Origin of the sequence: Bradyrhizobium sp. in8p8, from assembly GCF_000426845.1 — a bacterium.
In the GTDB taxonomy this organism is placed as follows: Bacteria; Pseudomonadota; Alphaproteobacteria; order Rhizobiales; family Xanthobacteraceae; genus Bradyrhizobium; species Bradyrhizobium japonicum_C.
On record NZ_AUGD01000032.1, the window covers coordinates 1 to 45,742 of the forward strand.

40 protein-coding genes, 1 pseudogene and 1 other annotated feature are annotated in these 45,742 nt (G+C 63.1%); of the genes and pseudogenes, 20 read left to right on the plus strand and 21 right to left on the minus strand.

Annotated features, from left to right (window positions below; all coding sequences use genetic code 11):
• The 4 genes from K408_RS0135550 to rfaD all read right to left on the minus strand — a co-directional run.
• Positions 1–1,348, minus strand: a 1,348-nt coding sequence (locus tag K408_RS0135550) for an SDR family NAD(P)-dependent oxidoreductase (protein ID WP_028146142.1), incomplete at its 3' end; no start/stop codon positions are given.
• 84 nt (positions 1,349–1,432) lie between these two features.
• Positions 1,433–2,719 (minus strand): O-antigen ligase family protein, encoded by a 1,287-nt coding sequence (locus K408_RS0135555; RefSeq protein ID WP_024343337.1) that lies wholly within the window; start codon positions 2,717–2,719, stop codon positions 1,433–1,435.
• Positions 2,716–4,200 carry a D-glycero-beta-D-manno-heptose-7-phosphate kinase gene (gene rfaE1, locus K408_RS0135560; RefSeq protein ID WP_024343336.1) on the minus strand — a complete coding sequence of 495 codons (1,485 nt, stop codon included), beginning with the start codon at positions 4,198–4,200 and terminating at the stop codon, positions 2,716–2,718. The genes K408_RS0135555 and rfaE1 overlap by 4 nt, the downstream gene beginning before the upstream one ends.
• A gap of 13 nt (positions 4,201–4,213) precedes the next feature.
• A complete protein-coding gene (gene rfaD / locus K408_RS0135565; protein WP_024343335.1) occupies positions 4,214–5,194 on the minus strand; it encodes an ADP-glyceromanno-heptose 6-epimerase in 981 nt (326 codons plus the stop codon).
• 157 nt (positions 5,195–5,351) lie between these two features.
• On the opposite strand from rfaD, the gene waaF reads away from it, so the two are divergent.
• Positions 5,352–6,422 (plus strand): lipopolysaccharide heptosyltransferase II, encoded by a 1,071-nt coding sequence (waaF, locus tag K408_RS0135570; RefSeq protein WP_024343334.1) that lies wholly within the window; start codon positions 5,352–5,354, stop codon positions 6,420–6,422.
• Positions 6,423–6,545: 123 nt separating this feature from the next.
• Here waaF and K408_RS39770 read toward each other — a convergent pair whose 3' ends face one another.
• Positions 6,546–7,637, minus strand: a complete 1,092-nt coding sequence (locus K408_RS39770; RefSeq protein ID WP_024343333.1) for a glycosyltransferase family 4 protein — start codon at positions 7,635–7,637, stop codon at positions 6,546–6,548.
• 126 nt (positions 7,638–7,763) lie between these two features.
• On the opposite strand from K408_RS39770, the gene galE reads away from it, so the two are divergent.
• From galE to K408_RS0135590, 3 genes are all read left to right on the plus strand, one after another.
• Complete coding sequence (gene galE / locus K408_RS0135580; protein WP_024343332.1) at positions 7,764–8,777, plus strand: UDP-glucose 4-epimerase GalE; 1,014 nt, start codon at positions 7,764–7,766, stop codon at positions 8,775–8,777.
• A gap of 118 nt (positions 8,778–8,895) precedes the next feature.
• On the plus strand, positions 8,896–10,698 hold the full coding sequence (locus K408_RS0135585) for an ABC transporter ATP-binding protein (protein ID WP_024343331.1): 1,803 nt from the start codon (positions 8,896–8,898) through the stop codon (positions 10,696–10,698).
• Between the two features lie 38 nt (positions 10,699–10,736).
• Positions 10,737–11,438: a fumarylacetoacetate hydrolase family protein gene (locus K408_RS0135590; protein ID WP_024343330.1), complete on the plus strand. Its 702-nt coding sequence runs from the start codon at positions 10,737–10,739 to the stop codon at positions 11,436–11,438.
• A gap of 53 nt (positions 11,439–11,491) precedes the next feature.
• Here the strand turns inward: K408_RS0135590 and K408_RS0135595 are convergent, their stop codons facing one another.
• From K408_RS0135595 to K408_RS0135650, 12 genes are all read right to left on the minus strand, one after another.
• Positions 11,492–12,421 carry an aspartyl/asparaginyl beta-hydroxylase domain-containing protein gene (locus K408_RS0135595; RefSeq protein WP_024343329.1) on the minus strand — a complete coding sequence of 310 codons (930 nt, stop codon included), beginning with the start codon at positions 12,419–12,421 and terminating at the stop codon, positions 11,492–11,494.
• Positions 12,422–12,561: 140 nt separating this feature from the next.
• Positions 12,562–12,717, minus strand: a complete 156-nt coding sequence (locus K408_RS43040; protein WP_162832013.1) for a hypothetical protein — start codon at positions 12,715–12,717, stop codon at positions 12,562–12,564.
• A gap of 138 nt (positions 12,718–12,855) precedes the next feature.
• Entirely contained in the window at positions 12,856–14,316 is a 1,461-nt protein-coding gene (locus K408_RS0135605) for a flavin-containing monooxygenase (RefSeq protein WP_024343328.1), read from the minus strand.
• Between the two features lie 160 nt (positions 14,317–14,476).
• A complete protein-coding gene (ahcY, locus tag K408_RS0135610) occupies positions 14,477–15,898 on the minus strand; it encodes an adenosylhomocysteinase (protein ID WP_024343327.1) in 1,422 nt (473 codons plus the stop codon).
• 122 nt (positions 15,899–16,020) lie between these two features.
• The gene (metK, locus tag K408_RS0135615; RefSeq protein WP_024343326.1) at positions 16,021–17,217 is read right to left on the minus strand and encodes a methionine adenosyltransferase; all 1,197 of its coding nucleotides are present in this window, start codon (positions 17,215–17,217) and stop codon (positions 16,021–16,023) included.
• A 60-nt stretch (positions 17,218–17,277) separates the two neighbouring features.
• Entirely contained in the window at positions 17,278–18,633 is a 1,356-nt protein-coding gene (locus K408_RS0135620) for a hypothetical protein (protein WP_024343325.1), read from the minus strand.
• 472 nt (positions 18,634–19,105) lie between these two features.
• Entirely contained in the window at positions 19,106–20,224 is a 1,119-nt protein-coding gene (locus K408_RS0135625) for a cobalamin-independent methionine synthase II family protein (RefSeq protein WP_024343324.1), read from the minus strand.
• A gap of 20 nt (positions 20,225–20,244) precedes the next feature.
• Positions 20,245–20,961 (minus strand): ABC transporter ATP-binding protein, encoded by a 717-nt coding sequence (locus tag K408_RS0135630; RefSeq protein WP_024343323.1) that lies wholly within the window; start codon positions 20,959–20,961, stop codon positions 20,245–20,247.
• Positions 20,954–21,709 (minus strand): ABC transporter ATP-binding protein, encoded by a 756-nt coding sequence (locus K408_RS0135635; protein WP_024343322.1) that lies wholly within the window; start codon positions 21,707–21,709, stop codon positions 20,954–20,956. Before K408_RS0135635 ends, K408_RS0135630 begins: the two co-directional genes overlap by 8 nt.
• Positions 21,706–22,734 carry a branched-chain amino acid ABC transporter permease gene (locus K408_RS0135640; protein ID WP_024343321.1) on the minus strand — a complete coding sequence of 343 codons (1,029 nt, stop codon included), beginning with the start codon at positions 22,732–22,734 and terminating at the stop codon, positions 21,706–21,708. The genes K408_RS0135635 and K408_RS0135640 overlap by 4 nt, the downstream gene beginning before the upstream one ends.
• Positions 22,735–22,742: 8 nt before the next feature.
• A complete protein-coding gene (locus K408_RS0135645) occupies positions 22,743–23,612 on the minus strand; it encodes a branched-chain amino acid ABC transporter permease (RefSeq protein WP_024343320.1) in 870 nt (289 codons plus the stop codon).
• Between the two features lie 134 nt (positions 23,613–23,746).
• Positions 23,747–24,949, minus strand: a complete 1,203-nt coding sequence (locus K408_RS0135650; protein ID WP_024343319.1) for an ABC transporter substrate-binding protein — start codon at positions 24,947–24,949, stop codon at positions 23,747–23,749.
• 517 nt (positions 24,950–25,466) lie between these two features.
• Between K408_RS0135650 and K408_RS0135655 the strand changes: the two genes are divergently transcribed.
• A complete protein-coding gene (locus K408_RS0135655) occupies positions 25,467–25,751 on the plus strand; it encodes a hypothetical protein (protein ID WP_024343318.1) in 285 nt (94 codons plus the stop codon).
• 97 nt (positions 25,752–25,848) lie between these two features.
• Here the strand turns inward: K408_RS0135655 and purU are convergent, their stop codons facing one another.
• On the minus strand, positions 25,849–26,712 hold the full coding sequence (gene purU, locus K408_RS0135660) for a formyltetrahydrofolate deformylase (RefSeq protein WP_024343317.1): 864 nt from the start codon (positions 26,710–26,712) through the stop codon (positions 25,849–25,851).
• 136 nt (positions 26,713–26,848) lie between these two features.
• On the opposite strand from purU, the gene K408_RS0135665 reads away from it, so the two are divergent.
• A complete protein-coding gene (locus K408_RS0135665) occupies positions 26,849–27,688 on the plus strand; it encodes a uroporphyrinogen-III synthase (protein WP_024343316.1) in 840 nt (279 codons plus the stop codon).
• Between the two features lie 122 nt (positions 27,689–27,810).
• Positions 27,811–29,070 (plus strand): MFS transporter, encoded by a 1,260-nt coding sequence (locus K408_RS0135670; protein ID WP_024343315.1) that lies wholly within the window; start codon positions 27,811–27,813, stop codon positions 29,068–29,070.
• Here the strand turns inward: K408_RS0135670 and K408_RS0135675 are convergent.
• On the minus strand, positions 29,067–29,741 hold the full coding sequence (locus K408_RS0135675; protein WP_024343314.1) for a Crp/Fnr family transcriptional regulator: 675 nt from the start codon (positions 29,739–29,741) through the stop codon (positions 29,067–29,069). The genes K408_RS0135670 and K408_RS0135675 overlap by 4 nt on opposite strands.
• Positions 29,742–30,075: 334 nt before the next feature.
• Between K408_RS0135675 and K408_RS0135680 the strand changes: the two genes are divergently transcribed.
• The 6 genes from K408_RS0135680 (at position 30,076) to K408_RS0135705 (ending at position 37,207) form a co-directional block, all read left to right on the plus strand.
• A complete protein-coding gene (locus K408_RS0135680; protein WP_024343313.1) occupies positions 30,076–30,897 on the plus strand; it encodes an ABC transporter ATP-binding protein in 822 nt (273 codons plus the stop codon).
• Positions 30,894–32,825, plus strand: coding sequence for a long-chain fatty acid--CoA ligase (locus K408_RS0135685; protein ID WP_024343312.1), 1,932 nt, complete (start codon positions 30,894–30,896; stop codon positions 32,823–32,825). The genes K408_RS0135680 and K408_RS0135685 overlap by 4 nt, the downstream gene beginning before the upstream one ends.
• A 118-nt stretch (positions 32,826–32,943) precedes the next feature.
• Complete coding sequence (locus tag K408_RS0135690; protein ID WP_024343311.1) at positions 32,944–33,837, plus strand: branched-chain amino acid ABC transporter permease; 894 nt, start codon at positions 32,944–32,946, stop codon at positions 33,835–33,837.
• Positions 33,838–33,840: 3 nt separating this feature from the next.
• Positions 33,841–34,914 carry a branched-chain amino acid ABC transporter permease gene (locus K408_RS0135695; RefSeq protein ID WP_024343310.1) on the plus strand — a complete coding sequence of 358 codons (1,074 nt, stop codon included), beginning with the start codon at positions 33,841–33,843 and terminating at the stop codon, positions 34,912–34,914.
• Between the two features lie 44 nt (positions 34,915–34,958).
• A complete protein-coding gene (locus K408_RS0135700) occupies positions 34,959–36,242 on the plus strand; it encodes an ABC transporter substrate-binding protein (protein WP_024343309.1) in 1,284 nt (427 codons plus the stop codon).
• Between the two features lie 125 nt (positions 36,243–36,367).
• Positions 36,368–37,207, plus strand: a complete 840-nt coding sequence (locus K408_RS0135705) for an ABC transporter ATP-binding protein (RefSeq protein WP_024343308.1) — start codon at positions 36,368–36,370, stop codon at positions 37,205–37,207.
• A 61-nt stretch (positions 37,208–37,268) separates the two neighbouring features.
• Here K408_RS0135705 and K408_RS0135710 read toward each other — a convergent pair whose 3' ends face one another.
• On the minus strand, positions 37,269–38,423 hold the full coding sequence (locus K408_RS0135710; protein ID WP_024343307.1) for an AGE family epimerase/isomerase: 1,155 nt from the start codon (positions 38,421–38,423) through the stop codon (positions 37,269–37,271).
• Between the two features lie 86 nt (positions 38,424–38,509).
• On the opposite strand from K408_RS0135710, the gene K408_RS0135715 reads away from it, so the two are divergent.
• The 4 genes and pseudogenes from K408_RS0135715 to K408_RS39780 all read left to right on the plus strand — a co-directional run.
• Entirely contained in the window at positions 38,510–39,733 is a 1,224-nt protein-coding gene (locus K408_RS0135715; RefSeq protein WP_024343306.1) for a phenylacetate--CoA ligase family protein, read from the plus strand.
• A 269-nt stretch (positions 39,734–40,002) separates the two neighbouring features.
• Positions 40,003–40,317 carry a hypothetical protein gene (locus tag K408_RS0135720; RefSeq protein ID WP_155248799.1) on the plus strand — a complete coding sequence of 105 codons (315 nt, stop codon included), beginning with the start codon at positions 40,003–40,005 and terminating at the stop codon, positions 40,315–40,317.
• 566 nt (positions 40,318–40,883) lie between these two features.
• A complete protein-coding gene (locus tag K408_RS0135725) occupies positions 40,884–41,090 on the plus strand; it encodes a hypothetical protein (RefSeq protein ID WP_024343304.1) in 207 nt (68 codons plus the stop codon).
• A 133-nt stretch (positions 41,091–41,223) separates the two neighbouring features.
• Positions 41,224–42,152 (plus strand): annotated as a pseudogene (locus tag K408_RS39780) (IS3 family transposase); the annotation flags it as partial.
• Positions 41,507–41,623, plus strand: a sequence feature (AL1L pseudoknot). Its footprint overlaps the pseudogene before it by 117 nt.
• A 44-nt stretch (positions 42,153–42,196) precedes the next feature.
• Here the strand turns inward: K408_RS39780 and K408_RS41660 are convergent.
• A complete protein-coding gene (locus tag K408_RS41660; RefSeq protein ID WP_035698874.1) occupies positions 42,197–42,709 on the minus strand; it encodes a D-glycero-alpha-D-manno-heptose-1,7-bisphosphate 7-phosphatase in 513 nt (170 codons plus the stop codon).
• Positions 42,710–42,774: 65 nt separating this feature from the next.
• Between K408_RS41660 and K408_RS0135745 the strand changes: the two genes are divergently transcribed.
• The 3 genes from K408_RS0135745 to K408_RS0135755 all read left to right on the plus strand — a co-directional run.
• Complete coding sequence (locus tag K408_RS0135745) at positions 42,775–43,131, plus strand: hypothetical protein (protein ID WP_024343302.1); 357 nt, start codon at positions 42,775–42,777, stop codon at positions 43,129–43,131.
• A gap of 283 nt (positions 43,132–43,414) precedes the next feature.
• Complete coding sequence (locus K408_RS0135750) at positions 43,415–44,350, plus strand: NAD-dependent epimerase/dehydratase family protein (protein ID WP_024343301.1); 936 nt, start codon at positions 43,415–43,417, stop codon at positions 44,348–44,350.
• A gap of 44 nt (positions 44,351–44,394) precedes the next feature.
• Positions 44,395–45,742 (plus strand): SDR family NAD(P)-dependent oxidoreductase (locus tag K408_RS0135755; protein WP_028146143.1); only part of this gene is annotated, 1,348 nt, incomplete at its 3' end.

The following is a 45,742-nucleotide window of genomic DNA, read 5'->3' on the forward strand; positions in this document are numbered from 1 at the left end:
CGGCTGCGAGCTCGTGATCCAGCGCCTGACAGTACATCTCTGCAAAGCGCTTGGTCAGGCCGAGCATCGACACCGGCTCGATCGCCTTGTCGGTCGAGATCATCACCATCGCCTCGGCGCCGGCCGCAACGGCGGCATCCGCCACGTTGATCGAGCCGAAGATGTTGGTCTTGACGCCTTCGCTCCAGTCGCGTTCGAGGATCGGCACGTGCTTGAGCGCCGCGGCATGGAACACGATGTCCGGCTTGAACTCCGCCATCAGGCGCATGATGCGCTCGCGGTCGCGAATGTCGGCGATCCGCCCTTCGACCTCGGCAGCCGCCTCCCGCGCGGCAAGAGATTCCGTGATCGCGTAGAGCGCCGGCTCCGAGTTCTCCACGATCAGGAGCCGCGCAGCGCCGAACGCCACGACGCGCTCGCAGATCTCCGAACCGATCGAGCCGCCGCCGCCGGTGACGATTACAGCCTTGCCGTTGATGAGCGCTTCCAAGCGCGCATAATCGATCTTCTCGCTAGGCCGCAGCAGGAGGTCCTCGACGGCGACCGCCGTAAGCCGCGGCGTATCGCCGCTCTCGAGCGAGGGCATCCGATTGACGATCACACCCAATTTGCGCGCCCGCATCAGGATCGATTCCGGATGCGCGTCCGGCTCGAATGCCGACGGCGTCATGACGAGCCGCGCGATCGGCTTGTTGCGCTTGGCGAAGTCGGCGATGACGTCCTCGACGTCGTCGATGCCGCCCAGGACCGGCACGTTGCGGATAAACTGGCCGCGATCGGAGCTCGACGGCGATAGCACGCCAACCGGCCAGATGCGCTTGATCGCCCCGCTCTCGATGCCGCGCAGCAGCACCTCGGCATCCGCGGCGCGGCCGATCAGCAGCGTCGGGGCGGCTTCGTCGCTGCGCGCATGACGGCGCACCCGCGTATAGCGGAAGTATCGATAGGCCATGCGCAGCGCACTGAGGAAGAAAATCTCGAGAAACCAGTAGAGGACGATCGTCACCTTGCCGAGGAAGAAGGCGCCGCGGACGTTGGGAGCGACGAAGATATAGTCGAGCACGAGCAGGGCGACCGTCAGCACGGTCGCGACGCGGATGATGTTCAGCGCGTCAGGCAGCGAGATGAAGCGCCATTTCGTCGTGGTCAGATTGAAGACGAAGAACACGACGACGCCGAAGGCGAGAAAATAGGGCAGGATCTGGAACAGCAGCGGCAAGCGGTCGAAGAAGCCGTCGCCCCCCTCGAATCGCAAATAGATGGCGGCAAAAAGCGCCGCCGTGGTCGCCAGCAGGTCGTGGAGCGCGATCAGGAAATTGCGCAAGGTGAGATGCGAAAGACGCGTCATCCGACGACCGATGAAAACCCAGTTAGATGCAACCTGACCGCGCTGATAGCCCATCCGGACAAAACTTGCCAGAAGCGCGACCGCTCAGGAACCGACTTCCCCCACCTTCGCCTCGGCCTGTTGTGCCCGGATCACCATGCCCCCTGCGACGCCGACGCCGATGACGTACATCCAGCCCTCGTGGAAGTCGAACAGATGCGAGTTGAACAGTGAAGTGAAGATGTTCTGCACCACGACCAGGAGCCCGATCCATTCGGCAAAGCCGTCACCCCGAAATAGCAGCAGATGCAGGATCCAGATGGCGTAGAGGACGACGATCCCGATCACGCCCCACTGCACGGCCACGTTCAGCGTCTGGTTATGCGGGTTGCCGATCACCTCGGCGGAGGCCTGGTACCGACCGCTGGGGGTCGCGACGCGCTCGAACAATCCGCGCGTCGAGCCGGTGCCGTGCCCCACGACCGGCGCCTCCGCGAAGAAGCCGAGCGACTTTCGCCAGAATTCGAGCCGCAGGCCGAGGGAGGTCGGCTCGCCCTTTTCCACATAGCGCGTGTAGTCGTCGGTAAACCGCTCGGCAGTATGTCGCAACTGCGGCGAGACCTGCCACGCGAGGAAGGCGCCGGTGAGAAGCGCTGCGGCGACGATCCCGATGCTGGGCCATTTGAGGTGAAGCAGCGCGAACACGCCGAACATGATCGGAATGGTGACCAGCGCAGTGCGCGATACGACGACGAAGGCCATGTTGACGACGAAGCTGAGCGCAAGCGCGGTGAGCAGTGCGGCGAACCAGTAGCGCTTCTCGCGCAGCAGCATCACGATCGGATAGGCGAGCGCGACCGCGCAGAGCGCGAACTCCTGGCTCTGGTCGATGTAGTTCTTGACGAAGATGCCGCGCTCCACCGGGTCGGTCTTGAGCGAGAGATGCGGATAGAAGAGCACAAGCCAGGACATCACCGACAACAGCGCGCAGGATACCAGGAAGGCGATCAGCACCCAGTGCCCGCGCTGCGAGCGCTCGAAATGATAGAGCAGGACCGGTAGCACGAGCAGTTTGACCGTCGGGTTGACCGCATAGAAGCGCGTTCCCCAGGGCGCATCCGACCACAGCGTTCCCGCCAGCGCGAGAATGACGAGCGCGATCGGCGCAAGGCAGATCGGTCGCTTCAGCGATTGCAGGAACGCGCGCAAATCGAGGAACGGCACCATGCAGAGCAGCATCAGCGCGTTGAAGATCCCCGCAAGGGACGTCGACCACGGCAGCGAAGCCGCGGTCAGGATCGCAAACAGGTCGACTGTCTCGCTCCAGGCCGCCGGACTGCGCAGGCGCCGCCGCAAGGTCTGGCCGGAGGTCTCCCGGGCAAGCACCGTCACTTGCTCCCTCCCCGGGCGCGGTGAACCAGCGCCGTCGTGCTGAAGCCCTGGAGGATGTCGACCAGCACGACCACCCCGCCCGCAGCTTCGACAACCTCGTGGCCGACCACCTGCTCGCGCGTGTAGTCGCCCCCCTTCACCAGCACGCCGGGCTTGATCCGGGTGATCAGCTCGATCGGCGTGTCCTGCTCGAAGATGACGACGAGATCCACGGCCTCCAATGCGGCGAGCACCTCGGCACGCGCGCGCTCGTCCTGCACCGGGCGATCGGCACCCTTCAGGCGCCGGACCGAGGCGTCGCTGTTGAGCCCCACGATCAGGCGGTCACAGGCCGCGCGCGCCGCCGTCAGCACCTTGACGTGACCGGGATGGAGGATGTCGAAACAGCCGTTGGTGAAGCCGACACGCTGACCCTGCCTTCTCCATTCGGCGAGCTGGGCATCGAGCGCGGCCGGATCGAGCACGATCTTCTCCTCGGCCGCGAGTGTGGCGTGCGGCAGGATCTTGCGTCGCAGCTCGGTCGTGCTCACGTTGGCGGTGCCCTGCTTGGCCACCGCGACGGCCGCGGCGGCATTGGCGACGCGCAGCGCCGTGTCCCAGTCCGCGCCGACCGCGAGCGACACCGCGAGCGCAGCGGCGACGGTGTCGCCGGCGCCGGAGACGTCGCGCACCTTCACAGGGAAAGCCGGAACGTGAACGGCCTCACCGTTGCGCGGCACCAGCGTCATGCCATGCTCGCCCTGCGTGACCAGGATTGCTTCGCAATCGGCGAGCCGCATCACGTCCTCGCTCGCCTCGACGATGCTCTGGGGCGTGTCGGCGCGGCTGCGGGTCGCCTCCGAAAATTCCTTTCGGTTGGGCGTGAGCAGCGTGGCACCGCGATAGATCGCCCAGTTCAGGCTCTTGGGATCGACGATCACGGGCTTGCCGAGCTTTCGCGCTTCGTCGATGGTATGGCGGATCACGCGCGCGGTCAGCACGCCCTTGGCGTAATCGGACAGCAGCACGATGTCCGCAAGGGCGATCTGCGGCAGGATCGCATCGATCAATTTCGTTTCGATGTCATCAGATGCAGGCAGCGCCTGCTCCCAGTCCGCGCGCAGCATATGCGTGGAAAAATGCTCGGAGACGAAGCGGACCTTTCGCGTGGTCGGCCGCGAGGGATCGCACACCAGCACGCTTTCGATGCCGGCTTGCTCCTTGAGCGCCGCCGCGAGACGTGCGCCGGCATCGTCCTCGCCGACGAGGCCGACGAAGATGCAGCGTGCACCGAGCGAAGCGACGTTGCCCGCGACGTTGCCCGCGCCGCCGACGTGGATCTCGCTGCGCTGGGCGGCGATGACAGGCGCCGGCGCCTCCGGCGAGATCCGTGACACCTCGCCATAGACGAACTCGTCCAGCATGACGTCACCGATGCACAGCACCGTTCGGCCTGAGATAGCTTGCGCGAGGGCATCGAAATCGAGAATGGGAGTCGGCATGGTCTAAAGGGCCTCAGCGAAAGCGATCGGGCCGGTCGAGATAGTCCCCGACATAGGCTTTCACCGCGTCCTCGAGCGTGGTGAAGCCGCCATTATAGCCGGCGCGGCACAGGCGATCGACTTTGCTCTCGGTGAAGTACTGGTAGCTGTCGCGGATGCTCTCCGGCATGTCGATGTATTCGATGTTGGGCCTGGTGCCCAGCGCGGCATAGGCAGAAAGCATGAGGTCCTTGAAGCTGCGCGCCTTGCCCGTGCCGACGTTGAACACGCCGGACACGGATGGCGTCGCCAGCAGCCACATAAGGACCCGCACGACATCGTCGACATAGATGAAATCGCGGCGCTGATCGCCGTCCTCGATGCCCTCGCGATGCGACCTGAACAGCTGCACGACGCGGCCAGCCTTGACGTCGTCGAAGCGCCGCGCCAGCACGCTCATCATCGAGCCCTTGTGATATTCGTTGGGACCGAACACGTTGAAGAACTTCAGCCCGGCCCATTGCGGCGGGAGCGGCTCGCCGTTCGCGACGCGTCCGCCGACCGCAAGATCGAACAGGTGCTTGCTCCAGCCGTAGAGATTCATCGGCCGCAACTTCTTCAGCGCCGGCAGCGAGCCGTCGTCGTCGAAGCCTTCCATGCCATCGCCATAGGTCGCTGCCGAGGAGGCATAGATGAACGGCACTGCGTTCATCGTACACCAGTCCAGAAGACGCATCGACAGGCGGAAATTGGTCTCGATGACGAGGTCGCCGTCGGTCGCGGTCGTGGCGGAAATCGCCCCGAGATGAACCATGGCGTCGAGCCTGCGGCCCTTGAGCCAATCCATCAGCTCGGCGGGGGGAACGATATCCACAAGCTGCCGCTTGGCGAGATTGCGCCACTTGCCCTCGGTGCCGAGCCAATCGCAGACCACGACGTCGCTGCGACCCGCGTCATTGAGCGCGGCCACGACATTCGATCCGATAAAACCGGCTCCGCCGGTCACCAGCAACATTCCGAAATCCCTGCCCGATTTTGCGGCCCGGTCCTGCCGTAGCGCATGAGCCGCCAAAGTGTAAGCAGTTTTGGACTGAGAGGCCTGCCGGCTTTACCTGCCGGCCCGGAGCGGCTAACCGAACCGCCACGTTGGATTGCCTCACCCCAATTATAGAATGAATCAAGATTCGGAACTTAGCGGAAATGCAGACCGGAGCGACACCCGGCCGATCCTGATCATTCCCTACATGTGGATCGGCGATTTCGTGCGTAATCACACGGTCGTGCGTGTCTTGAAGGAGCGCTGGCCAAACCGGCCGGTCGATCTTCTGACCACCTCGCTCTGCGCCCCGCTGGTCGATTACATGCCCGGCGTGCGGGAAGGCGTTGTGTGGGACTTGCCCCGGGGCCGGCTCGCCATAGCCCGCCAATTCCGCCTGGCCAAGCTCCTGCGCGAGCGGAACTACGGCACCGCGCTGGTGCTGCCCCGCACATGGAAGGCGGCTATTGCGCCGGCCCTGGCGGGTATTCCTGAACGGGCCGGCTTTGTCGGCGAGTTCCGGTTCGGCCTGATCAACCGCTGGCGCTGGGGTGAGAAGAAGCTGCCCCGCTTCATCGACAAGAATGCCGCTTTGGCCCAGCCCAACGGAGCCCCCTTGCCGCCGGAATGGCCGGTGCCGCAACTCCGGGTCCCCGTCGAGGAGATCGCCAGCTGGCGCCAGGCCAACGGCCTCAGCGCCGGAGCCGCGGTGGCGCTCGCCCCCGGCTCGGTAGGTGTCTCAAAACGCTGGACCTATTATCCCGAGGCTGCCCGGCTTCTGGTCGAGCGCGGCCTGGAGGTCTGGGTGGTTGGCGGCCCCGCCGAGAAGGGCCTCGCCCAGGAGATCGTTGCGGCCGGCGGTCCCGGCGTGCGTGACCTCACCGGCACCGATCTGCGCAACGGCGTCCTCGCCATGGCCGCGGCCGGCGTTGCGATCTCCAACGATTCCGGCCTGATGCACATCGCAGCCGCCCTGGGCACGCCCACCATGGGGATTTTCGGTCCCACCAGCCCCTATCTCTGGGCACCGCTCAACGGCCTCGCCGCGACCGTTGTGCAGGACAGGGAAGTGCTGTCCTGCCAGCCCTGCCAGAGCACCATCTGCAAGATGAATGATCATCGCTGCATGCGGAATATCGCGGCCAGCGAGGTGGTGAAGATTGCGGAGCGGGTGCTGGGGGAAGCCGGGGCAAGGGTGACGAGCTGAGGCGATCGTGGCTCGCGCCAATGATGGCATCCTGCCACTGTTTTGCCCGACGAGTCAAAATTTGATTCGAAAAATCCGCAGTCCGTCGAACTCTCCGCCAAACCCTTGATTTTGCTGACCCGGCTACTGTGCATGGGGTTGTTTTCGTGTTTTTGTTTGCGCTCCGCGAAAATCGCCCGAGAGCAGCGGCCGATAGACCTCGGCGATCCGCGCTGCTTCGGCATCGAGGCTGAAGCTTGCCAGCACCCGCGCCCGCCCGCGCTCGCCCATCGCGGTGGCTGCAGCCACATCGCGCATCAGCGGCTCAAGGGCCGCGGCGAGCGCATCGGCATCGCCGGTCGGGATCAGCACGCCGGTGACGCCATCCTCCACCACGAGTTCGGCCGCGCCGGCGCGTGCGGCAACGAGCGCGCTGCCGGCCGCCATCGCCTCGATCAGCGTCAGGCCGAAGCCTTCGTTGCGCGAGGTAAAGGCGTAGATCGTCAGGCGCTGATACCAGCGCTGCACCGCCTCGATCGGCAACTCGCCGGTGATGACGATTCGCGATTGCAGGTTGGCGGCTTCGATGCGCGTCTTCAGGTCGTTGGCAAAGGGCATCTGCTCGGGCGTGACCTGCCCGACGATGACGGCGGTGAAATCCGGATAGTGCGGCAGCAGGCGGCACATCGCCTCGACGAACAGATCGGTGCCCTTCTGCGCACGGACGCGGCCGAAGCAGCCGATGGCGTGGCGGCCCGGCAGGCCGCTTTCGGCGAAGGCAGCAGCGCGATCCATCGGCGGTGCATAGACCTCGGTGTCGACGCCGTGCGGGATCACCGTCGCCGCCACCTTCAGGAACGACGCCGAGACATCTGACGTCGCGATGATCGCATCCATGCGCCGGATCAGCCAGCGCGTGATCCAGCTGTGGTGCCGCTGCGCCGCCGAGGTGAATACCAGCTTGAGCGGCCAGCCGAACGCGCGCAGCACGACGCCTGCGATCATCTCGTTGTTGCGGCGCGCATGCCAGATCAACGGTCGCCTGCGGCGCCACAGCTTCAGAAGATCCGCAATGCCGAGTCGCCCGATCCCCTCCGGCGCATCCGAGCCGAACCACGCCGCGCGATAGAGTTTCGCCAGCCGCGGCGCCACCATCCGGTTGGTCGCGGTGACCCCGGAATAGCGCCTGTGCAGATTTGGCACGATCACGTCGAGATCGCCGGGGGAGTTCGCCACGTCATGCTCCGTTTCGCAAAGTCCCTATACGCAACATTAAGCATAGTGACCAGTTCAGCTGTGCCGATACCCCCTCTTCACCACGCAAGCGCTAAGTTTGCGCGTTGATCTGAGACGGGTGAGATCATGGCTGTGCTAGTCACCGGCGGCGCCGGCTATATTGGAAGTCACACGGTCCTGGCGCTGGCGGAAGCCGGCGAGGATGTCGTCGTGATCGACGATCTCTCCACCGGATTCTCCACCTATCTGCCGGAAGGCGTACCGCTGTTCATCGGCGACGCCGGCGACGAGAACCTGCTCGAGGGCGTGATCGCGCAGCACGACATCGAGAGCATCATTCATTTCGCGGGCTCAGTGGTCGTGCCGGACTCGATGCGCGATCCGCTCGGCTACTATCGCAACAACTTCACGACGGCGCGCAACCTGCTCAACGTCGCGGTCAAGCGCGGCATCGGCCGCTTCATCTTTTCCTCGACGGCCGCCGTCTACGGCAATCCGGACCAGGTGCCGGTGCCCGAGCACGCGCCGACCCGGCCGCTATCGCCGTACGGCTCGTCGAAGCTGATGACCGAGATCATGCTGCACGACGTCGCGGCGGCCTACGGCATGCAGTACGTGACCTTGCGCTATTTCAACGTCGCCGGCGCCGATCCGCAGGCGCGCATCGGCCTCGCCACGGTCGGCGCGACGCATCTGCTCAAGATCGCCGTGGAAGCCGCGACCGGCCAGCGCGCCAAGATCGACGTGTTCGGCACCGACTATCCGACCCCGGACGGAAGCTGCATCCGCGATTTCATCCACGTCACCGACCTGTCGCAGGCCCATCGCTCGGCGCTTGCCTATCTGCGCAACGGCGGCGCCTCGATGACGCTCAATTGCGGCTATGGCCGCGGCTATTCGGTGCTGGAGACGATCGACGCGGTGCGCCGCGTTTCGGGCCGCAGCTTCGCCGTGCAATACGCACCGCGCCGGCCTGGCGACATCATGACCATGGTCGCCGACACCAGCCGCATCCGCGGCCTGCTCGACTGGAAGCCGCAATACGAGGACCTCGAGACCATCGCAGCACACGCGCTGGCGTGGGAGGACAAGCTGTTCCGCGAGCGCCACGGCGATCTCCGCCACGCCGTCTCGGCCTAGAATCGTCCCAAGCGCAAGCCCTTAATTGGGCTTGAAAAACCCCGCTTGAGCGGGCACAGAGGCCCATCGATCCCTGACGCGCGGGCAGGCTTTGTCCTGCGCCGTCAATGGACACCTGATGGCGCAGTTTCCAAAGAGAATCACCGACGATCCCTACGCGGCAGTGGTCCTGATCCGCCGCCTGATCACGGAACAGGGCATCGTCTATTGGCGGCGCTACCTCGTCGCCTTCGCCCTGATGGCGCTCGCCGCAGGTGCGACCGCCGGCGCGACCTATGTGCTCGGCCAGGTCATCAACCAGGCCTATGTTGACAAGAACGTCCCGGGCATCGCGATGTTCTCGGGCATCACCGTGATCCTGCTCTTCATCAAGGGCGTGGCGACCTACGGCCACATGGTGATCCTGACGAAGATTTCGAACGCCATCCTCGCCACCAACCAGCGCCAGCTCTTCGCCAAGCTGATGCGCGAGAGCGTCGGCTTCTTCTCAGAGCGGCACTCCTCCGAATTCCTGGCACGGCTGACGGCCGGCGCCAAATCCATCACCGACGTGCTCAACATGCTGGTCAACGCCGTCGGCCGCGACCTGTTGATGCTGCTTGCCATGATCGGCGTGATGGTGTGGCAGGATCCGCTGATGTCCTTCATCGGCCTCGTCGCGGTGCCGCCGGCGATGCTGGTGCTGCGCAAGCTAGTCAAGCGCATCAAAGGCCTCGCCTTCAACCAGTTCACCGGCACCGCCGACATCATGGAGACGATGCAGGAATCGCTGCAGGGCATCCGCACCGTCAAGGCGTTCACGCTCGAAGAGACCATGCAGAAGCGCATCGACGAGAACATCGCGGTCGTCGAACGCAATGCCAACAAGATGGCCCGCGTTGCCAACCGTTCCAACCCGCTGATGGAGATGTTAGGGGGCTTCGCGGTCGCCGGCTGCCTGATGTACGGCGGCTATGCCGTGGTCGCGCTCAATGCCACGCCCGGCGCGTTCTTCTCCTTCATGACCGCGTTCCTGATGGCGACCGAGCCGGCCAAGCGGCTGGCCAGGCTCAACATCGACCTCAACAGCCAGCTCGTCGGTGCGCGCATGCTGCTCGAGATCATCGACAGCCCGGCGAGCGAGTATGCCGACGACGACAAGCCGGCACTGAAGCTGTCCGATGCCCGGATCGAGCTGCGCGACGTCAGCTTCTCGTATCGCGATGGCGAAACCGTGCTCAACCGCATGAGCTTCGTCGCAGAGCCCGGCAAGGTCACCGCTTTGGTCGGCCCCTCCGGCGGCGGCAAGTCTACGGTGCTGGCGCTGCTCTTGCGCTTCTACGAGGTAACGCAGGGCGACATCGTGATCGACGGCCAGTCGATCGGCGCGGTCTCGCGCAAGTCACTGCGCGCGCAGACCGCCTATGTCGGCCAGGACGTCTATCTGTTCCGCGACACCATCCGCAACAACATCGCCTTCGGCCGACCCGGCGCGGGCGAGGACGAGATCATCGGCGCCGCGAAGGCGGCCTGCGCGCATGATTTCATCATGGGCTTCCCGCTCGGCTACGACACGCCAGTCGGCGAGCATGGCACGCAGCTGTCCGGCGGTCAGCGCCAGCGCATCGCGGTGGCGCGCGCGCTCATCAAGAACGCACCGATCATCCTCCTGGACGAAGCCACCGCCGCGCTCGATTCTGAATCCGAGCGCCAGGTGCAGGAAGCGATCGAGCATCTCTGCCAGAACCGCACCACCATCGTGATCGCGCATCGCCTGCACACCATCATGCACGCGGATGCGATTCTCGTGGTCGAGGGCGGTGAGATCGTCGAGCAGGGCCGGCATGACGAACTGCTGCGTCGCGGTGGGCGCTATGCGTCGTTCTTCCGGCTGCAACATCACGATTCCGGTGCCCTGGCGCCGATCAGCGCAACGGCATAGAGTTCCTCATCAACCTCAAGAGCAGCGAGATCCGCGATATGAACGCCGCCTCCTACGTCATCCCGCTTCCGCCCCAGGCTTCGCTTCCCGTCGTTGGCGAGAGCGGCCGGTATCCGGTGCGCCGCATCTGGTGCGTCGGACGCAACTATCTCGAGCACATCCGCGAGATGGGCAATGACGAGCGCGCCCCGCCGTTCTTCTTCGCCAAGCACGCCGACATGCTGGTGCCCGACGGCGCCACCATTCCCTATCCGCCGCTGACCAAGGACCTGCATCACGAGGTCGAGTTGATCGTGGCGATGAAGAGCGGTGGGCTGAATATCCCTCCCGACAAGGCGCTGGACCACGTCTACGGCTACGCCGTCGGCATCGATCTCACCCGCCGCGATCTCCAGATCGCCTCGCGCAAGAAAGAGCGCCCCTGGGAGATCGGCAAGTCGTTCGACTATTCGGCGCCCTGCTCCGCGGTTCAGCCGGCCTCGAAGATCGGCCATCCCTCCAAGGGCAAGATCTGGCTGACCGTCAACGGCAAGGAAGCGCAAAAGGGCGACCTCACAGAGCTGATCTGGAACGTGCCGGAGATCATCTGGCAGCTCTCGCAGCAAGTGAAGCTCGCGGCCGGCGACATCATCATGACGGGCACGCCAGCGGGCGTGTCGCAGCTCCAGCCCGGCGACAAGCTCGAATGCGGGGTCGACGGCGTCGGCACGCTGAAGGTAAGCATCGGTCAGCCGGAATAGCTGCGCGGCGTCAAGCTCAGAAGGCCCCGGAGGTGTCCGGGGCCTTTTTTTGTTCAACGCAACGCCGACCACACGATGAGGCCGAGGATCAGCACCGTGAGCGAGTATTTCAGCGTATAGTAGACGTTGCGATTCCACTCCTTGACTTTGCGGCTGGCGAGATGGATCTCGTAGAGCTTGCCGAACACCTTGTTGAGCACGCCGACATTCTCACCCTCAACGTTCTGCGTCGCCGATGCCTTGACGATGTGATGGCTGACCCAGCGGTTGATGGCAGTCATGAAGCCGTATTTCATCGGGCGCTCGACGTCGCAGAACAGGATGATGCGGTTGACGTCGGTCGCGTTCTCGGCGCTGTGGATGAAGGTCTCGTCGAACATGAAGGCCTCGCCGTCGCGCCAGACGCATTCGACGCCGTCGACGAGGATCCGGCACTTGTTCGAGTTCGGCGTAACCAGGCCGAGATGATAGCGCAGGGAGCCGGCGAAGGGATCGCGATGGGCCCCTAGCTTGCCGCCCGGGGGCAGCACCGCGAACATCGCGCCGTGCACGCTCGGGATCGCGTTGAGCAGCTCAACCGTCTTCGGGCACAGCGTGCGCGCCGAAGGCAGGAAGTCGTCGTACCATTTCAGGTAAAACCGCTTCCAGCCGCTCTTGAAGAACGAGTAGAAGCCCCAGTCGTTGTTCTTCGCAGCGGCGCGGATGAAGCCCTCGTCGAACAGGCGTACCGCCTCGTCGCGAATGGTCTCCCAATTTTCGCTCAGCGGCTTGAGCTCCGGAAACTGCTCGACCGAGATCACCGGCTTGTTGGGCACGGCCGAGCCCGCATACATCAGCACGTTGTAGGGCGCGAGATAGGTCGAGTGGTCGCCGAGCTGGCGCGCGAAACGCAGCCGCTGCTTGCCGCGAAAGTGAACGTAGATTGTCGAGGCCGCAAGCACATACAGAACGACGAGTTGCGGTGCAAAAAGCTGTTTCAACATTCCCCAGTTCCCGAGTGACCCAGCCGGGGACGTCATCTACTCCAACCGCACCCGAGCGACAAGATATTCGCCACTGGGTTGTAGTCACGCCGGAGAGAGCGACGGGATGGAACTTGGGGCCGAATCGCGAGACGAGCGAATCAGGCCCGCGACAGCGCCTGGAGCCCCTTGAAGGTCAGGCGCTTGGGATCGGTGACGCCCGCCAGGTAAAGCCGGCGGATGAAGGCAATGACGGCTTCGCGGTCGCAATCGGTCAGCGCGACGACGGCGTCGACTGCGATCTTCTGGGCTTCCATTGGGCTCACCTCGGCCTTGCGAGTAACCCCGGCCGAGACAGGCTAGGACTCATCCGTTAAATCCGCGTTAACCGTCCAGGAACCATCGCCGATTCAACCCAAGCGCAGTATACGCAAAACAACGCATTGTCGGTGCGATCACGAATATCGCATCACACCGTCGTCGATCCGGCCGAAGCGCAGGGAGACAATGTCGAGCGCGTAGTTCTGATAGAGCCGCCACGGCCGCTTCGAGCCCTGCTTCGGCATCTTCGCAATCGAGCGCTGTACATAACCCGAGGTGAAGTCGAGCGATGGCTGCAGGGTGACGTTCGGGTCGTCATTGTGCGGCATGCATTGGCGGAAATTGTGCCGGTCCATGTAGTTGATGAGCCGGCAGACATATTCGCAGGTGAGATCGCATTTCAACGTCCATGACGCATTGGTGTAGCCGAAGGCGGAAGCCATGTTCGGCACGTCGGCATACATCATGCCCTTGTAGGTCAGCCTGCTCGCGAAATCGACGGCGCGGCCGTCGACGCTGACCTCGAGACCGCCGACCACCTGGAGCACCAGCCCGGTCGCGGTGACGATGATGTCGGCGGCAAGCTCGCGGCCATCCCTGAGCCGGATGCCGTCGCGCGTGAACGTATCGATCTCGCTGGTGACGACGGATGCGCGCTGCTCCCGGAGAGCCTTGAACAAGTCGCCGTCAGGCACCAGGCACAACCGCTGATCCCAGGGATTGTAGCGCGGCGTGAAATGGGTGGCGACGTCATAATCGGGACCAAGGGCCATCTGCACGCCCTTGAGGATGAGGTCCTTCACCTTGGCCGGCCGGCGCCGGCTGAGCTGGAAGAAGAACATCCCCCACATCACGTTGCGCCAGCGGATCAGATGATAGGCAAGGCGCGGCGGCAGATTGCGGCGCAGCTTGTTGGCAACGGGATCCTGCGCTGGCCTCGACACCACATAGGTTGGCGAGCGCTGCAGCATGGTGACGTGCGCCGCCGTCTTGGCGAGCTCAGGCACCAGCGTCACCGCGGTCGCGCCCGAACCGATCACGACGACGCGTTTGCCCGCGTAGTCGATATCGTCGGTCCATTTCTGCGGGTGTACGACGCGGCCGGCGAAATCCGTCACGCCCGTGAACTCCGGGGTGTAGCCCGCCTCGTATTTGTAATAGCCCGAGCACATGAACAGGAAATTGCAGGTGAACCGCACGAGCTCGGCAGCGCCTTCGCCTGAGATGCGCTCGGCTTCCACCGTCCAGCGCGCATCCGCCGTGGACCAGCAGGCACGCTTGACGCGATGGCGGAAGCGGATGTGCTTGTCGATGCCGTTCTCGACGGCGGTCTCGCGCACATAGTTCAGGATCTGCGGCCCGTCCGCAATCGCCTTCGGATCGGTCCAGGGCTTGAAGGAATAGCCGAGCGTGAACATGTCGCTGTCCGAGCGGATGCCGGGATAGCGAAACAGGTCCCAGGTGCCGCCGATGCAGTCACGCCCCTCCAGGATCACGAAGCTCTTGCCGGGGCACTTGGTCTGCAAATGATAGCCCGCGCCGATGCCGGACAAGCCGGCACCGACGATCAGGACGTCGAAGTGTTCTTGTTGCATGGTTTCCTCCGCCTGCGCGGATTGTCCGCCCGTCGCTGCTGGCCGTCAATTGGCAATCAGCCGCGCAACAACTGCAAAGCGAGTTGAATTCCAAGCGCCGAAACAAGAAAGCCCCGGATCGCTCCGGGGCTTTGCGTCGATGGGCGGTCGAACCAGCAAATCAGTACCGGTAGTGGTCCGACTTGTACGGGCCTTCCTGCTTGACGCCGATGTAGTCGGCCTGGTCCTTGCGCAGTTCGGTCAGCTTCACGCCGATCTTGGCGAGGTGCAGGCGCGCGACCTTCTCGTCGAGCGTCTTCGGCAGCACGTAGACCTTCTTCTCGTACTTGCCGTCTTTGTTGTTGGCGAACAGCTCGATCTGCGCCAGCGTCTGGTTGGTGAAGGACGCCGACATGACGAAGGACGGATGACCCATGGCGTTGCCGAGATTCACGAGGCGGCCTTCCGATAGCATGATGATTCGGTGCTTGTCGGGGAATTCGATCTCGTCGACCTGCGGTTTGATGTTGGTCCACTTCAGGTTACGGAGAGCCGCGATCTGGATCTCGTTGTCGAAGTGCCCGATGTTGCACACGATGGCGCGATCCTTCATCGCGCGCATGTGCTCGATGGTAATGATGTCCTTGTTGCCGGTGGCGGTGACGAAGATGTCGGCGCGGGGCGCGGCGTCTTCCATGGTCACGACCTCGTAGCCCTCCATCGCCGCCTGCAGCGCGCAGATCGGGTCGATTTCCGACACCATGACGCGGCACCCGGCCTGGCGCAGCGACGCCGCCGAGCCTTTACCGACGTCGCCGAAACCGGCGACCATCGCAACCTTGCCCGACAGCATCACGTCGGTGCCGCGGCGGATGCCGTCGACCAGCGACTCACGGCAGCCATAGAGGTTGTCGAACTTCGACTTGGTCACGCTGTCGTTGACGTTGATGGCCGGCCACAGCAGCGTGCCTGCCTTCTGCATGTCATAGAGACGATGCACGCCCGTGGTCGTCTCTTCGGAAACGCCCTTGATGCTCTTGGCGATCCCGGCGAAGTAGCCCTTCGGCTTCTCCTTGAGCTGCTTCTTCAAAAGCGCGAAGAAGACTTCCTCTTCCTCGGAGCCGGGCTTGTCGAGGAAGGCAGTGTCGCCGTTCTCGGCGCGCAGACCGAGATGGACGTACATGGTGGCGTCGCCGCCGTCGTCGAGGATCATGTTCGGATGACCGCCACCGTGCCAGTCGAATAGCTTTGCGGTGTAGTCCCAGTAGTCGGTCAGCGTCTCGCCCTTGACGGCGAACACGGGAATGCCGGCGGCGGCGATCGCGGCCGCGGCGTGGTCCTGCGTCGAATAGATGTTGCAGGACACCCAGCGGATGTCGGCGCCGAGGGCTGCAAGCGTTTCGATCAGCACAGCGGTCTGGATGGTCATGTGCAGGGAGCCGGCGATGCGCGCGCCTTTCAGGGGCTGCTTCGGGCCGTACTCCTCGCGGGTGGCCATCAGACCGGGCATCTCGGTCTCGGCGAGCGAGATCTCCTTGCGGCCGAAATCGGCCAGCGAAATGTCCTTGACGATGTAGTCGGTGAAGCCGGGCTTCGCGTTCATAGGGGGTTCCTGTTTGTTTGGCTCGTCATTCCGGGCACTCGTGAAAACGGGCGAACTCGGAGCCGAAGGATCAAGATCCCGGGGCGTGCCGATGTGGCGGCGCCCCGGAATGATGCTAGAGACTACAGCGCGCGCTTGAGCTGCTCGACGAGGTCGGTCTTCTCCCAGGAGAAGCCACCCTCGTTGTCGGGCGTGCGGCCGAAATGACCGTAAGCAGAAGTACGTGCGTAGATCGGGCGGTTGAGGTCGAGATGGGTGCGGATCCCGCGGGGCGTCAGATCCATCGCCTGCGCCACCGCCTTCTCGAGCTTGTCCTCCGACACCTTACCGGTGCCGTGGGTGTCAATGTAGATCGACAGCGGACGCGCCACGCCGATGGCGTAGGCAAGCTGCAGCGTGCAGCGGTCGGCAAGACCGGCGGCAACGATGTTCTTGGCAACGTAGCGCGCAGCATAGGCCGCCGAACGGTCGACCTTCGTAGGGTCCTTTCCGGAGAATGCGCCGCCGCCATGCGGAGCCGCACCGCCATAGGTGTCGACGATGATCTTGCGGCCGGTCAGGCCGGTATCGCCGTCGGGACCGCCGATGAAGAACTTGCCGGTCGGATTGATGTGCCAGATCGTCTTCGGCGTGATCCAGTCCTTGGGCAGCGCCTCGCGCACATAGGGCTCGACGATGTCGCGGATCTGCTTGGACGAGATGTCCTCGATCAGGTGCTGGTGCGAGACCACGATCTCGCGCACGCCGACCGGCTTGCCGTTCTCGTACTGCACGGTGACCTGGCTCTTGGAGTCCGGACCCAGCACCTTCTCCTTGCCGGAGTGGCGGGCTTCGGAGATCAGGCGCAGGATCTTGTGGGCGTAGAAGATCGGCGCCGGCATCAGATCAGGCGTCTCGTTGGTGGCGTAACCGAACATGATACCCTGGTCGCCCGCGCCTTCTTCCTTGACCTCACCCGGCTGCAGCGCATCGACGCCCTGCGCGATGTCGGCCGACTGCGGATGCAGGAGGATCTCGATGTCGCAGGTCTTCCAGTGGAAGCCTTCCTGTTCGTAGCCGATGTCCTTGATCGCGTTGCGGACCACGCTCTCGATCTGCTCGTTGGTCACCGACTTCGGACCACGGGTCTCACCGGCGATCACCACCTTGTTGGTGGTCGCGAGCGTCTCGCACGCGGCGCGGATCTGCCAGGGATCGATGCCGGCCTTCGGCCCTTCACGATAGAACAGGTCGACGATCTCATCGGAAATCCGGTCACAGACCTTGTCCGGATGGCCTTCGGAGACGGACTCGCTGGTGAAGAGATAGGACGCGCGCATCAGTAACCCCTTGTTCCGCCACTAGCCGGCGGGCGTTTGCGATGTTTACTTTGAATGATGTCAATCACGCCGGCGCGAGATGACGTAGGATTCGTCGAGAAACCAGAGTCCGTTGTATTTTCGCAGCACGTCCCTGGCGGCATCCAGGGTGCGGCCGTTTTGAGTCATTTCCGTCAACCGGTCGTCCTCAATCTGAGCGACATACACCGCCGCATTCCACGCTGCAAAGGCCGTCGAGGTTCCGATTGTGCCGGTGACCTCGTTGGGCAGCGCTTCCATATCATACCTGAAGATCGAACGGTTATCCGCGTAGGCATTAAAATTTAAGTCGCGGCCCACCGATCCAAGTTCATACTTAACTGCACGCAGTAGCTCATGACGGCTGACCGAGAAAGGATTTTCTCCAGGCCAGATCGCCTGGATCATTTCCATGCCCGGATCCTGGCCATGGGAGTGAATTCCGATCAACCGACCGCCCGGCCGAAGCGCTCGCGCCAGAGGCGCGATGATCCGCTTGGCCCGGAAATTGACGGAGGACAGAGCCCGATAGGGTTGAGATGCGATGACAAGGTCGAAATTGGCTTCGGCCTGGCCCGGCCGCGGAATGGTCGAATCCAGCAGGAACCTGTGGTCTTCGCGGTAGAGCACGAGGACGACCGGCCGCTCGTAGAGCGGCATGGCCGTCCGTGGGCTGATGGCCGCGCGCCAATTCTGCTCCAGGAACGGCCTTAACTCGGCAATCTGCTGCTCGAACTCGCCCGATGAAGCGCCGCGAAGCGGGACTTCGTGCCACACGGTAGCGGCCGCCGCTGCAGGCGACGCCGGCGTGAGCCAGGGCGCTTCCGCATAGAACATGTTGGTAAAGACGAATACCGACGCCGGATGCTCAAAAATGCGGTCAGGCACCTTCTCGAGCGTGAGGCGCAGGTCCTCGAGACTGAGTTCCTTCCCGGCAACGTAGAACGGCATATGCGGGAAGCGCTGGTGCGTCGCGCGCAGCACCCGCGCCAGCACCGTGCCGTCGCCGACCCCGGCGTCAAACAGGCGCAGCGCCGGAGGTCGCGGATGGATCGAGGCAAGCTCCAGGGCGACCCTGTCCGCGATCACACGCTTTTCGCTGCAGGTGTGGACGAACAGCAGGTATTTTTGGCGGTTCTCGAAGAAGCGGAAGTTTCCGCGCGGATCACGCTTTTCCGGCGGCACCTGGAGCCCCCGCGGCGGCGGAGCGCCGCCGGCCATCGACGCCGCCATATAGGCCTGGATTCGCTCGAGCGTGTCGATGGTGATGCGCTTGCCCTCGCGCAGGCGATGCACGAGCTTCCCATCGTTTACCGCGCGCCGGCCGAACGTTGATTCCGCCATGTCCGCCTTCCGGCAGAACTCGGTGATCTGGCTCAGGATTTCGTCGTTCTTCATGCGGTGGGAATGCCGTGGGCAGAGCGATTGGGTCGCTCGGACGTAGCAAATTCTGCCCACTCTGGGAATAGCGGATCGGGCGCCGGGTATATGCGCCGGCGAACGTCCCCTGATTCGGCACGCGAGCGCGCCGGTGAAGCGACCCGAGGGCGAAGGCGCGACGCGCGGCTGTCGAAGCTGACGCGGTGGGGCTGAGGGATCGGCCGCGAAGAACGAGCAGCCGAGCGCTCGAACTCGTCACTGCTGGGCGAGGTTCATCTGGCGGAGAAATGAGGTCGGATTGACCTTGATTGCCATGTTGTTCGCCACAACGCTGAGCTGTCGTGCCCGGCTTGACCGGGCAATCCAGTGCTCCGTGACGCCAATGATTGACCCGAGAAGCCGCAGCGTACCGGACTCCCCGCTTTCGCGGGGAATGACGGTGAGTATGTAGTGAAGGCTCGCGGTACTCGTGCGCCGGAGCGCGTACGCCTTAGTTCCCCCACACTTCCTTCGCGATCTCGACCGCGAGGCTGAGCTTGGCCCATTGCTCTTCCTCGGAGAGGATGTTGCCCTCTTCCGTCGAGGCGAAGCCGCATTGCGGAGAGAGGGCGAGCTGCTCCAGGGGAGCGAACTTGGCGGCTTCTTCCAGGCGGCGCTTGATGTCGTCCTTCTTCTCGAGCTCGCCGAACTTCGAAGTGATGACGCCGACCACGACGACCTTGTTGCCCTTAGGCAGGAAGCGCAGCGGCTCGAAGCCACCGGCGCGATCGCTGTCGTATTCGAGGAAGTAGCCGTCATAATTGGTGCCGGCCAGCATGGTCTCGGCGACCGGCTCGTAGCCACCCGAGGAGATCCAGGTCGAGCGGAAATTGCCGCGGCAGACATGCGTCGTCACCACCATGTCGGCAGGCTTTTCGGCCAGCGCATAGTTGATGATGCGCGCATAGATCTGCTGCAGACCGTCCGGATTGTCGCCGCGCTCGCGCGCCTTCTGCAATTCGTCCTGCGAGCAGAGATACGCCCAGACCGTGTCATCGAACTGGAGATAGCGGCAGCCCGCGTCGTAGAACGCCTTCACGGCCTTGCGGTAGGTCTTGCCTAAGTCTTCATAGAAGGCGTCGAGATCGGGATAGACGTCCTTCGAAATCGACTTGCGCCCGCCGCGGAAGTGCAGCACCGCCGGCGACGGGATCGTCATCTTGGCGGTGACATGCGCCTGGTCGGCGCACTTCTTCAGGAAGCGGAAGTGGTCGAGCATCGGATGATCGTCGGGAAAGTCGAGCTTGCCAATCACGCGGACCGCGTCGTGACGGGTTTGCACGCCCGCGAACTGAATGCCGGTGTCGGGGTGGAACAGCTCGCAGCCGGTCAACTTCGCCAGGAAGTCGAAGTGCCACCAGGAGCGGCGGAATTCGCCGTCGGTCGCGAGCTTGAGCCCGATCGAGGCCTGCTTGTGCACGACCTTCTCGATCTCCATGTCCTCGATCTTGCGCAGATCGTCGGCCGAGATTTCGCCCTTCTCGAGACGAGTGCGGGCTTCCTTGATCTTGGCCGGGCGCAGGAGACTGCCGACCTCGTCGGCGCGGAAGGGGGCTCTGGTTCGCTGCATTCTTTACTCCCAAAGGTTTTCTAGTGGGCCGCCGTCCCTGTGACGCCGAGGTGGCGCTCCAGGACCGACGGGTCGGCCTTCAGCGCGGCGCTTGGGGCATCATGGACGATCGTTCCGCGCTCCAATATCACAACGCGATCGGCCAGCCCCAGAATCTTTTGGGCATTCTGCTCGACGATGATCGAGCAGATCCCGCCTGCCCGCGTGATGCTGCCGATCGCCTTCAGCAGTTCCTCGACGATGATGGGAGCAAGACCCTCCGTCGGCTCATCGAGCAGCAGCACTTTCGGATTGAGGGTCAGCGCGCGGCCGATCGCCAGCATCTGCTGCTCGCCGCCGGAAAGCTGGTTGCCGAAATTGCTTCGCCGCTCCTTCAGTCGCGGGAACATCTCGTAGACCTTCTCGAAGGTCCAGGGACCCGGCTGCGCCACCGCGGTCATGTTCTCCTCTACCGTGAGCGAGCGGAAGATGTTGCGCTCCTGCGGCACCCAGCCGATGCCGGCACGTGCCCGCTGGTCAGGCCGGAGCAAGGTAAGATCCGTGCCGGCGAGCGCAATCGAGCCGGAGAAGCAGCGGGTGACGCCAACGATGGAGTTGATCAACGTCGTCTTGCCGGTGCCGTTGCGGCCGAGCAGCGCCAGCACCTGTCCCTCGGCAAGGCCCAGCGACATGTTCGGCAGGACCACCGCCTCGCCATAACCGGCGCGAAGTGAATCGATCGCGAGCAGGTCAGACATCGACCGCTTCCTCGCCGAGATAGACGGCCTTCACCTGCGGATCGCGCGCGACCTGCTCGGGTGGCCCTTCCGTGAGCAGAGCGCCCGAGACCAGCACCGAGATGCGGTCGGCAAAGGAGAAGACGAGGTCCATGTCGTGCTCGATCAGGAGTACGGTCACATCGCGCGGCAGCGCGCCGACCACGGCAAGAATGTCATGCCGTTCGCTCTCGGGCACGCCGGCGGCCGGCTCGTCGAGCAGCAAGACGCGCGGCTTGGTTGCGATGGCGACCGCGATCTCGAGCAGCCGCTGCTTGCCATAAGGCAGCGTCACGGTCTGCTCGTTCATGGCATCGAGCAGATGGAAGCGCGTAAGCAGATCGGCGATTTCGTCGTTGACGTCATTGCGCGTGCCCATGCGCCGCCACCAGTCGCCGCCATGGCCGAGGCGCTCCGAGACCGCGAGCCCGATAGTCTCGAGCGGAGTCAGGTCAGGATAGAGCTGGTTGATCTGGAAGGTGCGCGACAAGCCACGCAGCACGCGCCTGTGCACGGGCAGATCGGTGATGTCCTGGCCCTCGAGCAGGATGCGGCCCGAGTTCGGCTTGAGCACTCCGGTGAGCTGGTTGATGACCGTGGTCTTGCCGGCCCCGTTCGGGCCGATCAGCGCGTGGCGGGCCCCCTGCTCGACCTTCAAGGACAGATCGCGGGTGACGCGCAGGCCGCCGAACTGCTTTTCGAGGTTCTTCGTTTCGAGCGCGATGGTCATGCGTCGCCCTCCGGCACAGCGACGACAGCCTTGCGCCCGGCGACCATCCTGAGGATCAGATTGGGCACATAGAGTACCCACCGGTGCAGGCGCTGGCGGCCGACCAGCACGATCACGACCAGCACGAGGCCGATCCAGAATTGCCAGTATTGCGGGGTTATGGTGGAGAACAATTCCTGGAGCAGGCGGAAGACAACCGCGCCGATCAGCCCGCCATAGAGATAGCCGGTGCCGCCAATGACGAGGACCAGCATCAGGTCGGCGGATCGCTCGAAGGCAAAGACATCGAGCGAGGCGATCGCGGTGGTCTGGGTGAACAGCGCCCCCGCAATGCCGGCATAGAACGCTGCCAGGGTATAAACTGCGATCAGGCGGCGGTTGACGGGGATGCCGATCGCGGCGGCGCGCAGCGGATTGTTCTTGATCGCGCGCAGTGACAGGCCGAACGGCGAATGCACGACGCGGCGTGCGAACAGGAAGAGCAGGAACAGCACGGCCAGCGAGTAGAAGAAGCCCGCCTTGCCGAACATGTCGAACGGGATCTGGCCGAAAATCGGCTGCATCTCGATGCCTTGCAGGCCGTCGGTGCCGCCGGTGATGTTGGAGAAGCGTTCGGCGAGCGCCTCCAGCAGTAGGGCGATGCCGAGCGTCACCATCAAGCGTGTCAGGTCGACGCCGCGGATCACGAGGAAGCTGGTGGCGAAACCGAGCACCATGGCAGCAAGGCCAGCGGCGATCAGCGCGAGCACCGGCTCATTGATGATGCCGTGAAGTGCGAGAAGGCCCGCCGCATAGGCGCCGACGCCAAAGAAGGCGGCGTGGCCGAGGGAGACGATGCCGGCATAACCCAAGATAAGATCGAGCGACATCGTGAACAGCGCCAGCCGCAGGATATCGGTCATGATCAGGTAGCGAGACGGAAACAGGAACCCGCAGGACAGCACGATGAGCCAGAAGGCGATTTCACCGTAATGCCAGCGCGCCTGGCGCTGGGCGTTATAACCAACGTCGGAAGCAGCGCTCATCGGCGAACTCAACGCGCGGCCGTGCGACCGAACAGGCCGTTCGGACGCCAGATCAGGATCACGATCATGATGGTGTAGATCACGAACGGCCCCATCTTCGGCACGTAATACTTGCCAGCGACGTCGCCGATGCCGAGCAGGAGTGAGGCCAGGAACGGGCCGGTGATCGAAGAGGAGCCGCCAACGGTGACCACGATCAGGAAGTAGATCATGAATTTCAGCGGGAAGTATGGATCGAGGCCGAGAATCTCGGCGCTGAGCGCGCCGCCGAGGCCGGCAAGTCCGCAACCGAAGGCAAAGGTGAGCGCGAACACCTGCGGCACGTTGATGCCGAGACCGCTCGCGGCGCGGGGGTCGTCAACCGCTGCGCGCAGGCGACTGCCGAACCGCGTCTTCGCCAGCACCAGCTGAAGCGCGATGGTAAGCAAGCCGCAGATCACGATGATCATCAGCCGGTATCGGCCGATGCCGACGCCGAACAGGTCGAACTGGCCCTGAAGCGCGGCCGGCAGATTGATGAACACCCGGGACGAGCCCTGGATGTAATCGACGGCCGCAACCGACATGAAGGTCAGGCCAATGGTAAACAGCACCTGGTCGAGATGGCTGCGCGCGTAGAGGTGGTGGTACAGCGTACGCTCCAGCGCAATGCCAATCGCTGCAGATGAGACGAAAGCGAGCGGCAGGGCCGCGAAGAACGGCCAGCCCATCCTGTTGACCAACACCATACAGACGTAGCCGCCGGCCATGGCAAACGCGCCGTGGGCAAGATTGACGAAGTTCATCAGCCCGAGCGTGACCGCAAGTCCGCAGGCGAGCACGAACAGCAGCATGCCGTAGGCAACGCCATCGAACAGGTTGGTGAGGATTGCGGTCATCGGGAGCGGAAAACCCCTGGGTCATCACTCGTCATTCCGGGCAGCGCTGGGCGCTGAACCCGGAATCTCGTTTCAGCAATTGCGAGATCCCGGTTTCGGTCCAATGCGCCCCCGGGATACCCTGCTCTCGCGCGTCACTTCTTGGTCTTGCCGAGATCCTTGACGGCTTCGAACGTCGCAAACTCGACGTTGTAGAGTTCGCCGTCGACCTTCTCGACCTTGCGGATGTAGATGTTCTGCACGATGTCGCGGGTCTCGGGATCGATCGAGATCGGGCCGCGCGGGCTCTCCCACTTCTGGCCCTTCATGGCTTCGATCAGCTTGTCGCCGTTGGTGTCGCCGCCCGTCTTCTTCAATGCCTCGTAGATCAGATGGATGCCGTCATAGCCACCCACAGCCATGAAGCCCGGACGGTTGCCGAAAGCCTTCTTGTAGGCTGCGACGAAATCCTTGTTCATCTGCGAGGGATGCGCCGCGGAATAGAGATGCGCCGTGACGGTGCCGAGCACGGCATCCCCCATGTTGTTGAGCAGGTCGTCGTCCGTGACGTCGCCGGGCCCGATCACCTTGATGCCGGCCTTGTCGAGCCCGCGCTCGGCATACTGTTTCATGAAGTTGCCGCCCTGGCCCGCCGGCACGAAGACGAAGATCGCGTCGGGCTTGGCGTCCTTCATGCGCTGGAGAAACGGCGCGAAGTCAGGGTTTTGCAGGGGAACCTTGACCTCTTCGACCACCTCGCCTCCGCCGGCCGTGAAGTGCTGCTTGAAGAAATTCAGCGCGTCGTTGCCCGGTGCGTAGTCGGAAGTCAGGGTTGCGACCTTCTTGATGCCGTTCTTGGCGGCCCAATCACCGATGATGGTCGAGGACTGCGCCAGCGTGAAGCTGGTGCGAACGATGTAAGGCGAACGCTCGGTGATGATGGAGGTGCCGGCTGCCATCACGATTTCCGGAATCTTGGCCTGCGTGGCCAGCGGTGCGGCGGCAAGCGCGGCCGGCGTCACGCCGAACCCGGCGATGAAACTGACCTTGTCGTTGACGATCAATTCCTGCGCGGCGGTCTTGGTCTTGTCCGGGATCGCGGCGTCGTCCTTGACAATGATCTCGATCTTCTTGCCGGCGACGGTGTCGCCCTTCTGCTGCATGTAGAGCTTGATCGCGTTCTCGATCTGCTTGCCGGTCGAGGCTTGGCCGCCGGTCATCGGCAGGATCAGACCGATCTTGACGCTGTCCGCGGCCTTGACTGGCGCGAGACCGGCAAGGCCTGCAATGGCCGTAACGGCAGCAGCCCAAGTCGCCTTACCAATCGCCCTATGAGACAATTGTTTGCGTTCGAACATCAGATGTCCCTCCCCTTCATTCCTGACTCTTGTGCCTGGACCGAGTGCCCGGTCCTTTGCCTCAACCGTTGGCTCTGCGCGGAGTGATCGTCGCGCACCACATGGGCGTCTTTCGCGCCCTCCTTGTCAATCGGACGTTTGGCGACTCTTCGGCGCAAGCCCGTGACCGTCGTATGGAAGCATGCCACGGCTTACGCCGGGATAGCTCGAGCACCCGGATGCGGTCGCCGTAATTTGTACGAATGTACAAAGAAAATGAACTTGTCAATAAAACCCTTCCGTCGCACCGATTTGTGTTGGGCTCGAACCGCGCCTCGCAGTTTAGAAGTGCGGCGGGCCAAGCGGATGGAGAATTGCGTCTTTCTTTTGCAGTATTTGTACATCCGCCTTCCTTGGCTCCGCGCATTTGGTAATAAACTACCTACCTCGAATAAGTCTATTTTACCTTGTTGATGGCTACTCTCCCGTCCGCCGGCTCAGCCGGCGCCAGATGATCGAATGCGTGCGCGCTCACACAATGCCCAGGAATTTTCGTTCCGCCCTCGCTATCGTTGCGCTTGCCGCAGGAATGTCGGGCTGTGGGACGGTCAACGAGAGGCTTTCCGCCGGGATGGGCGACTACGTCCCGCAATGGGCCGGGGGCCTGCCGGCCGATGCTCCGCCGCGTCCGGGCACACCGCAGTACGACGCCTACATGAGGGAACGCGAACGCAAGCGGCTGCTGCCGGCGGCGGAGCGCGAAAAGGAGGAGCAGTCGCAGAAGGGTGCGACGGGCACCACTTCGGGCAACGAGATGCGTTGACCCGCCGCCGTTGTTCCAGGGCGATGCGTCAGCATCGAAAACCTGCAATCTCGAGATCTCCGGATTCGCGCTTCGCGCGCTCCGGAATGACTTCCACCTAATCCACGAACACCACCGTCTTGCGGCCGTTAAGGATGACACGATCGTCGAGATGGTAGCGGATGGCCCGTGCCAGCACGCGGCGCTCGATGTCACGGCCCTTGCGAACCAGATCTTCCGGCGTGTCGCGATGGCTGATGCGCTCGACGTCCTGGTCGATGATCGGCCCCTCGTCGAGGTCGCGCGTCACGTAATGTGCGGTCGCGCCGATCAGCTTGACGCCGCGCTCATGCGCCTGGTGGTAGGGCTTTGCGCCCTTGAAGCCCGGCAGGAACGAGTGGTGGATGTTGATGCAACGCCCCGACAGCTTTCCCGAGAGATCGTCCGAGAGGATCTGCATGTAGCGGGCGAGCACGACGAGATCGGTCTTCGTCTTGCCGACGAGATCCATGATCTGCCCCTCCTGCTCGCGCTTGGTCTCCTTGGTGACAGGCAGGTGGTGAAACGGAATGCCGCCGAAATCGAGTCCGGCATAGACCTCGCGCGGATGGTTGGACACGATCGCGGTCGGAATCATCGGCAATTCGCCAGTGCGCCAGCGGTAGAGGATGTCGACCAGGCAGTGGTCGGATTTCGACACGAGCAGCATCACCTTGCGATGCGTAGCGCGGTCGCGCATCTGCCACTCCATGCCGAAGCGCTCGGCGATCGCGGCAAAGCCGGTCTGGAGCGCCGACAATTCCACGGCGAGGTCGGCCGCTGTGAACACCACCCGCATGAAGAACTTCCTGGTCTCGACGTCGTCGAACTGCTGGGCGTCGAGGATGTTCTGTCCATTGTGGGCGAGGAACGTCGAAACCGCCGAGACGATGCCGGGACGATCCGGACAGGACAGGGTCAGGACATATTGATGGTCGGGCATGGCTCTCGATGAAGGTTTGTGCAGCGGAACTATCTGCGATTTGCGCCCTGCTCTAGCATCGACCACGCCCTTGCGCCAATCCCGCGCCCAGAGTCAGGATGAACGGACGATTGCGAATTCTGACCGGAGCATACCCATGGCCGACCGCTTGAACGGTTACCGTATCCTAATCCTGGAAACGCGGGAGGAGGCGCAGTTCTCGAAGCTCCTGGTCGAGCAAGGCGCCGAGGTCGTGCAGTGCCCGATGTTCACCATTCACGATGCAGCGGACCCCGCCCCGGTCGAAGCCTGGATCCACCGTGCGATCGACCAGCCATTTGACGATCTCGTGCTGATGACGGGCGAAGGTCTGCGTCGGATCATGAAGCTCGCCCGCACCCGCGGGCTCGACTCCGCCCTCGTCTCGGCGCTTGCCAAGACCCGCAAATTCACCCGCGGCCCGAAGCCGGGCAAGGCGCTGCGCGAGATCGGTCTCGAGGCGCAGCAGACCACCGAGAAACCGACCACCGAAGGCGTGATCGACATGCTTGCCAAGCTCGACCTGAACGGACGGCGCGTCGGCCTTCAGCTCTATCCGGACAAGGACCACAGCGCGCTGACCGGCGCATTGGCCGCGCAAGGGGCCGAGGTCGACACCGTGCTGCCCTATGTCTACGATTCCAAGGCGGCGGATGCAAACATCGTCGCCGCGATCGACGACATGGCCGCAGGCCGGATCGATTCCATTGCCCTGACCAATCTCGGCCAGGTTCGCCGCCTGATCGAGGCAGCGAAGGCGCATGGCATCGAGGCGCGTCTTCGGGCCGGGCTCGAGCGCACGCTGATCGCCTCGGTCGGCCCGGCCGTCTCCGGTGAGCTCGCTGCGCATGCTCTGCGCACTGACATCTCGCCACCAGAGGACGCCTATTTCATGCGTCCATTGATCTCGGCAATGGCCACAACGCTGGCCGAGCGGAAGCCGGCGACCGACAGATAGGAGCTCAGCGCGGGAGCGGCATGCGGCAGTTCAGATTGACACGCGCGTCGCCGGCCCTACCTTGCGGGAAATGAAAAGAAATCACACGGGCAGGGAATCGCCGTGACACGAGCCGTCGCGCCTTGAGCACAGCACGAAGTTCTGCGCTCGCGCCATTCCGCATCCGCAACTATCGCTTCCAGTGGCCCTCCGACCTGCTCACCTCGTGGGCGTTCGAGATCGAGACGTTGGTGCTCGGCTGGTATATCCTGGTTGAAACCGGATCGGTGCTCCTGCTCACCGTACTTGCTTCGCTCCAGTTCGTCGGAACACTGGTTGCGCCCGTATTCGGCATGATCGGCGACCGCATCGGTCATCGCGATCTCCTCGTCGCGATGCGTCTTGCGTACACGGCGCTGTCGTCGACCATCATGGTCCTGGCCCTGACCGGTCATTTGTCGCCGCTGAGCGTCATGATCATTGTCGCGATCATGGGCGTGATCCGCCCGTCGGATCTCGGCGTCCGGGGCGCACTGCTTGCCGAGATCATGCCGGCGGAGCAGCTGGTCGCCGCCATCAGCGTTGGGCGCACGACCCAGGACAGCGCGCGGATCGCCGGTGCGTTGACGGGCGCCGGCCTGTTTGCCGTCCTCGGAATCGGTCTCGTGTATGTGGTGATCGCCTGCCTCTACCTCGCAGCCGCACTTCTCATGCTCTGCCTGACCCGGCCGAAAAGGACCCTCACCACGACCGATCTTCCGGCAAACAGCCATTTCGTTTCCCGTTTATTCGGCGACCTCAAGGAAGGGATCGTCTACGCCTGGAATGGGCCGGGAATGCGCGCAGCGCTGTGCGTCGCCTTCCTTGCCAATCTCACCGCATTTCCCTTTACCGGCGGATTGTTGCCCTACATCGCGCGGGACATCTTTCATACCGACCAGACCGGCCTCGGCTACCTCTCGGCAAGCTTCGCCATCGGATCTCTGATCGGCTCGATCACGCTCAGCCTGGTCAGCGGCGTACGCATTGCCCGGCTTTTGATCGGCGCAACGCTGGCCTGGTACGCCATGCTGCTGGTGTTCGTCGAGGCCGGCACCTTGCCGGTAGCCATGGCCTGCCTCGTTCTTGCCGGCATTGCCCAGAGCATGTCGATGATTTCGGCCGCCGTGATCCTGATGCGGGCAGCGAGCGCGCATCTGCGCGGCCGCGTCATGGGCGTGCGCATGATGGTGATCTACGGCCTGCCCATCGGACTGCTCGCGGCCGGCAGCCTGATCGACATCATCGGCTATTCCGCGACGGGTGCGCTCTACACCGTTGCAGGGTTCGTCGCGATGCTGGCGATCGCGGTGCGCTGGCGCGCCGACCTCTGGCCGGTGCACGCCCCCGCCAATGCACGCTAGTCCCCGTACCCGCGCAGTCGCTCGATGTCGAGGATGGTGACGCCACCATATTCCAGCCGCAGCAGCCCCTCTTTCTCCAGCCGGTTGAGCGCGCGATTGGCGTTCTGGCGGGACATGCCGGACAGCGCCCCGATCTCCTCCTGGGTGATCTCCAGATGCGCGGTCGATTCCGGATAGAGGATCGGGTTGAACAGCGAAGCAATGCTGCGGGCGAGGCGCGCGGTGGCATCCAGGGTGCGGTTGACCTCGAGCATACCGATAAACTGACCAAGCCGCTCATTAAGCTGGCGAACCAGGAAGCGGTTGAAGCCGACGCTGTTCTCGAACAGCCACATGAAGGCACTGCGTTCCATCAGTGCGACGCGGCTGTCGCGCAGTGCGACCACGTCGTAACGGCGCGGCTCGTTCTTGAGCACGCTGCCCTCGCCGAACCAGGCCCCCGCCGTCAGCCCGGCAAGGCTGGTCTCCTTGCCGTCGCGCGAGACCCCGCCCATGCGGGCAAGGCCGCTCACCATGCCGGCCCAATAGCCAAAGATGTCACCGCGCATGAACACGGTTTCGCCGGTGCCGTAGGACCGCTCCGTGATTCCGGCACGCGCGACCTCGATTTCCGCTGGCGCAAGCTCGCGCGACCAGGCGGCAACGCGCTTCAGGTGATCTTCTGAAATCATGATCTCGCGGCCAGCCGCACCGTTTTGTCACTCCGCCTTCTGCTGCATTGCAGCATGACGATTTCGACCGCCATTCGACCAAAGATGAAGGTCGCAGTCGCCCAACAAACTTTGTCGCAGAATTGTCAGCCGGGAGACATTTCAAAATAGCGCTTTCCCCTATTGAGAGCCACCTCGGGCGATACGGCTCTCGGGCCCAAACGGGATCGAGAGTGGCGCCGCGCCGGTCGAGACCATCTGCTGCATGGCCTCACCGCGACCGCCGTACTAGGATCGCCCGACAGAACGGACGAAGAGCGCCGAAAAAGCGCCGTGACCGGGAGGGACTCGTTTGGTGGCTACCAGTCTTGAAGTGCGCGGCGTGTCCTTGCGATTCGGCGGCGTCCGTGCGCTGACCGACGTCAGCTTCGCCATCGGGGAAGGCGAGCTGTTCTCGATCATCGGCCCCAACGGCGCCGGCAAGACCTCGATCGTGAACTGTATTTCTGGTCGCTACAAGCCGACCGAGGGCCAGCTCTTCTATCAGGACCGCGACATCACGGGCTTGACGCCAAACGCCCGAGCTTCGCTCGGCATCGGCCGCACCTTCCAGAACCTGGCGCTGTTCCACCACATGAGCGTGCTCGACAACATCATGGTCGGCCGCCATCACCTGCTGAAGAACAATTTCCTCACGGGCTCGCTGTACTGGCTCACCGGTGCGCGCAAGGAAGAGCTCGAGCACCGCCGCAAGGTCGAGGAGATCATCGACTTCCTCGACCTCCAGTCGGTGCGAAAAGCTACCGCCGGCACCCTCTCCTATGGCCTGCGGAAGCGCGTGGAGCTTGCCCGCGCAATGGCGTTGGAACCGCGCCTCATCCTCCTCGACGAGCCGATGGCCGGCATGAATTTCGAGGAAAAGGAAGATATGGCCCGCTACATCGTCGATCTCAACGAGGAGTTCGGGATGACGGTGGTGATGATCGAGCACGACATGGGCGTGGTGATGGACATCTCCCACCGCGTCATGGTGCTCGATTTCGGCAAGAAGATCGCCGAGGGCGATCCCGCGGCCGTGCTCGCCGATCCTCACGTCAAGCGCGCTTATCTCGGCGAGGAGGACGAGGTGCTGGTCGATCCGGACGATGCCCGGCCGGCGCAGGAGAGCGCGGCATGATGGACTACGCAAGCCGCGTCGCGCAGGCTGATACCTATCCCAAGATGCTCCGGCTCAACGCCAGGGAGCACGGCAACGAGATCGCCCTGCGCGAGAAGGATCTTGGGCTGTGGCGCATCTTCACGTGGAGCGACTACCAGACGCGGGTGCGCGACTTCGCGCTCGGTCTCGTCGAGCTCGGTCTCGGCCGTGGCGATGTCATTGGGATCATCGGCGACAACCGGCCGGACTGGGTCGCCGCGGAAGTGGCGACGCACGCCATCGGGGGTCTCAGCCTCGGGCTCTATCGCGACGTGCTGGACGAGGAAGCATCCTATCTCCTCAACTATGGCGAGGCGCAGCTCGTCTTCGCCGAAGACGAGGAGCAAGTCGACAAGCTGCTCACCCTCGCCGACCGTGCGCCGAAGCTGAAGCACATCATATATTCCGATCCACGCGGCATGCGGAAATATGACGATCCCAAGCTGATGTCGGCGGACGAGTTTGCCGATCTCGGCCGGGCACGTGCAGCGCGCGAGCCGGAGCTTTACGACAAGCTGGTCGATGCGACGAAAGGCGAGGACGTCGCGATCCTCTGCACGACGTCAGGCACCACCTCGCATCCGAAACTTGCGATGCTCGCGGCGGGCCGCGTGCTTGGCCACTGCGCGACCTATCTAGCCTTCGACCCGAAGGGACCCGACGACGAATACGTATCGGTGCTGCCGCTGCCCTGGATCATGGAACAGGTGTACGTGCTCGGCAAAGGCCTCTTGTGCCGGATGAAGATCAACTTCGTCGAAGAGCCCGACACGATGATGAACGATCTGCGCGAGATCGCACCGACCTTCGTGCTGTTCGCGCCCCGCGTCTGGGAATCGATCGCCGCCGACGTGCGCGCCAAGGTCATGGACGCCACGCCGTTCAAGCAGCGCCTGTTCGACATCGGCATGAAGTCCGGCCTTGCCGCGCTCGAACAGGGCAAGCGATCCGGCTTTGCCGATGCGATCCTGTTCCGCGCGCTGCGCGACCGCCTCGGCTTCACCCGGCTGCGCTCGGCGGCAACCGGCGGCGCCGCGCTCGGCCCCGAAACCTTCAAGTTCTTCCAGGCCATGGGCGTGCCGCTGCGCACGCTGTACGGCCAGACCGAGTTGCTTGGAGCGTACACGCTGCATCCCGAGGGCAAGGTCGACCCCGATACGACCGGCGTGCCGATGGCCGATAGTGTCGAGATCCGCATCGATAATGCCGACGTTCACGGCGTCGGCGAGATCGTGGTACGCCATCCCAACATGTTCCTCGGCTACTACAAGAATCCCGAGGCCAGCGTCGCCGACCTCAAGGACGGCTGGCTGTGCTCCGGTGATGCCGGCTATTTCAACGACAAGGGGCAATTGGTCGTCATCGACCGCATCAAGGATCTCGCCGAAACCTCGCGCGGCGAACGCTTCTCGCCGCAATTCATCGAGAACAAGCTGAAGTTCTCGCCCTATATCGCCGAAGCCGTGGTGCTTGGCGCCGGCCGCGGCGCGCTCGCGGCGATGATCTGCATCCGCTATTCCATCATCTCGAAATGGGCGGAGAAGAACCGACTGTCGTTTACGACCTACAGCGACCTCGCCTCACGGCCCGAGGTCTACGCGCTGCTCCGGAAGGAAGTCGAGACCGTCAACGCCACGCTGCCGCCGGCCCAGCGCATCTCGCGCTTCCTGCTGCTGTACAAGGAGCTCGATGCCGACGATGGCGAGCTCACCCGCACGCGAAAGGTCCGCCGCAGCGTCATCAACGAGAAATACGAGGGCATCATCGACGCCATCTACCGCGGCGTCTCCGACATCCCCGTCGACACCGTAATCCGCTTCCAGGACGGCACCACGCAGCGGGTGCGCACCACGCTCCGTGTGGTGGATCTCGGCGGGCATGGGCACATGGCGGAGGCAGCGGAGTGACACAAGGAATCGCCAAGCGCCGGCTTGACCCGCGCATCCATCCACTTCCGAACACGCTTTCTTCCGCGTCGATGGGTTGCCGGGCCAAGCCCGGCAATGACGAATTGGGTCAATTGGCATGAACACCGCCTTTCTCATTCAGCTCCTGGTCAACGGCCTCGTGGTCGGAACGCTCTATGGCGTGGTCGCGATGTCGTTCGTGCTGATCTACAAGGCGACGCAGGTCGTCAATTTCGCGCAAGGTGAATTGCTGCTGGTCGGGGCCTGGGTGTGCTGGGCGCTGCTGGCGAAATACCAAGTGCCGTTCTGGATCGGCATGCCGATCACGCTGGTGTTCATGTTTATGTTCGGCATCGCCGTCCAGGTCCTGATTCTGCGGCCTATGATAGGCGAACCCATCATCTCCGTGATCATGGTGACGATCGGCCTGTCCACCGTGCTCCAGGCGACACTAAAATGGATGTTCGGCGTCAACCCGCAGCCGTTTCCGCGCGTGTTCGAGAGCCAGTCCGTCAGCCTGTTCGGTCTCCAGATCCAGACAGTCTATGTCATGAGCCTCGTCGTGTCGGTCGCGATGATGATCGGCATGGCCTGGTTCTTCCGCGCTTCGAAGTACGGCCTCGCCATGCGCGCCACCGCCTTCAACCAGCAGGTCGCCCAATCGCTCGGCATCTCGGTGAAGAGCGTATTCGCGATGGCCTGGGCGATCTCGGCAACAGTCTCGGCCGTCGCCGGCGTCGTCGTTGCCGTCGTGAACGGCGTGTCGTCGGGCCTTGCCGCCTACGGCATCAAGGTGTTCCCGGCGGCAATCCTCGGCGGGCTCGACTCCATCGGCGGCGCCGTGCTCGGCGGCATCATCATCGGGCTGCTCGAGAATGTCGCGCAATATGTCGACAGCGAATACCTGCACTGGGGCAATCTCTACGAGATCGCGCCGTTCTACGTCCTCATCATTGTGCTGATGATCAAGCCCTATGGCCTGTTCGGCACCCATGACATCGAGCGGATCTGACCCATGGCCGGCCCTGCCCTCATCCCTGCTGGTGACTTCCGCACGACCTACGCCGCGGACACCACGATCTTTCCGACCACCACCAGCCGCAACTTCGCGATCGCTGGCATTGCTCTGCTGTGCCTCGCGCCGCAGTTATTCAGCGGCTACTGGCTCAGCATCCTGATCCAGATCGGCATCTTCTCGATCGCGGCGCTGGGCCTCAACATCCTGGTCGGTTTCACCGGCCAGATTTCGATCGGACACGCCGCCTTCTTCCTGCTCGGTGCCTTCACCTCGGCCTACATCTCCAACAACGCGCCGATCCCGGTGTTCTTCGCGATTCCGCTCGCAGGCCTCGTCACCGCGCTTGTCGGACTGATCTTCGGCATCCCGGCCGCGCGGCTGAAAGGCCTCTACCTCGTCATCGCGACGCTGGCGGCGCAATACATCCTGCTCGACTTCTTCTCTCGTGCCGAATGGTTCTCCGGTGGCTCGGTGCCGGCGAGCGCCGAGCCGTTCTCGATCTTCGGCTACACATTGCGCGGCGACCGGCAATATTTCTACGTCGTGCTGGTCTACGTGCTGGCGAGCTACGTTCTGGTCACCAATCTGATGCGCACGCGCGACGGCCGCGCGCTGGTAGCGATCCGCGACCATTATCTCTCCGCCGAGATCATGGGCATCAATCTCACCAAGTATCGTACGCTCTCGTTCGGGCTTGCCGCCTTCTTCGCGGGCATCGCCGGTGCGCTCTACGCACACTACCAGCTCGTGGTCTCCCAGGAAGGCTTCGGCATCGAGCGCTCGATCCTGTTCCTGGCCATGATCATCATCGGCGGCACCGGATCGATCATGGGTACGCTGATGGGCACCGCCTTCGTGGTGCTGCTGCCGGAGGCGATGGAGTTCGCCAGCCACTATCTCAAGGGCGGCGCGATCGACAAGGCGCTCTCGCTCAACAACAACATCACCTTTCTGCGCGAGATCGCGATCGGGGTGATCATCATCGCATTCCTGATGTTCGAGCCTGACGGCCTTGCGCATCGCTGGCGGCAGATCAAGGCGTATTGGAAACTCTACCCGTTCTCGCATTGAGCGCGGGCAACTTCACTTAAACAATAAACAAGGAGGACCGACCCATGAAGACAAAGTCACTTTTGAGCACAGCATCGCTCGCTCTTGCGATCGCGGCTTTCTCGGCCGGCGCGCAGGCACAGATCGCCATCGGGCATCTTGCGGACTATTCCGGCGGCACTTCCGACGTCGGCACGCCCTATGGGCAGGCCGTCGCCGATACCTTCGCCTGGGTCAACAAGAACGGCGGCGTCGGAGGCAAGCAGCTCAACGTCGATACCAACGACTACGGATACCAGGTGCCGCGCGCGATCGCGCTCTACAAGAAATGGTCGGCGCCGGACACCAAGGTCGCCGCGATCATGGGCTGGGGCACCGCCGACACTGAGGCGCTGACCGGCTTCCTCGCTCAGGACAAGATCCCCGACATGTCCGGGTCCTATGCCGCCGCCCTCACCGATCCCGAAGGCATCAGCGGCAAGGCCAAGCCCGCGCCCTACAACTTCTTCTACGGCCCGAGCTATTCCGACGCGCTGCGTGCGATGCTGATGTGGGCGGCGGAGGACTGGAAGGCCAAGGGCAAGTCTGGCAAGCCGAAATTCGTGCATATGGGCGCCAATCACCCCTATCCTAACGCGCCGAAGGCTGCCGGTGAAGCCATGGCGCAGGAGCTCGGCTTCGAGGTGCTGCCGCCGCTGGTGTTCGCTCTCGCGCCGGGTGACTACAGCGCACAATGCCTGAGCCTGAAATCCTCGGGCGCCAACTATGCCTATCTCGGCAACACCGCTGCATCCAACATCTCGGTGATGAAGGCCTGCAAGACCGCCGGCGTCGAGATCCAGTTCCTCGGCAACGTCTGGGGCATGGACGAGAACGCTGCGAAGACGGCCGGTGACGCCGCCAACGGCGTGATCTTCCCGCTGCGGACCGCGGTGAGCTGGGGCGGCGATGCACCCGGCATGAAGACGGTGATGGAGATCTCCAAGATGTCCGACCCGACCGGCAAGGTGTATCGCCCCGTGCACTACGTCGCGGCCGTCTGCTCGTCGCTCTACATGAAGGAGGCCATCGAGTGGGCCGCCAAGAACGGTGGCGCAACCGGTGAGAACGTTGCCAAGGGCTTCCACCAGAAGAAGGATTGGGTGCCGGCCGGAATGGAAGGTGTCTGCAATCCCTCGACCTGGACGGAGAAGGACCATCGCGGCACGCTGAAGGTCGATCTCTATCGCACCAAGGTGTCGGGTGCGACGGACGGCGATCTGAACGATCTCATGGCCAAGGGCACGATCAAGCTCGAGAAGGTCAAGACAGTCGAGCTGCCGCGCAAGCCGGAATTGCTGGGCTGGTAATCGAAGTCTCCGACGTCATGGCCGGGCTCGTCCCGGCCATCCACGTCTGAACACGCGGCACGAAGAACGTGGATGCCCGGGACAAGCCCGGGCATCACGACAGTTACGGATTGGCGGCATACCCAATGACCGAAATCACGGAAGCGACCCGTCCCTCTCCCAGCATCGTCCCTGCGCCACCCCTTCTCGCCGTGCGCAACATCGAAGTCGTCTATGACGACGTCATCCTGGTGCTGCGCGGTCTCAGCCTAGACGTGCCAAAGGGCGCGATCGTGGCGCTCTTGGGCGCCAACGGCGCCGGAAAGTCGACGACGCTGAAGGCGATCTCCGGATTGCTCAAGACCGAAGACGGCGAAGTCACGCGCGGTGAGATCCTGTTCGAAGGCGAACGGATCAACGGCATTGACCCCGACAAGATCGTTCGCCGCGGCATCTTCCAGGTGATGGAGGGGCGGCGCATCGTCGCCGACATGACATCGCTGGAGAACCTCAAGCTCGGCGCCTTCACCCGCAGGGATCGCAAGGTCGACGCCGATCTTGACATGGTCTTCAACTATTTCCCTCGCCTGAAGGAGCGGACCGGCCTTGCCGGCTATCTCTCAGGCGGCGAGCAGCAGATGCTCGCCATCGGCCGGGCCCTGATGGCACGCCCGAAGATGATCCTGATGGACGAGCCTTCGATGGGCTTATCGCCGCTGCTGGTGAAAGAGGTGTTCTCGATCATTCAGAAGATCAACCGCGACCTCGGCGTCACCATTCTGCTCGTCGAGCAGAATGCGCGCGCTGCGCTCTCGGTGGCAAGCCACGGCTACATCATGGAACAGGGAAAGGTCGTGCTCGACGGCAGCGCGGACGAATTGCGCGACAACGAGGACGTCAAGGAATTTTACCTCGGCGGCGCCGGCGACCAGCGCAAGAGCTTCAAGAACCTCAAGAGCTTCAAGCGGCGCAAGCGCTGGCTGTAGCGTTTTCAAGCGAAGTGGGAACCGGTTCGCGTGAAGAAAAACGCGTCAATACAAGAGAGCTTCAATTTTCGAGCACCTGCTCCGCTTCCGTGACTGCGCAGAGAACATGATAGAACGACGACGCAGGAATGGTGTCGATCCGCGACTTGCCGTCGCGATCGAACTGGTCGAACCAGCCGCCCTTGACGGGATGGCTGAGATAATGCCTTTCGAGCCGCACCAGCGCTGCACGAGCCTCATCAGCCGCTCCCGCCTCGCCGGACTCGGCTTGCGCGATCCACGCCTTCGCGATCTCCGTCTGCGGCCACAGCCGGCGCGTGCTGCGGCGGATGTTGCCGACGTCATCGCCTTCATCGATCAGGCACCCTGTCGCCTCGTCGCGATAGCGCAGCGCGGTGGCGAGCAGCTCCGCGCGCCGCTGCCCGGTCGGGCAGCCGGTGATGCGCTCGAAGCCCTTCAACAGCCACACCCATTCCGCCTGATGTCCCGGCTCGACGCTGACCGGCTCGATCTTCGACCAGTCCTCCTCGAAATATTCCGTCAGGATGCGCTTCTGCTTGTCGTAGAGATTGGCCAGGAACAGCGCGAAGAATTCTCCGGCCCGGTTCTGGAACGACAGATCGTGAGTCGCCTCGAAGCACGCGATCATCGCCTCGAACAGATGCATGTGCGGGTTCTGCCGGCGCGGCAGCGAAACCGGAAGGCCCTCGTGAACGCCACCATGGGGCGAGCGCAGGTGTCCGTCGAGGAAGGCGAGCAGCGCATCGATCTCGGCGCGGACCTGCGCATCCTGGTCGAGCGCGTAGACGCTGGCGAGCGCAAACAGGATGAAGGCGTGGTCATAGGCATCGCGCCGGGCGTCCAGCACCGCGCCCTCGGGCGTCAGCCGGTGCACATAGCCGGGCCGTCCGTCCGGCGATTTCGCTTTGGCCAGCAGGTGCGCCAACCCATTCACCGCGATCGCGCGCCCCTCGGGGTACCAGCCCATCTGTGCGGCTTTGGCATAGCACCAGATCTGGCGGGCCTGCACGAACACGCGCCGCGGCGCTGCCGCGTCCGCCGTGCCGTCACGGTGCAGCCGGTCGATGAAGCCGCCCGCAGCGTGGTCCCAGCCGACCGTCGACCACAGCGGCAAAGCCTCGTCGATCATGCGGCGCTTCAGGCGCGCCACGACGTCAGTCGCCTCATCCGCCGCAATCAGTCCATCGCCTGCCATCAGGCCCTCTTCAAACCCCGCCGATGGCGGTCTGATAGCCATGCCGGCGGCGGCGCGCAACGGATGCCAACACGGAAAGAACAGCCATGACCGCTCATTTCGACGCCCGCGAGACGCGGGAGCCAGCAGCGCGGGAAGCCGACCTGTTCGCCCGCCTTCCGGAGGTGCTGCAAGCGGCGATGGCCGCCCCGGCCTATGCCGAGCGGCTCAAAGCTTTGGATCCCGCCTCCGTGACCTCCAGAGCGGCTCTGGCGGGCCTGCCGGTGTTGCGCAAGTCGGAACTGCCCGCGCTGCACAAGGCCTCTGCGCCCTTCGGAGGCTTCGTGGCGTGCCCTCCCGGCTCTTTCGCCCGTCTCTTCACCTCCCCCGGTCCGATCTTCGAGCCGGAAGGGCGGCAGGCCGATCCCTGGCGAGGCGCAAGGGCGCTGTTCGCGGCCGGGTTCCGCCCCGACGATATCGTCCTCAACACCTTCAGTTACCACCTCACCCCCGGAGGGTTCATCTTCGATGCATCGGCACGCGCGCTTGGCTGCGCCGTGATCCCAGCGGGCCCCGGCAATACCGAGCAGCAATTCGAGTTGATCGAAGCCTATCGTCCCGTGGGCTACAGCGGCACGCCGGATTTCCTGAAGATCCTCCTCGATGGCGCGGCAAGCGCCGGCCGTGACATCTCCTCCATCAAGCGCGCGCTGGTTTCTGGCGCCGCGTTCCCGCCCTCGCTCCAGGCCGAGATCAAGGCGCGCGGTATCAACGCCTACCAGGCCTTCGGGACCGCCGACCTTGGCCTGATCGCTTTCGAAACCGAGGCGCGCGAGGGCATGGTCGTGAACGAAGACCTGATCCTGGAGATCGTCAAGCCAGGTACCGGAGATCCGGTGGCGCCGGGCGATGTCGGCGAGATCGTGGTGACATCGCTCGACCCCCACCATCCCTGGATCCGGCTCGCGCTCGGCGATCTCACCGCGGCCCTTCCCGGCACCAGCCCATGCGGGCGCACCAATATGCGGATCAAGGGTTGGATGGGCCGTGCGGACCAGACCACCAAGGTCAAGGGCATGTTCATCCGGCCCGAGCAGATCGCCGAAATCGGCAAGCGCCATTCCTCACTGGGACGACTGCGCCTCGTCGTGACGCGCCAAGGCGAAACCGACGCAATGACGCTGAGGGTCGAAACGGCGGCCGCAAACGACGCGCTGGGCGAAGAGATTGCAGCCAGCTTGCGCGCCGTGACGAAACTCGGCGGCGCCGTCGAGCTGGTCAGTCCCGGCACGCTGCCGAACGACGGCAAGGTGATCTCGGACGAGCGCTAGAAGCTGACCTCGTAACAGCGGACTATTGAAGCGCACGTGTGCGCAAAACTCCTCCGATTCCCGGGACATGCACGCATTTCTGCGAGCCGCGGGCGGAAAATAATGGGATTCCAAACCGCTATCAGGGAATTTCTTGTCAGATAACAGGGAATATGCGCAGCCCAAGCAGGGAAGCCTCATCGAAGCGCCGAAGTGGATGAGACAAGCGCTCGAGATCCTGACCCCGCCTGGTCTAGGACGGAAGCCGATGGAGTCGTTTCCAGGAGTTGATGAAAGCGCGCATTATGAGTTCGTTTATCGGCGCGCTGACATCAAGGTCGCCTATTGCGCGAAGCAATTCGAGAACCATTGGAAGCATGCTCGCGAGCATCGTCAAAAACATCAAGCGCGTGATGGCCGCCGAGTACAGCCGCGAGCTATCGGCGAAGGTCTATGCCGGTCAATGTCGCTTTGCGCGGCTGGGCTATAAACCCTGCGGACGAGGCGGCTACGCCCTCGTGCGGGAGCTCGTCGATGAAAAGATGCAGACGAGCGATGAAGAAGGGGGAGCGGAAGTACATCCAGACCGACGACACTCGCATTAGACCGGGCGATCCATGGAAATCGCCGTCGTGAAATGGATTTTCGAGCGGCTTTTCCGAGTCAGTCATCGTTTCTGAGCTCAACCAGAAAGGCCTCGTCTCGAATAGCCTTCTCGCTTTCGCGCTATGCAGTCCGAAGGGTCGCCATGCCAGTGTTGGGCGCCATCCCGGTCTCAGTTGGCAAATTACAGCGGGGGATTGCGTCGGGACCGAAAGGAAGAGCATTTCTGAAGCTGGCTCCCGCCGGGTCAGCAACTTTCAATCATGGGCCCGCTCTAGATCTTCGCCTCTAGTCTCGAGCCGAGACTGGATGGACCAGCTAAAATGGGCAGGCGCTACCGTTCACGCCAGCAAGCTACAGTGCTATCATCAGAGGGCGGCCGGTTATGCGGTCGCAATCTCAGTTAACTCCCGCCGGCTTCCCAAGTCGGCGGTTTTTTCTATGCGATTGAACCGAGGAGATGCTTCGGTTCGGACTGGCGGATATTAACTTGGCTTTTACACCGTTGTGCGGCCGCATCGGGTCATATAGATAGAGCCGGTGTCAGCGTCAGTTGCGTTTGAGATTCATGATTACGTACAAGCAGTATCACATCCAGCGGTTTGAGCACGGCCACAAGCGCTGGGTAGCCCGCATCACACGGGCGGATGGCCAAAACATTCGCACCATCCTGCCGGCTTCTGAGCATCCCTACCTTGATACGAAACCCACCGCCTCCGCCGAGGAGGCCGAGGAGCTTGCCAAGAAAGGCATCGACTTTGGGGGTATGGTTTAAGCGGCTCTGCAAAATCGGAGCTCTCTTCCCCTTAGCACGCGAGATCGAAGGATCCGCTAATGGCTTTCCCGATGGGCACCTCATGAACCGCCCCGGGTTTGCCGGAGGCTCCAACTCCTGTGAGGATGGAGCCATGACAAGCAAGACGACGAACAAGTTTTCGCCCGAGGTCCGGGCCCGTGCGGTTCGGATGGTTCTGGATCACGCCGGCGAGCATCCGTCGCGCTGGGCGGCAGTGACATCGATTGCGGCCAAGATCGGCTGTACGCCTCAGACGCTGCATGACTGGGTCAAGAAGGCCGAGATCGACAGCGGGCAGCGGGCCGGTGTTCCGACCGACATGGCCGAGAAGCTGAAGGCGCTGGGACGGGAGAACCGCGAGCTTCGGCAGGCAATGAGATCCTGCGCAAGGCAAGCGCCTATTTTGCGATGGCGGAGCTCGACCGCCGGTCCAAGCCATGATCGCCTTCATCGATGATCATCGTGGGGCGCATGGGGTCGAGCCGATTTGCAAGGTCTTGCCGATCGCCCCCTCCACCTACCACGCCCATGTGGCCAAGCGGCGCGATCCGGCCAAGCTGTCGGCGCGCGCCGGGCAGGACGCCGCGCTGAAGATCGATATCCGGCGTGTGTTTGAGGAGAACTCTCCGTCTACGGCGTGCGCTAGGTCTGGCGACAGCTCAAGCGCGAAGGCTTTGACGTTGCCCGTTGCACAGTGTCGCGACTGATGCGGGACATGGGTTTGCAAGGGGTGATCCGCGGCAAATCCGTCAAGACTGCGATCAGCGACAAGGCGGCGCCATGTCCGCTGGATCACGTCAACCGCCAGTTCAAGGCGCCACGGCCGAACGTCCTGTGGCTCTCCGACTTCACCTATGTCGCAACCTGGACCGGCTTCGTCTACGTCACCTTTGTCATCGATGCCTATGCTCGCAGGATCGTGGGCTGGCGGGCCTCGCGGACGGCGCATGCAGGCTTCGTGCTCGATGCGCTGGAGCAGGCCCTGCATGATCGACGGCCGTTCCATCGTGGCGGCTCGTGCACCACAGCGACAGGGGCACCCTCCGTCCCCGCGGCCACTACACGAGAGTGGTTGATGCCGTGGATCATGGGACCGGCCCGCTTAGCAACGGGGCGATAAAGGTATGGAGATTGGACCCATCGAACAGATAGCCGGTGATGCCGGCCGCTTGCGCCGAGACAAGGTCGCTTTGCTTGTCTCCGATCAGGAAGCTAGCATCGATATCGACTGGATACCGCTCAAGCAGAGCTCTGATCATCCCTGGCTGCGGCTTACGACAGCTGCAGAGGACGCGGTATCGCTCAATCAATCCATCAGGATGATGCGGGCAGAATTCGAAAGCATCGATATGAGCACCAACACTAGCAAGCTCACGCGACATCCATTCGTGCAAGTTGCGAACATGGCGCTCATCGTAAAACCCCCTCGCAACTCCTGATTGGTTCGTTACGACAAACGCAAAGTACCCGGCGTCGTTGACGGCTTTTACGGCCTGTTGGGCTCCTTCCACCCATCGGATCTTGTCCGGATCAAAAGCGTAGCCATCATCCTCATTGAGGACCCCATCACGATCAAAGAAAACTGCCGGACGCCGCAAAGCTTAATGACTCACGTTGGAGGAAAATGCCCCCAATACTCCGACAACCACTGCTTCAATTCAACATGTTGCGGTTGGATAGGATCGGTTTCTATGCCGCTCCGTCTGCCGCCCAGATCTTTGCTGTTCAGGCAAACATTGGCTTCGTTTTTGTCATTCTGATGCCGTCAGCCTACCGTCGCGTTGGTGTAAGCGCGCGAGAACAAGAGCGATTCCATCGGGAAAAGCGAGCAACAATGTTGCTGCAGACGAAACCCTCGCCAAAACCCACCACGAGAAACGCGCTGGATTGGCAGCTCAATCTATCTGGCACAGCCGACATCGAAACCAGGCTCCGTTCCTGCGGCTTCGATCAGCAAGCCCTAATCGCGCAAGTTCACGTTCAGGCCAGAGAGCCCCTCTCTCTTCTTGAGCACTTCTGAACGGCCGTAGCTTCGGCGTCTACTGTTGCTGAAAGAGATCAACCATCTTCGCCGAACCTGCAAACCTCTTGCCCATCGTAATTTATGATAAATCGAAGTGACCAAAAATTGCTGGAACCCGCTTTGGCTCCGCTGTGATAAAACGGGATCATCATGTTGATTAGGGAGCAACCACAAATTATTGTGGGTTGCGAAAAGGTTCTGCTTCGCCTCGCGGGGAGACGCGATGCACGACACGGCAGATACCGAACAGTTGCATTCGCCCAACAAAGATGGAACAACGATGCCTGATCGAGTGCTCGTGACCGGAGCGAACGGTTTCATCGGAAATCATGTGACGCCCACATTAGAGCGAGAAGGATGGTCGGTCCGTCGCGCTGTCCTTCGTTCCGCGGGCATGGACAATGAAGTTTTGATCGAGTCCATCGGGCCCAATACCGATTGGTCAGGTGCGCTTGAGGGTATCGACTGCGTTGCGCATCTCGCCGCCCGTGTGCATCACAAACACGAGGAGCATGCTGTCCAACTTTACCATGATGTCAACGTTGCGGGCACGCTGCACCTGGCCCGCAGCGCAGCAATGGCGGGAGTGCGCCACTTCATCTTCGTGAGCACAGTTCTTGTGCATGGCCGCAGCAATGATGGTCGCCCCCCCTTCAGCGAGGAAGATCCACCCACACCACAGGGGCTCTACGGCAAGTCTAAGGCAGCGGCGGAAGCTGGGCTGAGGAGGTTGGCGCTCGAAAACAGTATGAAGATCTCGGTGATTAGGCCACCGCTGGTCTATGGTGCGGGCGCCAAGGGCAATTTTGCTCTCCTCACGCGAGCGGTGAGCTTGGGACTACCATTACCTTTTGCAGCAATCCGCAATCGTCGCGCCTTCCTTGCAGTGCAGAATCTCGCGTCCTTCATCCTGTGCCGGCTTACTTATCCAGATACAGAGAGCAACTTCGAAGTATTTCTCGTGGCCGACCAGGAGCAGGTCTCGACCCCTGAATTCATCGAGCGCCTAGGGAAGGCTTCCGGCAAGAAGGCACGGATCTTCAGCGTGCCGCCGAAGCTCCTCAGCACAATGCTTGGCATGGTGGGACAGCAGAGTATGCAGGATAGTCTGATCGGCTCGCTTCAGCTCAATACCTCGAAAGCAATTGCCGCCGGATGGCGACCGCAAGTAGCTCTTGACGAGGGCTTGCGGCTCGCGCTCACTCAACACGGCTAGATTGCTGGATGAGTGGAGGCTTGATGGCATTCAGTGGTCGGCGGATGACACGTCTTTCGCATCTCACCTCGCGCAATTTCCTGATCGCGCTCCATGACCTGCTGGCGACGACGGCGGCGCTCTTTGCCGCCTTCTATCTGCGATTCGAGGGTGGCGACGGCTTCTTCGACCGCCTGCCGCTGCTGTTCCAGACCCTGCCCTACTTCCTCGCCTTCAGCGTGGTCGTGTTCTTCATCTTCAACCTGACCACGACGAAATGGCGCTTCATCTCGCTGCCTGATGCGCTGAACATCATCCGCGTCGCGACCGTGCTGACGGTCGCCCTGCTGGTGCTCGACTACATCTTCGTCGCCCCAAACGTCCGCGGTGCCTTCTTCCTCGGCAAGGTGACGATCGTCCTCTACTGGTTTCTCGAGATCTCCTTCCTCAGCGCCCTGCGCATGGCCTACCGCTACTTCCGCTATACGCGGGTGCGCCGTCATGCGAGGACCGATGATGCCGCCCCGACGCTGCTGATCGGCCGCGCCGCGGATGCGGAGGTTCTGCTCCGCGGGATCGAGAGCGGGGCGATCAAGCGCATCTGGCCGGTCGGCGTGCTGTCGCCGTCGAGCTCCGACCGCGGCCAGTTCATCCGCAACGTGCCGGTGCTGGGCGGCATCGACGACGTCGAGGACGTCATCGCCGACTTCGCCAAGCGCAACAAGCCGATCGCGCGGCTCGTCATGACGCCGTCGGCATTCGAGCCGGACGCGCATCCGGAATCGATCCTGATGCGGGCGCGCAAATTGGGTGTGATCGTCAATCGGATGCCCTCGCTCGAGAGCGGCGACACGCCGCGGCTTACGGCGGTCGCCGTCGAGGACCTCCTGCTGCGGCCTAGCGAGAAGATCGATTATGCACGCTTGGAAGCGCTCATCAACGGCAAGGCGGTAATCGTCACCGGCGGCGGCGGCTCGATCGGTTCGGAGATCTGCGAGCGCGTCGTGGCGTTCGGCGCCGCGCGGCTCCTGATCGTGGAGAACTCGGAGCCGGCGCTCTACGCGATCACGGAATCGCTTGCCGCGCGGGAGGCGGCTGCCGAGGTCGAAGGGCGGATCGCCGACATTCGCGACCGCGAGCGCATCATGCGCCTGATGGCGGAGTTCAAGCCGGACATCGTGTTCCACGCCGCGGCGCTCAAGCACGTCCCGATCCTCGAACGCGACTGGAGCGAAGGCGTCAAGACCAACATCTTCGGCTCGATCAACGTGGCGGATGCCGCCGTTGCGGCCGGTGCCGAGGCGATGGTGATGATCTCGACCGACAAGGCGATCGAGCCGGTGTCGATGCTCGGCCTGACCAAGCGCTTTGCAGAGATGTACTGTCAGGCGCTGGATCACGACCTCGCAGCCG

Bases quoted from the DNA above. Each gene is read 5' to 3' on its own strand.
- rfaE1 (WP_024343336.1), bottom strand. From the start codon at position 4,200: ATGCCGACTCCCATTCTCGATTTCGATGCCCTCGCGCAAGCTATCTCA.
- rfaD (WP_024343335.1), bottom strand. From the start codon at position 5,194: ATGTTGCTGGTGACCGGCGGAGCCGGTTTTATCGGATCGAATGTCGTG.
- waaF (WP_024343334.1), top strand. From the start codon at position 5,352: ATGAATCAAGATTCGGAACTTAGCGGAAATGCAGACCGGAGCGACACC.
- galE (WP_024343332.1), top strand. From the start codon at position 7,764: ATGGCTGTGCTAGTCACCGGCGGCGCCGGCTATATTGGAAGTCACACG.
- K408_RS0135585 (WP_024343331.1), top strand. From the start codon at position 8,896: ATGGCGCAGTTTCCAAAGAGAATCACCGACGATCCCTACGCGGCAGTG.
- K408_RS0135590 (WP_024343330.1), top strand. From the start codon at position 10,737: ATGAACGCCGCCTCCTACGTCATCCCGCTTCCGCCCCAGGCTTCGCTT.
- K408_RS0135595 (WP_024343329.1), bottom strand. From the start codon at position 12,421: ATGTTGAAACAGCTTTTTGCACCGCAACTCGTCGTTCTGTATGTGCTT.
- K408_RS43040 (WP_162832013.1), bottom strand. From the start codon at position 12,717: ATGGAAGCCCAGAAGATCGCAGTCGACGCCGTCGTCGCGCTGACCGAT.
- K408_RS0135605 (WP_024343328.1), bottom strand. From the start codon at position 14,316: ATGCAACAAGAACACTTCGACGTCCTGATCGTCGGTGCCGGCTTGTCC.
- ahcY (WP_024343327.1), bottom strand. From the start codon at position 15,898: ATGAACGCGAAGCCCGGCTTCACCGACTACATCGTCAAGGACATTTCG.
- metK (WP_024343326.1), bottom strand. From the start codon at position 17,217: ATGCGCGCGTCCTATCTCTTCACCAGCGAGTCCGTCTCCGAAGGCCAT.
- K408_RS0135620 (WP_024343325.1), bottom strand. From the start codon at position 18,633: ATGAAGAACGACGAAATCCTGAGCCAGATCACCGAGTTCTGCCGGAAG.
- K408_RS0135625 (WP_024343324.1), bottom strand. From the start codon at position 20,224: ATGCAGCGAACCAGAGCCCCCTTCCGCGCCGACGAGGTCGGCAGTCTC.
- K408_RS0135630 (WP_024343323.1), bottom strand. From the start codon at position 20,961: ATGTCTGACCTGCTCGCGATCGATTCACTTCGCGCCGGTTATGGCGAG.
- K408_RS0135635 (WP_024343322.1), bottom strand. From the start codon at position 21,709: ATGACCATCGCGCTCGAAACGAAGAACCTCGAAAAGCAGTTCGGCGGC.
- K408_RS0135640 (WP_024343321.1), bottom strand. From the start codon at position 22,734: ATGAGCGCTGCTTCCGACGTTGGTTATAACGCCCAGCGCCAGGCGCGC.
- K408_RS0135645 (WP_024343320.1), bottom strand. From the start codon at position 23,612: ATGACCGCAATCCTCACCAACCTGTTCGATGGCGTTGCCTACGGCATG.
- K408_RS0135650 (WP_024343319.1), bottom strand. From the start codon at position 24,949: ATGTTCGAACGCAAACAATTGTCTCATAGGGCGATTGGTAAGGCGACT.
- K408_RS0135655 (WP_024343318.1), top strand. From the start codon at position 25,467: ATGCCCAGGAATTTTCGTTCCGCCCTCGCTATCGTTGCGCTTGCCGCA.
- purU (WP_024343317.1), bottom strand. From the start codon at position 26,712: ATGCCCGACCATCAATATGTCCTGACCCTGTCCTGTCCGGATCGTCCC.
- K408_RS0135665 (WP_024343316.1), top strand. From the start codon at position 26,849: ATGGCCGACCGCTTGAACGGTTACCGTATCCTAATCCTGGAAACGCGG.
- K408_RS0135675 (WP_024343314.1), bottom strand. From the start codon at position 29,741: ATGATTTCAGAAGATCACCTGAAGCGCGTTGCCGCCTGGTCGCGCGAG.
- K408_RS0135685 (WP_024343312.1), top strand. From the start codon at position 30,894: ATGATGGACTACGCAAGCCGCGTCGCGCAGGCTGATACCTATCCCAAG.
- K408_RS0135690 (WP_024343311.1), top strand. From the start codon at position 32,944: ATGAACACCGCCTTTCTCATTCAGCTCCTGGTCAACGGCCTCGTGGTC.
- K408_RS0135695 (WP_024343310.1), top strand. From the start codon at position 33,841: ATGGCCGGCCCTGCCCTCATCCCTGCTGGTGACTTCCGCACGACCTAC.
- K408_RS0135700 (WP_024343309.1), top strand. From the start codon at position 34,959: ATGAAGACAAAGTCACTTTTGAGCACAGCATCGCTCGCTCTTGCGATC.
- K408_RS0135705 (WP_024343308.1), top strand. From the start codon at position 36,368: ATGACCGAAATCACGGAAGCGACCCGTCCCTCTCCCAGCATCGTCCCT.
- K408_RS0135710 (WP_024343307.1), bottom strand. From the start codon at position 38,423: ATGGCAGGCGATGGACTGATTGCGGCGGATGAGGCGACTGACGTCGTG.
- K408_RS0135715 (WP_024343306.1), top strand. From the start codon at position 38,510: ATGACCGCTCATTTCGACGCCCGCGAGACGCGGGAGCCAGCAGCGCGG.
- K408_RS0135720 (WP_155248799.1), top strand. From the start codon at position 40,003: ATGAAAGCGCGCATTATGAGTTCGTTTATCGGCGCGCTGACATCAAGG.
- K408_RS0135725 (WP_024343304.1), top strand. From the start codon at position 40,884: ATGATTACGTACAAGCAGTATCACATCCAGCGGTTTGAGCACGGCCAC.
- K408_RS0135745 (WP_024343302.1), top strand. From the start codon at position 42,775: ATGTTGCGGTTGGATAGGATCGGTTTCTATGCCGCTCCGTCTGCCGCC.
- K408_RS0135750 (WP_024343301.1), top strand. From the start codon at position 43,415: ATGCCTGATCGAGTGCTCGTGACCGGAGCGAACGGTTTCATCGGAAAT.